Source organism: Microbacterium allomyrinae (genome assembly GCF_020682705.1).
Classification (GTDB): Bacteria; Actinomycetota; Actinomycetes; order Actinomycetales; family Microbacteriaceae; genus Microbacterium; species Microbacterium allomyrinae.
Genome location: NZ_JAGTTN010000001.1, coordinates 796,287 through 853,957 on the forward strand (window position 1 = coordinate 796,287; position 57,671 = coordinate 853,957).

The following is a 57,671-nucleotide window of genomic DNA, read 5'->3' on the forward strand; positions in this document are numbered from 1 at the left end:
ACGCCGATGCGGGGGTCCTGCCGCGCGATGTCGAGCGCCCGGAACAGCTCGTCCACGGTGTGGGGGCGGAAGGCGTTGCGCACCTCGGGGCGGTCGAACGCGATGCGCGCGATGCGGCCGTCCTTCGACACGTGCGACGTGATGTCGGTGTATCCGCCTTCGGGGGCGCCGGATGCCGGCATCCACTCGTCTTCGTCGAACAGCTCCGAAACACTCACCCGGCCAGCCTACGGCGGCGCGACGGCGAGCGTCATCTGGATGGGCCGACGACACGACGGGCTCTAGCCTTGATCGGTGACTTCGACTCTGCGCACCCTGACTCTCGCTGCGGCATCCGCGGCTCTTCTGCTCTCTCTCGCCGCCTGTTCGACCGCGACTCCCGAAACCGCCGCTTCGACGCCTGCCGCGTCGGACGAGGCCGTGGCATCCGTCATCGAGGGAGCCTGCGTCGACGACGCCGGCGTGACCGTCGTCGTGGACTCCGCGGCTCTCGAGGGCGGGTCGGCCCAGGAATGGTGCGTTCCGACCGATACCGCGATCGGCGCCGCCGATGCGCTGGCGGCCGCCGACGTCGAGACCGAGGGCACCGACCAGTACGGCGACCAGGTCGTGTGCCGCGTGAACGGCGTTCCCGCGGAGGATCTCGCGATCGCCGCCGAGGACGGCTCGGAGTACTTCGAGGAGTGCGCCACGATGTCCCCCGAATTCGCGTACTGGTCGCTGTGGGTGCAGCCCGCCGGCGGCGAGTGGGGCTTCGCGCAGGAGGGCCTCTCGACCCTGCAGCTCGAGCCGGGCGACGGCGTCGAACTGCTCTTCACCCTGCACGGCGAGCCCGCCGCGCCTGTGTCGTAGCCGGCGCCTCCTTCGTCAACGCATCTCCCGTATCATGACGTTCCGGCCCGGACCACTACGCGCGGCGGCGGCCCTCGCCGCCGGTTTCGTGGCGGTCCGGGTCGTCTACCGCGTCCTCTTCCACGGCGCCGACGGCTCGGGTGTCGTGCTGCTGCCGCTGCCCGAGCTGCGGCTGCCGCCGCCCTTCGCGCACGTCGTGATGCTGGGCCCGGTCACCCTCGACGGCCTGTGGGATGCCGCGGCGAGCGCCCTGCCGATCGCCCTGACGATCCTCGTCTTCGGCCTGCTCAACTCGCTCATCGACCTGCACCGCGTCTTCGCGCGCGCCTCGCGCCGCGGACCGCTCCGCGGCATCGCGAGAGCGCTCGCGATCGCCTGGGCGACTCTGCCCTCGCTCGCCGAGGCGGCACGAGCGGTGCGGTTCGCCCAGCGGCTGCGCGGCGAACGCGGCGGCGTGCGGATGCTCGCCCCCCTGCTGCAGCGCACGCTCGAGCGCGCCGGGGCGGTCGCCGCCGCCCTCGAGCTGCGCGGATTCGCCGGGCGGGGTCTGGACGGCGACTGCCGCATCCCGGTCGAGGCGGACGCCGTCGAGCTGGGCTTCGGTGAGATTCCGGATGCCGCAGGCCATGGCGACCGGGCCGGCTCACGCAGCGCGCCCCAGGGCATCCGTCTGCCTTCCCTCGCTCTCGAGCCGGGCACGCTGACGCTGCTGTCGGGGGCGACCGGATCGGGCAAGTCGACACTGCTCCGCGCGATCGCGGGCCTTCACACGCACGTGGACGGCGGCTGGATGAGCGGCACCCTGCGGGTCGCGGGGCACGACCGGGCCACCGTGCCGCCGCGGGATCTCGCACAGCGCGTCGGCGTGGTGCTGCAGCATCCTCGCGATGCGTTCGCGACCGAGCGGGTGCGGGACGAGATCGGGCTCGCGCTCGAACTCCGAGGGGTGGCACCGGTGATCGTCGCAGCTCGCGTGGCCGAGGTCGCCGAGCGCGTCGGAGTCACGGAGCTGCTCGACCGCCCCACCCGCGGGCTCTCGGCCGGCGAGGCCACACTCGTGGCGATCTCGGCGGCGATCGTGGAGCAGCCGATTCTGCTTCTCGTGGACGAGCCGCTCGCCGACCTCGATGCCGACGCGCGCGTGCGCGTCGCGAGGCTGCTCGACGCGCTCGCGCACGAGGCCGGACTGTGCGTCGTGGTGGCGGAGCACCGCGTCGAGCCGCTGGCGGAGCTCGCCGACGTGCGGCTGCGGATCGACGCCGGCACCGTGTACGAAGGCTCGGCCGGGGCAGCGCTGCGCGCGCCGCGCGCGGCAGGGCACGCGGATCCGGTCAAAGCGACGGGTTCGATCCCACCAGAAGGCCCCGCGCGCCCGTCGGAGGCACGATCGGGCCTGCCCCTTTCACGCGACCAGGCGACCACCACGGCGCCGATCGTCTTGCGCGCCCGCGACGTGACGGTGCGACACCGCGATGCGGTGGCGGTGTCGTCCGCGAGCCTCGACCTCGCGGCAGGTGGGATCGTGGCGCTGGTCGGCCCGAACGGTGCCGGCAAGTCCAGTCTGATCGCGGCCGTCGCCCTGCCGTCGCGCGACGCCGACATCGAGGCCGCGGGGCGAGTGGCGCTGGTTCCGGATGCCTCGGACGATCTCTTCGTGTACGACACGGTCGCCGCGGAATGCGCCCGCGCCGACCGCCGCGCGGGCAGGGCGGGAAGGCGGTCGGCGCGCCATGACCCGCGCGGAGCCGGCTACAGCGGTGCGGCAGACGTCGGTGCTGCAGCCTCAACGGGGGGCCCGAACCGAAATGCGGGCCGTTCGGCCGCGGAGCGCCCTGGGCCTGGTGGTTCTGCGCCTCTCGGTGCGGCCGGCGGGCGGAACGCCTCGAGCCCGCACGCGCGTTCGGCGACGACGGCGGCCCGGTTCGCCGGCTTCCTCGGTCTCGACCCCGACGGCTCGGGCTTCGCGGCGCGCCTGGCGCGGCATCCGCGTGATCTCTCGGTCGGCGAGCGGCGGTGCCTCGCCCTGGCGATCCAGCTCGCGCGGGATCCCGCGGTGCTGCTCGTCGACGAGCCGACGAGAGGCCTCGACCCGGCCGCGCGCGCACTGGTCTGGGATGCCCTCGCGTCGCTCGCCGCCGAAGGCACCGCGGTGCTCGTGGCTTCGCACGAACCTGAGGTGGCGCGCCGAGCCGACAGGGTGCTGATGATGCGCGCGGGCGTGCTCGCTCCCCCGGCTCAGGCACCCGCGCCGCCATCCGACGTGCTCGCCGCGTCTGGCACACCCGACGCACCGTTCACAACTCCGGACGAACGCGCGCCCGCTCCGCCGCACCCGCGGAATTCCGCGACATCCGACCCGATCCGCACCCGTCATCCGGGGTACCGCGCACCCGCGCACGCGCGCACCATCGCCCCGCGCCTCTCGCTCGTCGCACTCGTCGGCGCCAACCTCGTCGCACTCGCCGCCTTCTGCTGGCCGCTGCTGGCGAGCGCCGTGCCGGAGCAGGCGCACGCCGCGGTGCCGATCGCAGCCCTCGCCCTCGCGCCACTCGCGGCTCTCGTCGTGGTGGCGACCATCGACGGCACGGTGCGCTCCGCGCACATGCTGGCCCTTCTCGGCACGCTCGCCGCCATCGGAGCCGCCGTGCGGATCGCGAGCACCGGCGTCGGCGGCGTCGAAGCCGTCTTCATCCTGCTGATCCTCGCGGGCCGGGCGTTCGGGGCGCGCTTCGCGTTGCTGCTGGGCATGGCCACGATCGCGCTCTCCTCGCTGCTCTGGGGAGCGATCGGCCCCTGGACCCCGTTCCAGATGTTCGCGTGCGCCTGGGTGGGCGCCGTCGCCGGCCTGCTCCCCCGCGGCCTCGGACCGAAGGCCGAGATCGCGATGCTGTGCGTCTACGGCGTCGTGGCGTCGTACGTGTTCGGGCTGCTCATGAACCTGTGGTTCTGGCCGTTCGCCGTCGGATTCGGCACCGAGATCTCGTACGACGGCGCAGCGCCCCTCGGCATGAACCTCTCGAACTTCCTGCTCTACTCGCTGGTAACGTCGACCCTCACGTGGGACACACTCCGAGCGATCACGACGGTCGTCGGCATCCTCGTGGTCGGCCGCGCCGTGCTGGCCGCGTTCCGCCGAGCGAAGCCCCTGACCCCGCACCCCGGCCGACCCGCCGCGTCGCAGTCGGCGGCGAGCGCCGGGCGCGCCCTGCAGTGACGAACGAACCCCAGGGCCACCCTCGGCTACTTCCACAGGAGAAGTGCGCTTACGAAAGAAGACATCGCGCGGCGGCGCCCACCGGTCAGACGGAGAAGTACTTCGCCTCGGGGTGGTGGAAGACGAACGCGTCGGTCGACTGCTCGGGATGCAGCTGCAGCTCTTCGCTGAGTTCGACACCCATTCGCTCGGGGCGCAGGAGCTCGACGACCTTGCGCCGATCCTCCATCTCGGGGCACGCGGGGTAGCCGAGCGAGAAGCGCGCGCCGCGATACTCGAGCTTGAACAAGCCCGCGGTGTCGGCGGGATCCTCGCCGGCGAAACCGAGCTCGGAACGGATGCGCGCGTGCCAGAACTCGGCGAGCGCCTCGGTCAGCTGCATCACCAGTCCGTTGAGCTCGTAGTAGTCGCGGTACTTGTCCTCGGCGAAGAGCTTCGCGGTCACGGTGTCGATGTGGGCGCCGGCGGTCACGAGCTGCACGGGCATCACGTCGACCTTCCCCGACTCGCGCGAGCGCACGAAGTCGGCCAGGCACAGGTGCCGGTCACGGCGCTGACGCGGGAAGTGGAACCGCAGCCGCTCCGAGCCGAGCTCGCCGCCCGAGCCGCCGTCGGGAGCCAGCAGGCCCGCCGTTCCCAGCGCACCGGCGGCGTCGTCGCCGTGATGAAGCACCACGACGTCGTCGCCCTCCGACACCACGGGGAAGAACCCGTACGCGACCGACGCGTCGAGCATGCCCTCGGCCAGGATCCGGTCGAGCCAGTAGCGCAGCCGCGGCCGGCCCTCGGTCTCGACGAGCTGCTCGTACGAGAGGCCGTCCTCGCCGCGTCCGGGCTTGAGTCCCCATTGCCCCATGAACGTCGCCCGCTCGTCGAGGAACGCGGCGTAGTCGGCGAGCGCGATGCCGCGGACGATGCGGGTGCCCCAGAACGGCGGCACCGGAACGGGATTGTCGGATGCCACGTCCGAACGCGCGGGCATCGCCTCGGGCTCGGTGAGGGTCAGCTGCGATCCGGCACGGTGGATGCGCTTCTTGAGGGGGGGCAGCCCGACCGAGTCGGGCGCGGCGCCGCGCGCGATCTTCACGAGCGGTTCCATGAGCGTGAGGCCCTCGAACGCATCCTTCGCGTATCGCACCTCGCCGTCGAACAGGCTCGCAAGGTCGTCCTCGACGTAGGCGCGCGTGAGCGCCGCGCCGCCGAGGATCACCGGCCACTTGGTGCCGAGGCCGCGGGAACGGAGCTCTTCGAGGTTCTCCTTCATCACCACGGTGGACTTGACGAGCAGGCCCGACATGCCGATCACGTCGGCGTCGTGCTCCTCGGCCGCAGCGATGATGTCGGAAATCGGCTGCTTGATGCCGAGGTTGACGACGTCGTAACCGTTGTTGGTGAGGATGATGTCGACGAGGTTCTTGCCGATGTCGTGCACGTCGCCTCGCACCGTCGCGAGGATGATGCGGCCCTTGCCCGAGGCATCCGCCTTCTCCATGTGCGGTTCCAGGAGCGCGACCGCCGTCTTCATGACCTCGGCCGACTGCAGCACGAACGGCAGTTGCATCTCGCCCGAGCCGAACCGCTCGCCGACGATCTTCATGCCCTCCAGCAGATGGTCGTTGATGATCTGCAGCGCGCTGAGGCCGCCCTCGCGGGCGAGGTCGAGGTCGCCCTCCAGTCCCTTGCCCTCGCCGTCGATGATGCGGCGCTCGAGGCGCTGGCCGACCGGGAGCGCGGCGAGCTCCGCCGCCCGCTGGTCGCGGAGGGCGGCCGTGTCGACGCCCGCGAAGAGATCGAGCATGCTCGCGAGCGGGTCGTAGGTGATGTTGCCGTCGGCGTCGTACTCACGGCGATCCCACACGAGGTCCAGGGCGACCTGGCGCTGCTCGTCCGAGATCGAGGCGAGCGGCACGATCTTCGCGGCATCGATGATGCCGGACGTGAGGCCGGCCTCGACGGCTTCGTGCAGGAACACCGAGTTCAGCACGCTCCGCGCCGCCGGATTGAGACCGAACGACACGTTCGACACGCCCAGGGTCGTGTTGATGCCCGGGTACTTCGCCGAGATCTCGCGGATGGCCTCGATCGTCTCGATCGCGTCGCGGCGGGTCTCCTCCTGACCGGTGGCGATCGGGAACGTGAGCGCGTCGACGATGATGTCGCTCACCCGCATGCCCCACACACCGGTCAGCTCGTCGATGAGGCGCGAGGCGATGCGCACCTTATCGGGAGCGGTGCGCGCCTGCCCCTGCTCGTCGATCGTGAGGGCGATGACGGCGGTGCCGTGCTCTTTCACGAGCGGCATGATGCGGCCGAAACGACTGGCCGGGCCGTCGCCGTCCTCGTAGTTGACCGAGTTGACGACGGGGCGCCCGCCGATCAGCTCCAGTCCCGCGGCGATCACGGCGGGCTCGGTGGAGTCGATCACCAACGGCAGGGTCGAGGCGCTCGCGAACCGCGACACGATCTCGCGCATGTCGGCGGAGCCGTCGCGGCCGACGTAGTCGGTGCAGACGTCCAGCAGATGCGCGCCGACGCGGGTCTGGTTGCGCGCGATCTCGACGCAGTCGTCCCACCGGCCTTCGAGCATGGCCTCACGGAACGCCTTGGATCCGTTCGCGTTGGTGCGCTCGCCGATCGCGAGGTACGAGGCATCCTGATCGAACGGCACATGCTGGTACAGCGACGAGACACCGGGATCGACGTCGGTGACACGTGCCTCGCGGCCGAGCTGGCGGTACGGGGCGAGCCGCTCCACGACCGCCCCCAGATGCTCGGGCGTCGTGCCGCAGCATCCGCCCACGAGACCCAGCCCGAACTCGCGCACGAACTGCTCGTGCGCCGTGGCGAGCTCGACCGGCGACAGCGGATAGTGCGCGCCGTTCGCACCCAGCACCGGGAGGCCCGCGTTGGGCATGCACGCGATCGGCACCGCGGCGTGCTTGGAGAGATGCCGCAGATGCTCGCTCATCTCGGTCGGCCCGGTCGCGCAGTTGAGACCGATCGCGTCGACGCCGAGCGGCTCGAGCGCCGTCAGCGCCGCGCCGATCTCGCTGCCCATCAGCATCGTGCCGGTCGTCTCGACGGTCACCTCGACGAAGATGGGCAGACGGATGCCGCGGCTCACGATCGCCTGCTTGCACGCGTTGACGGCGGCCTTGGTCTGCAGGAGATCCTGCGAGGTCTCGACGAGGAACGCATCGGCGCCGCCGTCGATGAGGCCCTCGGCCTGCAGGGCGAAGGTCTGCTTGAGGTTGTCGTACGTCGTGTGGCCGAGGCTCGGAAGCTTCGTGCCGGGGCCCATCGATCCCAGTACCCAGCGCATCCGTCCGTCGATCGCCTCGGCCGCCTCGACGCGCTCCCGCGCGATGCGCGCGCCGATCTCGGCGAGCTCGGCGATGCGGTCCTCGATGCCGTAGTCGCCGAGGTTCGACCAGTTCGCGCCGAAAGTATTGGTCTCGACGGCATCGACACCGACCTCGAGATACGCGTCGTGGATCGCTCCGACCACGTCGGGTCGGGTGACGTTGAGGATCTCGTTGCACCCCTCGAGGCCTGCGAAGTCGCCGTCGATCGACAGATCGTAGCGCTGCAGCATCGTTCCCATCGCGCCATCGGCGATGACGACGCGCGAGCGCACGGCATCGAGCAGCTGCTGCGCGCGGGAGGTGCGGGGAACGCCGTCGATGTCGAGGGCGAACCGGGGCTCGAGAAGGGGACCGGTCACCCCGCGATTTTAGTCTCTGGTCGGGGCCGACGCGGGCCGGGTGTCACGCGTTCTTCGCGTCGCGCCACCGCAGCCATGACCGCACCAGGTGGTAATCCCAGTCCGGGCCGTGGAAACCGAGGGTGAACAGGCGCACGCCCGAGTCGTACAGTTCGTCGGCGAAGTCCTGCCCGCGCTGGTGGAGCTCGTTCGAGATCACGAGGTTCGACGTGTCGCGCTCCTCGCGCTCGGCCCACCGCTCGATGACCTCGAGCTTGTGGGCGATCTCGCCGGGGCGCACGAAGCTGTGCCAGATGTCGGCGTGGCGGGCGACGAGGCGCAGCGTCTTCTGCTCGCCTTTGCCTCCGATCATGACCGGGATCTCGCGTGTCGGCGCGGGGTTGAGGCTCTGCCAGCGCGTCTCGATGCGCTCGAGCCCGGCCGCAAGGTCGTCGAGCCGGGAGCCGGCGGTGCCGAACTCGTACCCGTACTCCTCGTAGTCGCGCGCGAACCAGCCCGACCCCGTCGCGAAGATGAATCGGCCCTGGCCGCCGTTCTTCGCCGAGATGTGGTCGATGGTGCGGGCCATGTCGGCCTGCAGGTCGGGGTTGCGGTAGCTGTTGCAGTTGACGAGGGCGCCGAACTGGACCCGCTCGGTCTGCTCCGCCCACGCGGCGAGCATGGTCCACGACTCGAAGTGCATCCCGTCGGGATCGCCCGAGAGCGGGAAGAAGTGATCCCAGTTGAACAGGATGTCCACGCCCATGTCTTCGAGGCGGCGGACGGCATCGCGGAACGCGGCATACGGGGCGTGCTGGGGTTGCAGCTGCACGCCGAGGCGCACCGGAGTATCGACGAGGGGCATGGAATCAGCCTATGGCTGCCCCGGCAGGGCGGAGCCGGCGGGTGACATGGCGGGAAGCGGATGCCGAAGGCCACGGCATCCGCTTCGCTCTCCGCCTCAGCGCGCCCGGCGAGCCTTCAGGAACGCGTCGATCGTGTCCCACGCCGCGATCGCGACGATGCCGAACCCGAAGAGCGTCGTGACCACGGTGTCGACGGTCTGCGCAGAATCCGCCGGGATCACCGCCGCGAAGAACTCCGGATTGATGAGCTGCTGCTGCGTGAGCAGCCACACCGCCGGGACGGCGATCGCCAGGTTGAGGATCGCGTTCACCGTCGCCGAGGCGAGATCCCACCGGCCCTTCGCATGGACGTAGACCGCCAGGAGCGCCTCGAGCACCATGAGGACGAACAGCGCGCCGATCCACCAGGGCCAGAGGCCCGGCGCGAGGAACGGCATCCACCCGCCATGCTCTGCGAGGTAGACGACCCCGACGAAGTGATCCCACAGGATCGCTCCGGCCGCGACGGCGAGGAAGACCAGCGATGCGACGAGGTCGCTCAGCCCGGTGCCCTTCTGCTTCGGCTCGGGGAGCTGATCGAGCGTCCATTCGCCGACGAATCCGACGTCGGCGCCGCGGCTGGATCGCTCGACGATGAAGAAGACGAGCGTCGTCCAGAATCCGATGTGCACGATGACGGCGATCACCACGCTGACCACCGTGCCGATCGTCTCGCCGATGCCGGCGCCGGCGAGCACCTGGCCGAGTGCGACGCCGAACGCGGCGCAGATCGGCACGATCGCCCAGAGGAGCTTGGTGAGTCGCCACCAGGTGAGGAAGTAGCGCGGCCCGATCAGCCACAGCGGCCGGTCGGTGTACTGCGCGGCCAGCTTGTCGGGATCGCCGAGGTCGGTGAGCACCGCTCGCTCCGCCGTTTCGGGGGCGAGCCCGTCCGCGATCCTCGCCTCGATCTGGTCGTCGATCGACCCTCGCAGCTCGGCGGCGAGATCCGCCCGCTGGGCTTCGGGTACGGTCCGCATCGCCGCGTCGACGTAGCGGTCGGTGAGAGTGGTGGGGGGCATGTCAGTCCTCCTGGGGAAGGATCGCGATCGCCGCGGCGATCGCACGGAAGTCGTCGGTGAGAGCCGTAGCCAGTCGCGCGCCTGCCGGGCTCGTGCGGTAGAACTTGCGGGGCCGCGCCTCGTCGGTGTTCCACTCGCTCGTGAGGTGCCCCTGCTTCTCGAGGCGTCGCAGCAGCGGATACAGCGTGTTCGCATCGGTGGGAAAGCCGCGCTGTCCCAGCTCTTCCAGAAGCCCGTACCCGTAACCGGGCGTCTCGAGCAGCCGCAGGCACGCCAGGACGGTGGTGCCGCGGCGCAGTTCCTGCAGGTGCGTTTCGAGCGCTTCGGATTCACTCATGCTTCACACTGTACTGTGTGTCACACACTATAGTCAATGGCACATCACAGTGATACCAACGATGTTGGTTTCAGGCGCCGTTCGGCCGGCCGCAAGTGGCTTGAGCGGCCGCCACGCCCCGCTCAGACTCGGGGAATGGTCTTCGTCGGCTACCACGCCTCTCACGAGCAACTGCCTCCCAGCGCACTCCTGCGCGCCGTCATCGATGCCGAGCAGTCCGGATTCGACGGGGCGATGTGCTCGGACCATCTCGCGCCCTGGGGCGTTCGGCAAGGCGAGTCCGGATTCGCCTGGTCGTGGCTGGGCGCGGCGCTCGCGAGCACGTCGTTCTCGATCGGCGTCGTCACTGCCCCCGGCCAGCGGTACCACCCCGTCGTGATCGCGCAGGCGATCGCGACGCTCGAGGAGATGTTCCCCGGACGCTTCTGGACGGCGCTCGGCAGCGGCGAGGCGATGAACGAGCACGTCACCGGGGATCCGTGGCCCTCGAAAGGCGACCGCGACGCCCGACTCGACGAATCGCTGCAGGTGATGCGGGCTTTGCTGGCCGGTGACGAGGTCACCCACGACGGTCACGTGCGCGTGCACCGTGCACGGGTGTGGTCGCTCCCCTCGGCAACGGCGCCGCTGCTCGGCGCCGCGGTGAGCGCAGAGACGGCGGCGCGGCTGGCGGGGCGCGTCGACGGACTGGCCACCGTCGCCCAGGACCCGGCCGCGCTCCGCCGGGTGGTCGATGCCTACCGGTCGAACGGCGGCGAGGGTCCGTGCGTGCTCCAGGTGCACCTGTCGCTGGCGGAGACGGATGCCGCGGCCCTCGCGCTCGCGAAGGACCAATGGCCGAACGGACTCATCGGACCGCCGCGCGCGTGGGACTTCGACCAGCCCGAGGACTTCGACGCGGCCGTCGCCGACCCCGACGAGGGCGAGCTGCGGCGGGCCGTCCTCGTGGACGCGGATGCCTTCACCCTCGCGGAGCGCATCGCCGACCTGGCGCGCATCGGGTTCGACCGCGTCTACCTGCACCACGTGGGCAAGGATCAGCGCGAATTCCTCGACCGCGCCCACTCCGAGCTGCTCCCCACCCTGCGGAGGAAGCTGTGAAGATCACCGATACGAGTGACCTGTGGTGGAAGACGAGCGTCATCTACTGCCTCGACGTCGAGACGTACCTCGACCACGACGGTGACGGGATCGGCGACTTCGCCGGGCTGGCGCACCGCATCGACTACCTCGCCGACCTCGGCGTCACCTGCCTGTGGCTGATGCCCTTCTACCCGACAGCGGACCGCGACGACGGATACGACGTCACCGACTTCTACGGGGTGGATCCCCGGCTCGGATCGCACGGCGATCTGGTCGAGGTCGTGCGCTCGGCACGGGACCGCGGCATCCGTGTGATCGTGGACCTGGTCGTCAACCACACGTCTGACCGGCATCCGTGGTTCGTCGCGGCGCGCCGATCGCGGTCGTCGCGCTTCCGGGACTTCTACGTCTGGCGCGACGAGCCTGCGGCGAACAACGTCAACACGGTGTTCCCCGGCGAGGAGAAGACGCTGTGGGAGCTCGACGAGAAGAGCGGCCAGTACTACCTGCACACGTTCTACCGGCACCAGCCCGACCTCAACATCGCCCACCCGTCGGTGCGCGACGAGATCGCGAAGACGATCGGGTTCTGGCTGCAGCTGGGCATCTCCGGCTTCCGTGTCGACGCCGTGCCCTTCCTGATCGAGGTGCCCGAAGGAGCGGAGTTCGCCGACCCTCACGAGTACCTCCGAGACCTGCGTCGGTTCCTTAGGCGCCGGTCGCGCGAAGCCGTCCTCCTCGGCGAGGTGAATCTTCCCTACCGCGACCAGCTCGCGTACTTCGGAGGCGACAAGGGCGAGGAGCTCACGCTTCAGTTCGACTTCATCGGCATGCAGGCGCTGTATCTCTCGCTGGCCCGCTCCGATCCCCGACCGCTCGAAAAGGCTCTCCGCGCACGGCCGACGATCGCGCCGGAGGCGCAGTGGGCGAACTTCGTGCGCAACCACGACGAGCTCACGCTGGACAAACTCACCGAAGCGGAGCGGCAAGAGGTGTTCGAAGCCTTCGCCCCCGACGAGAGGCAGCGCGTGTACGACCGCGGCATCACCCGCCGACTTCCGACGATGCTCGCCGGCGACCCTCGACGGATCCGCATGGTCTACAGCCTGCTCTTCTCGCTCCCTGGGGTGCCCGTGCTCTTCTACGGAGAGGAGATCGGGATGGGCGAGAACCCCGACACCGCGGGCCGCCTGGCGGTCCGCTCGCCGATGCAGTGGAGCGATGATCGCAATGGCGGCTTCTCCGACGCAGCGCCCTCACGGCTCGCCGCGCGGCCCCCCGAAGGCGGGTACGGCCCGCGGCACGTCAATGCCTCCGACCAGCTCAACGACGAGAACTCGCTCCTGCACTTCGTCCGCCGGCTGGCCGCCCGGTATCGGATCTCGCCCGAGATCGGCTGGGGCGAGGTCGAACTCCTCGACCACGAGGCATCCGCCGTGCTCGCGCATTCGGTGCGCGCCGACGTCGGCCGGATGATCGCGCTCCACAATTTCGCCGACGAACCGGCGCGGGTGCGGTTCGCGCTGCCGGACGAGGTCGAGGGGACCGAATTGAGCGACCTCTTCAGTCAGGATCGGCTTCCGCTCGGCGCGCGCGGGGCGATCGAGATCGATCTGCCGCCGTACGGCTGGCGCTGGCTGCGAGTCGCCCGGCCCGGTGACGGAAGGATCGGCTGACCCGGATGCTCCACCCCCTTCCGCCGCGCCCGCCCGGCAGCATGACGAAGAGGAGACATGGGGGCATGATCGAGGCGTGAGCACCTCGACACCTCTCCCCTCGCTCGACGACCTCCTCGCAACGGCCCGGGTCGTCGCCCTGCCGCTGGTGACGCGCTTCCGCGGCATCGACGTGCGCGAGGCGGTGCTGTTCGAGGGTCCGCAGGGCTGGACCGAGTTCTCGCCGTTCGCCGAATACGGCGACACGGAGGCCTCGACCTGGCTCGCTGCGGCGATCGACTTCGGATGGATGCCGCAGCCCGCGGCCGTGCGGAACTCGATCGCCGTGAACGCCACCGTGCCGGCAGTGGACGCGGCATCCGTTCCCGGTGTGCTCGCGCGATTCGACGGCTGTCGCACCGCGAAGGTCAAGGTCGCCGAGGCCGGTCAGCGCCTGGCCGACGACATCGCGCGTGTGCGTGCGGTGCGCGAGGCGATGGGGCCGGAGGGGCGCATCCGCGTCGATGCGAACGGCGGATGGAACGTCGACGAGGCCGAGCACGCGATCCACGCACTGGCCGAATTCGACCTCGAGTACGTCGAGCAGCCGTGCACGAGCGTCGACGAACTGATCGAGCTGCGCCGGCGGGTGAAGTACATGGGCATCCCGATCGCCGCGGACGAGAGCGTGCGCAAGGCCGAGGATCCCCTCGCCGTCGCGCGTGCAGGTGCCGCGGATCTGCTCGTCATCAAGGCGCAGCCGCTCGGCGGCGTGCGCCGCGCCCTCGACATCGTCGCTGCGGCGGGGCTGCCCGCGGTGGTCTCCAGCGCCCTCGACACCTCGGTCGGGCTGTCTATGGGCGTGGCCCTGGCGGCGGCCCTCCCCCAGCTCGACTACGACTGCGGGCTGGGCACGGCGTCACTGTTCACCGCGGATGTCGCCGATCCCACCCTCGTGCCGCGCGGCGGCGCACTGCCCGTCGGCCGCGTGGCGCCGAACCCGGATCTGCTCGACGCCCGCGCGGCATCCGATGAGCGTCGGCAGTGGTGGCTCGCCCGTCTCGAGCGGTGCTTCGACATGCTCGGCGACGAGGGCCCTGCCGGGCTCTGAACTCGTCGAGGACCGGGCAACGGCCGGGTCGCTCAGCGCGGGGCGGGGAATTCGAGGATCAGCTGCGCGACGCGCGCGAGCTCCTCATTGATGCGCCGGCGAACCTGCACGTCATCGAGACCGGCCATGACGGCGCGCACCGCCGCCCCTTCCCACACCGTCAGCATGAGGCGGGCCGCCTCGGCGGCAGGCAGGCGGAACCGCAGCATGCCCGCGTCGCCGATGTCGGCGATGATCTGCGTGACGCTGACCAGCATCTCGTCCTCCTGCGCGAGGTACGCCGCCGCGAGGGCGGGCGTGCGCAGCGCGTGGATGCGGATCTCATTCATCAGCAGCACGCTGAGCCGGTCATCGGGAGAGACGTCCAGGACACTCTGCACGATCTCGAGCGCATCGGTGGCCACGCGATCGAGCGCACCTTCGCATTCCAGCGCGGCCACGCGCGTACGCACCGCGTCGACCCGCTGGCGGGCGACGGCACCGACGAGCTCGAGGAACAGCTCGTCCTTGGAGTCGAAGTTGGAGTAGAACGCACCGCGCGTGAATCCGGCGCGCTCGCAGATCGCCTCGACGGATGCCGCGTCCAGGCCGACTTCGGCGAAGACCAGGGTGGCGGCATCCAGCAGCTTCTGCCGCGTGGCCTCGCGACGCCGTGATGTGACGGCCGTATCGCTCATCGGATCCTCCTCTCCCCTCCGTCAGTTTCACACGGACCATTCAGGTTCGGGCGGCCAACCCGCCCTACGATACACTCATGTATCCGATACAGCGCTGTATCGATCGTTCTGATCACCCGTGAACCCGGAGGCGCTGTGTCGACTCTTCTGTATGCGCTCGGCCGCTGGTCGTACCGCCACCCGTGGCGAGTGCTGGTCGGATGGCTGCTGCTGCTCGGCGTCGCTCTCGGCCTCGCGGCGCCGAACCTGACCGGCACCGATAACTCCTTCTCGATCCCCGGGACCGAGGCGCAGGAGGGCATCGAACTGCTCGCCCGCAGTTTTCCGCAGGCGAGCGGCACGAGCGCGCAGCTCGTGATCGTCGCGGCCGACGGCGACACCGTCGACGTCGACCCGTACGCGTCGGCGATCGGCGAAACGGTCTCGCACCTCGAAGACCTGGACGGCGTCATCGCCGTGACCGATCCGTTCAACGAGATGGTGACGGGCCTCGTGTCTGACGACGAGTCGGCCGCGATCATCCGGCTGCAGTTCGACGGGCAGGCGACGGATGTCTCCGACGAGACGCTGACGGAGCTGGAGGGCGTCGCGACCGATCTGCACGAATCGCTTCCCGGTGGATCGCAGGTGGCCATGGGCGGCGATCTGTTCTCGACCTCGGTTCCCGCGCTGTCGCTCATCGAGGCCGTCGGTGTCCTGATCGCTCTCTTCGTGCTGATCGTCACGTTCCGCTCGTTCGCGGTGGCATGGTTCCCGCTCGTCTCCGCGCTCATCGGCGTCGGCCTGGCGATCGCGCTCATCTTCGTCGCCACCGTGTTCGTGTCGGTGTCGTCGACCACCCCGATGCTCGCGATCATGCTGGGGCTCGCCGTCGGCATCGACTACGCACTCTTCATCGTCGCGCGACATCAGGATCAAGTGCGCGACGGCGTCGCGCCCGAGGAATCCGCCGCGCGCGCGACCGGCACGGCGGGCTCGGCGGTCGTCTTCGCCGGCGTCACCGTGCTCATCGCCCTCGTCGGCCTGAGCTTCGCCGGCATCCCGTTCCTCACGACGATGGGCATCGCGGCCGCAGTCGCCGTCGCGATCGCCGTGGTCGTCGCGATCACGCTCACCCCCGCCCTCCTCGGGTTCTCGAAGGGTCGCGTGGTGGGATGGGGCTACGGCAAGAAGCGTCGCGGCGTGCCGCTCGCCGCTCGCCGCGCGAGCGCCGAGGACACGGACGCCTCCTCCGTCGACGAGCGCGCGGGAGAGCCCGCCACCACCCCGACGGGGCACACCGCGAAGAAGCCCAACCGCTGGGTCATGCTCGTGACGAAGCACCCGTGGGTCACCTCGATCGCGGTCGTGCTCACACTCGGCATCATGGCGATCCCTGCCGCGAGCCTCACGCTCGCCCTGCCGAACGCGGGCGTGCAGCCCGAGTCGAGCCAGGCGCGCCAGGCCTACGATCTGACCGCCGAGCACTTCGGACCGGGTGCGAACGGGCCTCTCATCATGACCGGCACGATCGTCACGTCGACCGACCCGCTCGGACTCATGGCCGACCTCGCCGACGAGATCGAGCAGGTCCCGGGCGTCAAGCAGATCGCGCTCTCGACCCCGAACGAGACCGCCGACACCGGGCTGATCCAGATCGTGCCCGAGACCGGGCCCGACGACCCCGCCACGGCCGAGCTGGTGCGGGCTCTGCGCGACCTCGCCCCGCAGCTCGAGGACGAGTACGGCATCGACCTCAAGGTCACCGGCTTCACCGCGGTCGGCATCGACATCTCCGATCGCCTCGGCGCCGCTCTCGTGCCGTTCGGCGTCTTCGTGGTCGGACTGTCCCTGGTGCTGCTGATGATCGTGTTCCGCTCGGTCTGGGTGCCGATCAAGGCGGCGCTGGGCTACCTGCTGTCGGTGGCCGCATCGTTCGGCGTCGTCGCCGCGGTGTTCGAGTGGGGTTGGCTCGCCGATGTCCTGCACGTGACCCGCACGGGACCCGTGATCAGCTTCATGCCGATCATCCTGATGGGCGTGCTGTTCGGGCTCGCGATGGACTACCAGGTCTTCCTGGTCAGCCGTATGCGCGAGGACTACGTCCATGCCCGCCGCGCGGCCGCGGGGCACCCGACGCGCAGCGATCGCGACATCGCGGTCGGCGCCGTCCGATCGGGGTTCACCGCCTCGGCACGGGTCGTCAGCGCAGCGGCGATCATCATGTTCGCGGTGTTCGCCGCGTTCGTGCCCGAAGGCGACGCGTCGATCAAGCCCATCGCACTGGGGCTCGCCGTCGGCATCGCCGTCGACGCATTCCTGGTGCGCATGACGCTGGTTCCGGCGGTCATGGCGCTCCTCGGCGACAAGGCGTGGTGGATGCCGCGCTGGCTCGAGCGCATCCTCCCCCACTTCGACATCGAGGGCGAGGCCGTGGAACGCGAACTGGCGCTGGCGGACTGGCCCGAGCCCGACACGACGGTCGCCGTCGTCGGCGAGAAGGTCGCCGTGCGTGCCGACGGCGGGCGCGCAGCGGGCGAGGTCGTGCTCTTCGAGGATGCCGCCTTCCGCGTCGAGCGCGGCGGCACCCTCATCGCCACCGGCGATCCCCGCGCGGCGCGGGCATTCGCGCTGGCCGTCGCAGGCCGCCTCCCCACCTCGGACGGGCGCCTGCGCGTCGCCGGGCACCTCCTTCCCGAACGCGGAGCCTGGGTGCGCGCCCACGTCGGCGTCGCACTCCTCGGCGAGGCCGAGGATCGCGTGCAGGCCCTACGCCGCGCCCTCGCCGGCCGCGCCACCCTCGTGGTGATCGACGGCGTCGACACGCTCGACGCCGCCGAGCGCGACCAGGCCGCCGCGCTGCTGCGGGACGCCGCCGATGTCCTGCGGGAGCGTGCGGGCGACCTCGATGCACCGACCGCGACCCTCACCCTCGTCGTCACCGCGCGATCCGAGAGCGCGGCCCTCGCGCTGCTCGCCGACGCGCACCGCCCCGATGTGACCGCGATCGCGCTTCAGGCCGGAACCCTTCAGACCGCCACCACCGCAGAGGTGACCGCATGACCTCCACTCAGCCGACCCTTCCCATCGAGCGATCCCGGTCCCGCCGGCCCGTCACCTGGCTGACGCTGATCGGCGTCCTCCTGCTGCCCGTGGTGATCGGGGGCATCCTCGTCGCCGCGCTGTACAACCCGGTCGAGCGCCTCGACAATCTCTCCGCGGCGATCGTGAACGAGGACGAGCCCGTCACGATCGACGATCAGGTCATTCCGCTGGGCCGCCAGCTCACCGCGGGCCTGGTCGAAGGATCCGACGAACTCGAGAGCAACCTCGACTGGACGATCTCCAATGCCGAGGACGCAGCATCCGGTCTCGCCGACGGCACGTACGCGGCCGTCATCACCATTCCCGCGAACTTCTCGGCCGCGGCGACCTCGACCGCACCGGGCTCGACGCCCGAGCAGGCGACCATCCAGGTGACCACGCCGCCCGACAGCCTCGTCGTCGACGACGCCATCACCGCGCAGGTGGCGGCCGCGGCCGCCTCGACGATGGGTACGCAGCTTTCCACGATCTATCTCGAGAACGTCTTCCTCGGCTTCACCACGCTCGGCGAGCAGCTCGGCACCGCCGCAGACGGCGCAGCGCAGCTCGCGGACGGCGCGACTCGAGCGGCGGAGGGCGCGTCGGCCCTCCCCGACGGCATCTCGCAGCTGGCCGACGGCAACGCGCAGCTGGCGGACGGTGCATCCCAGCTCGCCGGCGGCGCCGGCCAGCTCGCCGGCGGTGCATCGTCGCTGCAGACCGGCCTGACGACGATCGCGGGCAAGACGCGTGAGGCCGCCGGTGGAGCGCAGCAGCTCGCCGACGGCGTGAACGCCGGGGCCGCTCAACTCGAGCAGACCGGCCTCGTGCCCGACCAGGTCTCGGGTGTCGCGGCGCAGTCCGCGCAGGCCGCCGCCGGAGTGCTCGCGATCGCGCAGGGGTGCATCGCGAGTGGCGCGACGCAGTCGTACTGCGACACGCTCGTCGGCGCCGCGACGGGAGCGGATGCCGCCGCCACGGGCACGGCAGGAGCCCTCACCGCCTTCGACACCGCGGCCACCGCACAGTTCGCGGCGCAGTTCCGCGAGATCGGGACAGGCGTCGCCACGCTGAGCAGCGGGCTGAGCCAGCTCGCGGGCGGCATCGACCAGTCCGCGGCGGGAGCCGGTCAGCTCGCGGGCGGCGTCATCGGAATCCAGGACGGCGCCAACGGTCTCGCGACCGGATCCTCGCAGCTCGCCTCAGGAGCCGACCAGGCCGCCGACGGCGCCACGAGCCTCGCCGACGGCATCGCGCAGCTGGCTGATGGCACGACGGAGCTTGCGAACGGGCTGGCTACGGCATCCGACGCCATCCCGTCGTACACCGACGACGAGGCTACCGACCTCGCGACGGTCGTCGCCGATCCGGTCGCCGCGACCGGCGTCGGGTCGTCGCTGTTCGGCGCCTCGGCGGTTCCTCTGCTGGCGACGCTCTCGCTGTGGTTCGGCGGCCTCGGCACGTTCATCGCGTTGCAGGCCGTCTCGCGACGCGCGCTCACCTCACGGACACCCTCGGCGCTGCTCGCGCTGCGCTCCTACGCGCCGGCCGCAGGAATCGGTGCGCTGCAGGGCCTGCTCGTCGCAGGTGTCGTACAGCTGGCCGCATCGTTCTCGTGGGCGGAATGGTCGGCGTTCGCCGTCGTCGCGGTGGTCGCCGGCATCGCGTTCGCCGCCGTCAACCAGGCGCTCGTCGCTGTCTTCGGCGGCGCAGGACGGTGGGTGTCCGCGCTCATCGGCGTACTGGCCGTGGCCACCGGCGTCGTCTCGACGGTTCCGGGAGTGCTCTCGGGCATCGCATCGCTCATGCCGACGGCCCCCGCGTACAACGGAATGGTCGCCGCCCTCACGTCGGCGAACGGACTCGGCGCGGCGCTGGCCGGTCTGGTGATCTGGACGCTGCTCGGACTTGCGACGACCGTCATCGTCGTCGCCCGCCGTCGCAGCACATCGGCTCGGGCGCTCCTGAAGGCGACACCGGTCACCGCCTGAGGCGCAGTCGCATGAAGCCCGGCCGATCCGTCGGCCGGGCTTCATCGTTCCCGGACGGGGGCTTGCCCTGACGCCCGCTCGCCACCATGATCATCGCGTGGCCGCCGAATCGTCCGAACCCCCGTCCCCGACCGGATCCGCGCGGCTCCCGCCGCGGTGGTTCATCCGCGCCGCGTGGGTCGTGCATCGCGCGATCTACAACGTGTCGGGCGGCAGGCTGGGCCTTCGCAGGCCGACCCCGAGGGTGTGGGGCATGATGCGCCTGCACACCGTCGGGCGCCGCTCGGGCACGGCACGCATCGCGATCGTGGCGTACTTCGAAGACGGGGCGAACCTCGTCACGATGGCGATGAACGGCTGGGGTCAGCCGCCGCCGGCGTGGTGGCTGAACCTGCAGGCTCGGCCCGAGGCATCCGTCGACCTTCCCGAAGGGGCGCGTGACGTCGTCGCCCGCGAGGCGAACGGCGAAGAGCGCGAACGACTCTGGGCCGTCTTCCGCACGCTCGAAGGAGGCGACGACCTCGATGCGCACGCGGCCACACGCGAGCGCGAGACGCCGATCGTCGTGCTGGAGCCCGCCGCCGCGAAGCCCTGAGCGCATCGAGCGACCTGGCACGCCACCACCCCTCGCCTTCGCCCGGCGTCGAGGGCGCCCGGCCGCTACAGGTGTGCGCGAACGATCGCCAGCAGGGCGTCGTGGGTGGGGGCATCCGCCGCGATGACGAGGCCGCGGCCGGCGCGGAGCGGACCTCCCTCGAGATCTGTGACGACGCATCCGGCTGCTTCGCACAGCGCGATTCCGGCCGCGTAATGCACGTTGTCACCGAACGAGCCGACCGCACCGTCCGAGACGTAACCCGCGCGACGACCCGAAGCGACCCAGGCGACCGCCAGTGTCGACGAGATCACACGCGGGCCGAACGCGGCGCGCAATCGCGCATCCGCGACGAGCGCGCCCCCGATGAACTTCCGGTCGAGGGGACCATCGCAGTTGACATCGACGAGCCGTGACACCGCGCACGGTGCGAGGTGCCGGTCCTGCCCGGCTCGGCGCTCGAACGATCCCGTGCCATCGGTCCAGAGGATCCGCTCGGCGAGGGGATCCACCACGGCGGCTGCCATCACCTCGGCCTGATCCGTCAACGCCACATTGACAGCGACCAGCGGGGTGCCCGCGGCGAAGTTCAGGGTCCCGCAGAGCGGGTCCACGAGCCATCGCCGAGAGCTCCGGCTGCCTTCGATCAGCCCCACTTCCTCACCACGGACGGCGTCATCGGGGCGCTCCCGACGAAGCACGTCGAGGATCGCCCGCTCCGCGTCGATGTCGGTCTGCGTCGCGAAGTCGATCCCCCGCTTCGCGTAGCGGGCATGCACTCCCGCGTAGTCCCGGCGAACCACCGCACCGCCCGCCTGTGCGGCGAGCACGGCGACTTCGGCGTCGCTCGGCCCCATCGACTCAGCTCAGGCCCGAATAGGCGTGCAGGCCCTTGAAGAACATGTTCACGATCGTGAAGTTGAAGATCACGGCGGTGAACCCGATGATCGACAGCCACGCCGAGCGCGAGCCGCGCCAGCCGCGCGTGGCGCGGGCGTGGATGTAACCGGCGTAGAGCACCCAGATCACGAAGGTCCAGACTTCCTTCGTGTCGAAGCCCCAGTACCGGCCCCACGCGTCGTTGGCCCAGATGGATCCCGCGATGAGCGTGAACGTCCAGAAGATGAAGCCGAGGATCGCGAAGCGGTAGGCGAGCGACTCGAGCGCGTCGGTGCCGGGAAGGGTCTTGAGGAATCCGGGACCGGTCTTCCGCGCGCTCGCGAGGGCCGCGGCATCCGCCCCCTCCGCCGTGGCGCGCGCCAGAGCGAGCGTCTTGCGCTCCCGCCTCGCCTGCATGAGCTGCAGCACCGACAACCCGAAGGCGAGGGCGAACAGCGCCGTTGCGAGAGAGGCGACGAAGACGTGGATGACCAGCCACACCGACTTGAGCGGATCCATGAGCGGGACGATCTCGGTGTAGAACCAGATCGCGGTTCCGCCGAGCAGCATCACGACGAGCCCCGTGATGAACGTTCCGAGGAAGCGCAGGTCGTAGCGGAAGAGCACGCCGAGGTACACCGCGACCACGAGCAGGGTTCCGGTGAGGGCGAACTCGTACATGTTCGACCACGGCACGCGCCCGGCGGCGATGCCGCGGGTGACGTCGCCACCGAGATGGAACAGGAACGCGAGCACCGTCAGAGAGGTGCCGATCCGCGCCCACACCAGCCGCTCGCGACTGCCGATCGGGGCGTTGAGGGCCGCCTCGGACTTCTTCTCCTGCGCACGCACCGCATCGATCGACTCGCTGCCGCGCCCGCCACCGGCCAGTGCGAGCTCTCGCGCGCGCACGGCCTGTGCAGCGGCATCCTTGGCATCGACGGCGACGGCACCGCGACGCGCGAGATCGACCGCGTAGGCGATGAACGCGAGGGCATAGACCGCGATCGCCGTCCAGACCAGCAGCACCGAGACCGAGTCGAGCGTGAGGGCAGAGGATTCGGGCATGGCTCTCAGTCTACGTCGGGGGTCGAAACGGGCTGCCGAGTCTCGGCGAGCCGCAGCCCATCGAGGTGGCGCGTGGCGAATTGCTCGACCGCGGCATCCAGCGTCGGGTCCTCGCCGCGTGCCAGCCCGGCGTATTCCAGCTGAACCGTGCCACCCTGCGGGGTCGCCTTCACCCACATGCGCCGCCGGGGAACGAACAGCGCGGCCAGCAGGCCCGCGGTGGCGAGCGCGGCGAACACCAGCACCCACGTGGCCGCGGTGTCGCGGTGGACCGAGAGCGACACATAGCGCTTGACCGACCCGTCATAGCCGGTCGCGCCGGCCGGGGCGTCGTTCTCGAACGTGATCGTGCCGCGTCCGCCGGGCAGGTCCGCGGTCTCGCCCGGGGCCAGCTCGATCGACTCGACGTCGGTGCCGCGCCCGGCGAGCTTCTCCATTTCGGAGGTGTCGAGCGTGTACACCGACCGCGGCGTGCCGCCGTCGATGCCGAGATCGCCCACATACACGTCGAGCGAGACCACCGGATTGATCAGCGCAGGGTAGCTGGATGCGAACGCGCCGGTGCTGAGCGGCGCCTGCGTCGGATAGAAGAAGCCGACGAGCCCCATCTGCTCGTCGAGACCGTCGGGCACCTTGACGACGCCGAGCGAGGTCATGTTGGTGTCCTGCGGCAGGAACGGCACCGATTCCGAGAAGACGACATCGCCGTCGGCGTTTCGGATCGTCAGGGTCGGAGCGTAGCCGTTGCCCATGAGGTAGATCCGGTCGCCTGCCATGTCGAGGGGATGGTTCACCCGCACCTCGCCGGTCTGCGGATCCTCCCCGGCAAGCTGGGTGGTGAGGTTGGCGACGAAGTTGCCCGCTTGCCCCGCGCCCTGGACTCCGCTGGGCTGATAGGTGACGTCGAACCGGTCGAGCGTGAGCGCGTACGGCGTCAGCGCATCCTCGTCGACGAAGCGACCGGGGTTGAACGAGGTGTAGTCCAGGAGGGTGTTGACCCACGTGCGACCCTCGATGATGACCGTCTGGCCGGTGTGGGTGAAGCCGCCGCCGATACCCACCGCGAGCAGCACGCCGACCAGCGACGCGTGGAAGACGAGGTTGCCGGTCTCACGCAGATATCCGCGCTCGGCCGAGACCGACAGCGTGCCGCGCGCGTCGTAGCGCTCGACGCGATACCCGGCCTTCTTCAGCTGCTGCTCCGCGGCCTCGATGGCGGACTCGGCCGCGGCTGCGGCATCCGACTCATGGTCGAGCTCGAGCGTCTCGGCGCGATGCACGTCCAGCCGCGACAGCCGCGCCGGGGTACGCGGGGGCTTCGCACGCAGCGCCTTCCAGTGGTGCCTGGTGCGCGGGATGACGCAGCCGACCAGCGAGATGAACAGCAGGATGTAGATCGCCGAGAACCACGGCGACGTGTACACGTCGAACATGCTCAGGTTCTCGAGGATCGGCGCGAGGTCGGGGTTGTTCGCGAAGTACTGCGTGACACCGTTGGGGTCGGCGCTGCGCTGCGGCACCAGCGAACCCGGCACCGCGGCGATCGCGAGCAGGAGCAGCAGTACGAGCGCGGTGCGCATCGACGTCAGCTGGCGCCAGCCCCAGCGCAGCCATTCGACGAATCCGAGTCGCGGCTGGGTGATGTCGGATGCCTCTCCGCGGCTGTCGCCAGGGACGGGGCCGGCAGGAGAATCGGCGTGATCGGCGGGGCGGAGCGGGTCGGATGCGGCGTCGCCCGAGCCCGACGACTCGCCGGTCGATTCGTCAGAGGGGCGCCGGGACACTCGCGAACACCCCCTGCAGTTGAGCCATGATCGCGGTCCACACGCCGGTCACCATGAGAAGTCCGAGCACGATGAGCAGTCCGCCGCCGATCAGGTTGACGACACGGATGTGGCGGCGCACGAACGATACCGAGTTCGTCGCCCAGCCGAAGCCGAGGGTGAGGAGGAGGAAGGGGATGCCGAGGCCCAGCGAGTACGCGACCCCCAGAAGGGCCGCGCGGGCGGCCGAGCCGGAATCGAACGCCATCGTGAGGATGACAGCGAGCGTCGGGCCGATGCACGGCGCCCACCCGATGCCGAGCGCGATGCCCAGGAGCGGCGCCCCGACGAGGCCGAGGCTGGAGCGCACCTGCGGACGCGCGATGCGCTGCGCGAGTCCGAAGAGCCCCATGAACACGAGGCCCATGGCGATGATGAGCACGCCGAGGATGCGCGTGATGAGGTCTGCGTACTCCAGCAGGAAGCGGCCGAGCGTTCCTCCGAGCATCGCGATGCTGACGAAGACGACCGTGAAGCCGGCGATGAACAGCAGCACGCCCAGCAGCAGTCGGCCGCGCGTCGGCGCGGCCGTCGGCGCGGCTGCGCCGCCGGCCGCGGCAGCCGTCGAGGAATCGGGCCGGACGGACGATCCCGGCCCGTCGACGCCGGAGATCACCGGGATCTCCTGATTCTTCGACGCTCGTGTGCGGGAATCGACGGGCCGCGGCGCGACGGCGCCGCCGATGAAGCCGAGGTAGCCGGGAACGAGCGGCAGCACGCACGGCGAGAGGAACGAGACGAGGCCCGCGAGCACGGCGATCGGGATCGCGACCAGCAGCGACCCGTCCGCGACGAGTGCACCGAGATTCACGCCTCCTCCAGTGCGTCGCGGACGAGAGCCTCGAGGATCGAGGCGTCATCGAGCTGCCCGATGACCCGCGCCGCCACGCGCCCCTCGCGATCGAGGACGAGGGTGACCGGCACTGCGTTGAGAGGAGTCTGCCCCGCGAACGCGAGCTTGATGGAGCCGTCGACCGTTGTGAGCGCACTGGGGTAGGTCACGCCGTACTTCTCGGCGAACGCGCGAGATGCCTCCGCACCGTCGTAGAGGTTCACACCGAGGAACGACACCTCTTCGCCGTCGAACGCTTCGTGGGCGTCTTCGAGCTCGGGCGCCTCGACCCGGCACGGAGCGCAGGCTGCGTACCAGAAGTTCACGACCAGGACCTCGCCGAGGTAGTCGGCGCTCGAGGCGCTGCCCCCGACGTCGAGCACGCCCTCGAACTCGATCGGCTCGGTGCGCTCGCTCTGGGGAATCTCGTCCACACGCTGACCGCTCGCCGCGATGAACCCCTTGTTCGAGCCTTCGCGGTACTGGTCGGCGAGGGGGTCGGCGGTGCACGCGGCGAGTCCCGCGATCATCACGATCGCCAGCAGAGCGGATGCCGCAGCCCGCAGTCTCCGCACCTTCGAGCTGCGCGCGTCGACAGCCTCAGCGCTCGATCCGATCCTCATACCGCCCCCACATCCACCGCGCCGGCCGTCGACGCCGGCTCGGCGTACGCGGTCTCGGTCCACTTCCCGTCGACCATCTCGAAGCTCGTCACGCTCGACAGCGCGCAGCGCCGCGCGCGGGGGTCGTGCCGCAACGGCAGCCCGGCGACGGCCAGATGCGTGATCCAGATGGGGAGCTGGTGCGACACGATGACGACGTCACCCGAGTCCGCCGCCTCCCACGCCTGCGTCATGGCGGCGTTCATGCGCCCCACCACGTCCGCGTACGGCTCGCCCCAGCTCGGAAGCGCGGGCTTGCGAAGGTGGCGCCAGTTCCAGGGGTTGAGGACGGCGCGCACCATGCGCTTGCCCTCGAAGACGTTGGTCGGCTCGATCACGCGCTCGTCGATCACCGGCTCGCTGCCGAAGAGCTCCTCGAAAGGCTCGGCCGATTCACGAGTGCGCTGCAGCGGCGAGCAGACGAGGGCTGCGACGGGACGCTGCATCGCGTGCACGTATTCGGCCGCCTGCCGCGCCATCTTGCGTCCGTCGGCGCTCAGCCCGAACCCGGGGAGTCGGCCGTAGAGCACGCGGCGGGGGTTGTGAACCTCTCCATGGCGCACGAGATGGAGGCGATCGGCGGGCACGCGCCCAGTCTACGTGGGCCGGTTCTGTGGGCCGGCTGAGCGCCGGTCGGCGCAGAGACGGCCGGGCCGTCGGGATCCGGCTCAGTCGAACTCGGGTTCGGGGCCACCCTGCGAGCCACGGCTCTGGACAAGCGCGCGGACGCGGACGTACAGGAACCAGGCGACGCCGATCACGACGGCGCCGATGACGACGTACTGCAGGATGTCGGCGTACCGCTCGACGACGTGCCACGACTCTCCGAGGTAGTACCCCGACAGTACGAAGATCGAGTTCCAGATGACGCTTCCGGCGGCGGTGAGCAGCGTGAATCGCCAGACCGGCATGCGCGTGATGCCCGCCGGGATCGAGATGAGGCTGCGGAAGATCGGGATCATCCGTCCGAAGAACACGGCCTTGCCGCCGTGCCGCCCGAACCACGCGACCGTGCGATCGATGTCTTCGGGATGCAGCAGCGGCACCTTCGCCGCGAAGGCGCGGAGTCTGGTGAGCCCCAGCCACGCGCCGAGGCCGTACAGCAGCAGAGCCCCCACGATCGACCCGGCGGTGGTCCACAGGAGCGCCTCGAAGACCGTGAACGAGCCGCGGCTCGCAGCGAGCCCGGCCATCGGCAGGATGACCTCGCTCGGCAGGGGCGGAAACAGGTTCTCCATCGCGATGGCGATACCAGCGCCGGCGGGGCCGATGATGTCCATGAGCGACACCGCCCAGTCGGCGAGGGAGGTGAGCCAGGAGCCGTCGGTGGTCGCAGTCGTCATTCGTCGGGGGTCCAGATCTTCTCGGATGGCGCTCGATGATGGCGGAGGCTTCCACGCTACGTGCCCGGGGTGAACCGTTCCTGGGTGCAGACCCCCGGATCCCGATGGGAATGCCCGGCGACCCACCCACGTAGACTGATCCCTCGTGAGTGAACGCGTTCTCGTCAACCAGCTGCAGGCTCTCGCCGACGGCCCCGTCTCCGTCTCCGGATGGGTCGAGACCGTCCGCGACCAGAAGAAGGTCCAGTTCGTCATCCTGCGCGATGAGACCGGAGCTGTGCAGCTGGTCAATCCAGCCACGCGCCCCGCCGAGGACGGCACCGAACAGGATGCCGCGGCCCTCGCCCTCACCGACACGATCTCGAACCTCGCCACCGGCACGTTCCTGACGGTCACGGGCGAGCTCAAGCACGACGAGCGTGTGAAGCTCGGCGGCGTCGAGATCAAGATCGGTGCCCTCGCCATCGCGGGCGCCGCGCTCCCCGAGACGCCGATCGCGGCCGACAGCGGCTCCGACAAGCGCATGGACTGGCGCTTCCTCGACCTGCGTCAGCGTCGCAACAACCTCATCTTCCGCGTGCAGACGACGCTCGAGCACGCGATGCGCACGTACTGGATCGAGCGCGACTACATCGAGGTGCACTCGCCGAAGCTGATGGCCTCGGCATCCGAGTCCAACGCGGAGCTCTTCTCGCTGGAGTACTTCGGCGACCAGACCGCCTACCTCGCGCAGTCGCCCCAGTTCTTCAAGCAGATGGCGCAGGTCGCCGGCTTCGGCAAGATCTTCGAGATCGCCCCCGCGTTCCGCGCCGACCCCTCGTTCACCAGCCGTCACGCGACCGAGTTCACCTCGATCGACGCCGAGATCAGCTGGATCGACTCCCATGAGGATGTCGCGAAGATGCAGGAGGAGCTCCTCGCCACCGCGATCGGTGCGGTCAAGGACAAGCACGGCACCGAGATCGAGGAGCTGTTCGGCCTCGAGGTGCAGGTGCCGGCTGTGCCGTTCCCGCGCATCCCCCTCGCAGAGGCGCTCGAGATCGTCAAGAGCCGTGGCTACGAGGTGCCCCGCACCGACGGCGACCTCGACCCCGAGGGCGAGCGTCAGATCTCGGCCTACGTCGAAGAGACCTACGGCCACCAGTTCGTCTTCATCACCGACTATCACCCCGAGATCCGCGCGTTCTATCACATGCGCGATGAGGAGACCGGGCTCACCAAGAGCTACGACCTGCTCTTCAAGGGCGTCGAGATCACGACCGGTGCGCAGCGCGAGCACCGCGTCGACGTGCTGATCGAGCAGGCCAGAGAGAAGGGGCTCGAGCCCGAGCACCTGGACTTCTACTTCGACTTCTTCCGCTACGGCGCCCCGCCGCACGGCGGATTCGGCATGGGCCTCGCGCGCGTTCTGATGCTGCTGCTCGGCGAGTCCTCCATCCGCGAGGTCACCTATCTCTTCCGGGGCCCCACGCGCCTCGCCCCCTGAGTTTCTGCGGCGCCCCGCGCGTCTGGCACGATGGGCGCATGATCGAAGGCCTGCAGAACTTCCGCGACACCGGTGGCACCCCTCTCGACGGCGGCGGCGCGACCCGCAGCGGCGTCCTCTACCGATCCGAGGCGCTCAGCGCGCTCACACCCGGCGGACTCGACGCGCTGGCGGCGACCGACATCGGCGTGATCGCGGACTTCCGCACCGAGGTCGAGCGGGGAATGGCCGCTGATCGCCTTCCCGACTCGCGCCCCTTCCGCGTCGTCGATCTGCCGCTCCTGGAGGGCGCGCTCACCGGCATGGCGCAGCAGGCGCCGAAAGCGGACGACCCGAACGCCGCGGATGCCGCCGCCGCCGCGATCGCTGCGGCCGTGGCGCAGCTGCCCGGCCTCGGCGACCTCTACGTCTCGATGCTCGCCGGCGGCGCGGCATCCTTCGCAGCACTCGCCCGCCTCATCGCCGCCTCCACCGACGATGCGCCCAGCGCCGTGCTGGTGCACTGCACGGCGGGCAAGGATCGCACCGGCGTCGCGGTCGCGCTCATGCTCGACACGGCGGGGGCCGATCGCGACGCCGTGGTCGCCGACTACGCCTCGTCCGCTGCCCACCTCGCGGGAGCGTGGGCGGATCGCATGCGCGCGATGGTGACCGCGATGGGCGTCCCGCTCACTCCGACCATCGACACGCTGCTCACCGGAACGCCTGCCGCCGCCATCGAGCAGGCGCTGGCCTGGACCGACGAGCGAGGCGGCGCCGCCGCCTATCTGCAGTCGGGCGGACTGACCGACTCCGAGCTGGAGGCGCTGCGCGCACGTCTGGTCGCCTGACCGGCGCGGGCGCCCTTTCCTTCACAGCGGCCGCTGACGGGGTCGATACGGCGTTGCACGCCGCGTCGTCACCCGGCGGCGTCGAGGGCCGCACGCAGCCGGTCGGGAGACACCCGCCAATGGCCGTGCAGCCGGCCGTCGATGAGGACGACCGGGATCTTCTCCCACCACGTCGCATGGAGGGCGGGGTCGTCGGCGATCGAGAACTCTTCGACCTCGACCGACTCCTCGGGCAGTTCGGCGACCACGGCCTCGATGACCTCCCGTGCGACGTCGCACAGATGGCAGTCGGGCTTGCCGATGAGGGTGAGTGTCGTCACGACTCGACCGGATACCCCGCGGCGATCCACTCGTCGGTGCCGCCATCGACGTTCGTGGCGTCGTGGCCCCGGGCGGTGAGTGCCTCGACGACGCGGGCGGAGCGTCCGCCGACCTTGCAGATCACGTCGAATGCGCCGTCGGGCAGTTCATCGAGTCGTTCGCCGATGACCGACATCGGCAGGTTCACGGCGCCGGGCACGTGGCCCGTCTCGAACTCCCATTCCTCGCGCACATCGATGAGCGGGGTGTCTTCGCGCGCGTGGCGCTGCTGGACGGTGATGGACTTCATGGTGGCCTCCTCCACGGCACGGGCAGACACGAAGCGCCCCCATCGACCGGAACCCGGTCGGGGGACGCTTGGTGTCGTTACCGCTTACTTCTTGTTGCGGCGCTGGTGGCGGGTCTTGCGAAGCAGCTTGCGGTGCTTCTTCTTCGCCATGCGCTTGCGGCGCTTCTTGATGACTGAACCCACGGAAAACCTCACTATGTCGGGGTCTGGGCGCGGCGTGTGCGCGCCCTGCAACGGGCAGATGCGGAAAAATGCCTCGTGACAGTCTAGCCGACGTCGGCAACGGGCCGTTGCAAGGCCTCGGTCACCGCCGATTCGGGCACTCGGTAGCTGCGTCCGAAGCGCACGGCGGGCAGTTCGCCGGAGTGGACGAGGCGGTACACCGTCATCTTCGAGACGCGCATGATCTCTGCGACCTCGGCGACCGTGAGGAAGCGCACGTCAGACAGCTCAGCCATGTCATTCCTTCCCCAGAAGTACTGCCCACACTCTAGAACGCCCGAGGTACGCGTGTAAACCTCTGTGACCCATGGGACGACTGGGGCGGGCGGCTCAGGAATCGCCCCGCTGACGGGCGCGGCGCTCGCGGGCCTCGCGGGCTGCTTGACGCTCGACCTTGCGGGCGTCGCGCAGCGACTTCTCGGCCTCGCGCACGGCCTTCTGCGCCTCTCGGAAACGCTTGTCATCCGCGATGTCGCCGTCGTCGAGTCCCACCCAGGCGGGTCGTTCGTCGTGGCGCCCCTGCTCGGCAGCCGCGATGTAGGCGGCGACGCCGTCGAGGCTTCGATCGAGGCCGAACGAGAAAGGGTCGGACTCGTCGAGGAACACGCCCGCCTCGATCGCGGCGCGAAGGTCGGGATACGCGTCGGCCGTGATCAGCAGCCGATACAGCGCATCTTCGCTCCGCGTGATCTCGGCGTCCCCGATTCCCCGCTCCCGCTGCATGCGCGCGTACCCCGCCAGGACCATTCCCGTCCAGCGCGAATGGCCGGTCACGAGAAGCATGACGGCCAGCCGCTCCTCATGCGAGAGCGCGGTGCCTGCGAGCGCATGCAGTCCGGCATCCATCCACGTCGCGCTGTTGGGCGTCGTGGGCGATCCGCTGATCGGGACGTCGAGCACCCACGGATGCTGCAGGTACCGCTGGACCTGCTCGCGGTACAGCGCCTGCAGCTGCTCGCGCCACCCGCCTGCCGTGCGCATGGAGTCGGGCGGGGTTCCCGTCGCCTCCTCCTGCATGAGCAGCACGAGGTCGTCCTTCGCGCTCACGTAGCGGTACAGCGACATCGGCGTGAAGCCCAGACGCGCCGCGACCCCCGCCATCGACACGGCAGCCAGCCCTTCGGCATCCGCGATCTCGACGGCCACTTCGACGATGCGCTCGACGCTCATCTCGCGCTTGGGCCCGCGCTGGGGGTTCGCTGCGACACCCCATGCGAGGGCGATGCCGCGCGGGAGTTCGGGCTCGGTCGCGTCGGTCATGTCGTCAGTCTAGGACTGTTTAGGACGTAAACAGTGTGTTACCGTCATAAACAGTTACGGTCATAAACAGTTTCTGCGATACACACCCTTCGACGAAAGGACCCACGATGAGCGACAGCATCACGCAGCCGGCCATCGACGTCCGCGGCCTTCGCAAGGCCTTCGGACGCCAGATCATCCTCGACGGCATCGATCTCACGGTCGCGCGCGGCGAGGTGTTCGCCCTGCTCGGCCCCAACGGCGCCGGCAAGACCACGACCATCAACGTCCTGACGACGCTCATCAGACCCGACGCGGGCACGGCCAGCGTCGCGGGCATCGACGTCGCTCACGCGCCCGACGAGGTGAAACGGCGCATCAGTCTCACGGGGCAGGCCGCCGCCGTCGACGAGGTGCTCACCGGCACCGAGAACCTCGTGATGCTCGGACGCCTCTCCGGGTTGTCACGGGCCGCCGCGCGGGTGCGTGCGACGCAACTGCTCGAACGCTTCGCACTGACGGATGCCGCTGCCAAACGCGTCGGCGCGTATTCCGGCGGCATGCGCCGACGGCTCGACCTCGCCCTCAGCTTCGTCGTCGCCCCGGAAGTGCTGTTCCTCGACGAGCCGACGACCGGACTCGACACCCGCAGCCGGCGCGAACTGTGGGACGTGATCCGCTCGCTGGCCGATGCCGGCACGACCGTGTTCCTCACCACGCAGTACCTGGAAGAGGCCGATCACCTCGCCGATCGCATCGCCGTGCTCCACGAGGGACGCATCGTCGCGATCGGCACCGCCGCCCAGCTCAAGTCGCGCATCGGCGGCGACACCGTCGAGCTGCACGACGAGCACGGCGTCCTCCTCCACGAGGAGCCCACGGACGGCTCGGTGTCGGGGCTTCGCCGCGCGCTCGACGTGCTGGACGAGTCCGGCGCGCAGGGTGTCGTCGTGCTCCGCCGGCCCAGTCTCGACGACGTCTTCCTCGCCCTCACCTCGCCCGACGACTCGGGCGCATCCGCTCGCCGGCCGGATGCCGGATCGAGCACCCCAATGACATCATCCGTGCTCGAGGAGACCTCATGACCGCCATCACCCCCTCCCCCGCCCCCGCCTTGCGGCCTCGCATCACCGGCTTCACCGCCGAGCGCGTGTTCGTCGGCCGGAGCCTCACGCACTCGCTCCGCGACGGCGAATCCCTTCTCATGGCGATCATGCTGCCGGTCCTGCTCATGCTGCTGTTCACGCACGTGTTCGGCGGCGCGATCGATCCCTCCGGCGGCTACGTCGACTACGTCGTGCCGGGCATCATCCTGCTGTGCGCCGGATTCGGCGCGGCAACGACCGCCGTCTATGTCGCCAACGACATGACGGCGGGGATCATCGATCGCTTCCGCACGATGCCCCTCCGGGCGAGCGCGGTGCTCACCGGACACGTCGTCGCGAGCCTGCTGCGCAATCTGGTCGCGACGGGAATCGTGATCGGCGTCGCGCTGCTGGTGGGATTCCGCCCGACCGCCGACGTGTGGGGATGGGCCGGCGCGGTGGCGATGATCGCGCTGTACATCCTCGCGATCACCTATCTGTTCGCAGCGATCGGCCTCGCCGCCGGCAGCCCCGGAGCCGCCAGCGGGTACGGGTTCATCATCCTGTTCCTGCCGTACCTCTCGAGCGCGTTCGTGCCCGTCTCGACCATGCCGGACTGGCTGCAGTGGGCCGCCGAGAATCAGCCCATCACGCCGATCATCGAGGCGATCCGGAGCCTGCTGATGGGCACGCCGATGGGAGACTCTGCGGCATGGGCGATCGGGTGGTGCCTCGCGATCCTCGCCGTCTCGTTCGCATGGGGCGCGTGGCTGTTCCGCCGCAAGGCCGGACGGCGCTGAGGCGGAGCACTCCGGGAGGTCGGGTCAGCGGCCGGGGAGCTTCTTGAAAGCCGCCTCGAGTGCATGCTTCGCGGATGCCGCGGCCCGGCCGACCACCTCGGCCGCGTGGGCCGCGGAGTCGGGGAGCGACGAGGCGTACTCGTCCTCGACGTCGTCGAGGAACGGGATCAGCCAGTCGTCGACCTCGTCGAGGGGCGCCGAGGAGAGGCTGTAGTACCGGTGCTGGCCCTCCTCGCGCACCGAGACGAGGTGCGCGTCGCGCAGCACCTTGAGGTGCTTCGACACCGTCGGCTGGCTCGCACCGAGCTCGTGCACGATGTGGGAGACACTCGTGCCGCGCTCCCCGGCGGAGGATCGATCGAGCAGCAGTCGCAGGATGTCGCGACGTGTGCCGTCCGCGATCACGTCGAAGATGTCCGCCATGTGCTCAGATTAGTCGGGTGCCCAGCGGAGTACCATGACTGAGGTTTCCTAAGGAAGGGGCGGCGCATGACGACAGACCCGGCCGGGTCGCTCGTGCGGCGCATCCCCACGGCGCTCAAGTCCTCGTGGGACCGACTGCGGAACTTGACGACCTCCTCTCCAGCGCGCTTCGCGGTGATCGTGTTCGTCTCGCTCATCCTCGTCTTCACCGCCCTGCTGTCGCTTCCCGCGGCGGCCGCGAACGGGCGTCGCCTGCCGCTCGCGGACGCCATCTTCACCGCGGTGTCGACGATCTGCGTGACGGGGTTGTCGACGGTCGACATCGCGACGACCTTCTCACCGCTCGGCAAGGTCTTCATCTTCATCGGCGTGAACATCGGCGGCATGGGCGTGCTCACGCTCGCATCGATCCTGGGCCTGGTGATCTCCAAGCGCCTCGGACTGCGTGCGAAGCTGATCGCCGCGAGCGACAGCAATCCGCTCCGCACCCACGGCGGTCCGGTCAACGAGGGCCAGACGGTGCGCCTGGGCGAGGTCGGCCAGCTGCTGCGCACGGTCGCGCTGTCGACGCTGCTCATCGAAGGACTCGTCGCGCTCGCGCTGTACCCGGCACTGCTTCTCGCCGGAGTGGGACCCCTCGAGGCCCTCTGGGAGGCACCGTTCTACTCGGCGATGGCGTTCACCAACACCGGGTTCACGCCCAATCCCGGCGGGCTCGTCCCGTTCGCCGACGACTACTTCCTGATGACGATGCTCATGGTGGGCGTCTTCCTCGGCAGCATCGGGTTCCCCGTGATCTACGCGCTGTGGAAGAACTACTGGCACGTGCGCCGCTGGCCGCTTCACACGAAGCTCACGATCATCACCACCGTGCTGCTGTTCTTCGCGGGGGCTGCGGCTTTCCTCATCCTCGAGTACAACAATCCCAAGACCTTCGGGTCGATGGATGCCTGGGACACGACGTTCCAGGCATTCTTCCTCTCGGCGATGACCCGTTCCGGCGGCTTCGCCGTCGTCGACATCGGAGAACTCCACGGATCTTCGCTCATCGTCGGCTGCATGCTGATGTTCGTCGGCGGTGGCTCCGCCTCCACGGCGGGCGGCATCAAGGTCACCACCCTCGCCATCCTCGCCCTCGCGGTGATCTCCGAGGCGAAGGGCCGCCCCGCCGTTCAGGCGTTCGGCCGCCGCATCCCGAGCGACGTGCAGCGGGTCGGGCTCTCGGTCGTCGCGTGGGGCGCGACGATCGTCGCGCTGTCGACGATCGTGGTGGCGCAGATCAGTCAGGAACCCGTCTCGGACGTGCTGTTCGACGTCATCTCGGCGTTCGGAACCGTCGGCCTGTCGACCGGACTGACCGCCGAGCTGTCGGATCCCGCCGTCTACGTCATGGCCCTGACGATCTTCATGGGCCGCATTGGTACAGTGACACTCGCGGCGGCCGTGGCCGCGACATCCCGTTCGCAGCTCTATTCGCTGCCCGTGGAAAGGCCCATCGTTGGTTGAGAAGATCCGCAGCGACGCGCCCGTCCTCGTGATCGGGCTCGGACGCTTCGGCGCCGCGTGCGCCGGCGAGCTCGACCGGCTCGATCGCGAAGTGCTCGCGATCGACGAGAGTCTCGATCTCGTGCAGAAGTGGTCCGAGCGCGTGACCCACACGGTGCAGGCCGACGCCCGCAACATCGACGCGCTGAAGCAGATCGGCGCGCAGGACTTCCAGGTCGCGGTGGTCGCGGTCGGTTCGTCGATCGAGGCATCCGTCCTCATCACCGCATGCCTCGTCGACCTGAAGGTGCCGCAGATCTGGGCCAAGGCGGTATCGCAGTCCCACGGCAAGATCCTCGCCCGCGTCGGTGCCAACCACGTGATCTATCCCGAACGCGAAGCCGGCGAGCGCGTCGCCCACCTGGTGAGCGGGCGCATGCTCGACTTCATCCGATTCGACGACGACTTCGCCCTCGCCAAGCTCTACCCGCCGAAGTTCATCCGCGGCGTCGGCCTCAACGAGTCCGGGGTGCGGACGAAGTACAACGTGACCGTGGTCGGCGTGAAGAGTCCTGGCAAGCCGTTCCGCTACGCCGAGGCGAACACCGTCGTGACCAACCACGACCTCATCATCGTGTCGGGCACCAACTCCGACATCGAGCGCTTCGCCGCGCTCGATCGCTGACCGTTCAACCGTCGCCGGCGGGGGTCGCCTACGCTCCCTCCGCCAGCTCTCTCGCCCGCGCGAGGGCTGCGTCGGTCGCTGCGGCGAACACCTCGTCGAGGCGGGCCTCCTGCAGGACCGCGATCGCACGCTCGGTGGTGCCCTTGGGGCTGGTCACGCGCCGGCGCAGCTCGGCCGGGTCGTCTCCGGATGCCTCGAGCAGCGCCGCCGCGCCGATGAAGGTCTGCTCGGCCATCAGTCGGGCCTCGGCCTCGTCGAAGCCCTTGCCGATCGCCGCCTTCGTGAACTCCTCGACCAGCAGGAAGAAGTAGGCCGGGCCCGATCCCGAGATCGTCGAGAGCGGGTCGATCTGCGCTTCCGAGACGTCGACGACCGTGCCGACGGTCTCGAACAGGCGCTTCACGACGTCGGTGTCGGCGGCGCCCGCGTGTGAGCCGGCAGCGAGCCCCGTCACGCCGCGTCCGACGAGCGCCGGTGTGTTCGGCATCGAGCGGAGAACGGCGACCCCGTCGCCGAGGATCTGCTCGAACGTGGCGATCGTCACCCCGGCGGCCAGGCTGACCACGATCGTGCCCGGGCGCACCACCGGTGCGATCTCGCGGAGCAGGTCGGGCACCATGGCGGGCTTCACCCCCACGAGCACCACATCGGCGGCGGCTGCGGCATCCGTGTTCCCGCTCGGCGAGCGTTCGAGTGCGACGCTCGTGACGGCATCGAGGCCGTCGAGCTCCGCGGCCTTCACGGCCGAGCGGTTCGTCGTCGTGACGCCGCTCTTCGCAAGGCCCGAACGGGAGAGACCTCGCGCGATCGCACCCCCCATGGAACCGGCACCGAGGATGGCGATCGGGGGCAGGGCGTTCGTCTCAGGCATGCCTGTCATCCTATGAGGTCGGTCCGATGCAACGTATCGTGCTTGACTTATATAAGTGATAATGCAAGCATAGATGTCATGCACGCGCTCGACATCATCGGCGACCCGGTCCGCCGGCGCATCCTCGAACTCCTCGCCGACGGCGAGCGCAGCGCGGGCGAGATCGGCGAGGTCGTGCAGCGCGAGTTCGGCATCTCGCAGCCCGCGGTATCGCAGCATCTGCGCGTGCTGCGTGAAGCCGGCTTCGCCTCGGCACGGGCCGAAGGCACGCGCCGGCTGTACGCGATCGACCCGGCGCCGCTCGAGGCCGCCGACGCATGGTTCGACCCGTTCCGCCGGTTCTGGCAGCCCAAGCTCGATGCCCTCGGCACCGAACTCGCGCGCGGGCGGCGGGCACGACGCCTGGCCGGCGACGGCGACCAGCGATCGGATGCCTCGGCCGCGGCATCCGACCAGCCCGGTGCCGGCCCCGCCCACACCACGGACCCCGCGGCCGCGCCTGCGATCGATGCCGGCGCGACCGAGACCCCTGCCCCCGGCGATGACAAGGAGAACTGACATGGTGGATGTGAACGCACAGATCGCGGCGGTGCAGCGCGCCGTACGCAGCGACGAACGCGACGGCGCGCAGACGCGCGTCCAGACGCTGACGCAGACCTATCCCTCGCCGATCGACGACGTCTGGGACGCGGTGACATCCGCCGAGCGCATTCCGCGGTGGTTCCTGCCCGTCTCCGGCGACCTCCGACTCGGCGGGCGCTACCAGCTCGAGGGCAACGCCGGCGGCGAGGTGCTCGCGTGCGATCCGCCTTCCGGCGACGAGGCGCGCTACCGCGTGACATGGGAGTTCGGCGGCGGCATGTCGTGGCTCGAGGTCGCTCTTCGGAGCACCGGCGAAGAGTCGACGCGCGTCGAGCTGATCCACACCGCGCGCGTCGCGGACCTGCCCCCGGGGTTCTGGGACATCTACGGCCCCGGCGCCACCGGTGTCGGCTGGGACGGCGGCCTGCTCGGCCTGGCGCTGCACCTCGCCGGCAGCACCGATCTGCCGCCCGAAGCCGCCGAGGCGTGGGCGTTCACCGACGAGGGCAGGGCCTTCTACCGCGCCTCCGCCGACGGGTGGGCCGCAGCGCAGATCGCCGACGGCGCGGAGCCCGCGGTGGCGCACGCGGCGGCCGACGCCACCTTCGGGTTCTACACGGGCGAGACGCCCGTCGAGATGCTGGAGCCCTGAGCGCGGACTCGGTGCTGCGGATGCCGCGGCATCCGGATGCTGAAAGGCTGGGCACCCCTCCGGCGACCGGGTCTATCCTCGAAAGTGCGAGGGCGATGACGCCTCGCGACGACGTGGGAGGCACCGATATGACCCTCTTCGACGGCATCACCGCGCGGACCGTGGAGACGCCCCGCGTGAGCGTCAACGTGCTGGAACGCGAGGGAGACGACCAGACCGCCCCGCCGGAGCGGACGGTCGTCTTCATCCACGACAACCTCTCGTCCGCACTGTTCTGGCAGGAGACGATGCAGGACCTGCCCGAGGACCTGCGCGTGATCGCGATCGACCTGCGCGGCTTCGGCGGCACCGAGCACCTCCCCGTCGACGCGACGCGCGGCGTGCGCGACTTCAGCGACGACGTGCACGCGACGCTCGACGCACTCGGCATCCCGACGGCGCACCTGGTGGGCTGGTCGATGGGCGGCGGAGTCGTCCTTCAGTACGCGCTCGACCACCCCGCACTCAGCCTCACCCTGCAGGCGCCGGTGTCGCCCTACGGGTTCGGAGGAACGCGGCGCGACGGATCGCGCCTCACCGACGACGACGCCGGCTGCGGCGGGGGCGGGGCCAACCCCGACTTCGTCCAGCGGCTGACCGACCGCGATACGTCAGCCGATGCCCCCACGTCTCCCCGCAGCGTCCTGCGCTCGAGCTACGTCGCAGACGGCTACGAGAGCGAGCACGAGGACGTCTGGGTCGAGTCGATGCTCACCACCTCGACCGCGTCCGGAAATTACCCCGGCGATGCCGTCCCGAGCGAGAACTGGCCCGGATTCGGCGCCGGCGGGATCGGCGTCCTCAATGCCCTGGCCCCGGGCCACTTCGACGTGTCGGGCATCGTCGATCTCGCCGAGAAGCCCCGGATCCTGTGGATCCACGGCAGCCTGGATCCGATCGTGTCGGACGCGTCGTTCTCCGACGTCAACAACCTCGGCAGGCTGGGGATCGTCCCGGGCTGGCCCGGCGGTGACATCGCCCCCGCGCAGGAGATGGTGTCGCAGACCCGGGACGTGCTCGGCCGCTACGCCGGCGCGGGCGGCGATGTCACCGAGATCACTCTCGAGGGCGCCGGTCACTCACCGCACCTGGAGCGCCCGATCGAGTTCCGCCAGGCGCTCCTCTCGGTCATCGGATACGTGGCCGCCCCGACGACGCTGTCGCCATCGACCGAGGCGATCATCCTGCGCGCGTCGGACTGACGCGCGACTTCCTCTGTCTCGCCGCACGTGCTCAACGGGCGTCCGCGGCATCCGTAGACTCGACCCATGAGTGCTTCCGGCGGCAACAGGGCGATCATCGCGGCGTTCCTCGCGAACATGGGAATCGCGCTCGCGAAGTTCGTCGCGTGGTTCATCTCCGGCTCGGCCTCGATGCTCGCCGAGGCGATCCACTCGGTCGCCGACTCCGGCAACCAGCTGCTCCTGCTGCTCGGCGGACGCCGTGCCAAGCGCGCCGCCGACAGCGAGCATCCCTTCGGCTACGGCCGCGAACGCTACGTCTACGCGTTCGTCGTCTCGATCATCCTGTTCTCGGTCGGCGGTCTCTTCTCGATCTACGAGGGCGTCGACAAGCTGACGCACCCCCACGAGCTGACCAACTTCTGGATCCCGATCATCGTGCTCGTGATCGCCATCGGGCTCGAGTCGTTCTCGCTGCGCACCGCGGTGAAAGAGAGCAACCACGTCCGCACGCCCGGCCAGTCGTGGGTGTCGTTCGTCCGCCACGCGAAGGCTCCCGAGCTTCCGGTCGTGCTGCTGGAAGACATCGCCGCCCTCACCGGTCTCGTCTTCGCCCTGTTCGGCGTCGGCATGACGGCGATCACCGGCAACCCGATCTTCGACGCGATCGGCACGCTCTTGATCGGCACCCTGCTGATCCTCGTCGCGATCACCCTCGGCATCGAGACGAAGAGCCTGTTGGTGGGCGAAGGGGCGACGGATGCCGATCACGCGCGCATCGTGGATGCCATCGTCCGCGGGCCCGAGGTGCGAAAGCTCATCCACATCAAGACGCTCTATCTGGGTCCCGATGAGCTGCTCGTCGCCGCCAAGCTCGGTTTCGCCGCGGATGCGCCGCTCGCGCACATCGCCAGCGACATCGACCGGATCGAGGCGCGCGTGCGCGAGGCCGTGCCCGCCGCCCGCGTCATCTACTTCGAACCCGACATCTACCGCCCGGGCGATGACCCCGCTCCCCCGACCGAGGAGTTCTTCATCAAGTCGGCGGACTGACGGGGGCTCGCTGTGGAGTACTGCGTCTTCACCGAGCCCCACCTCGGGGCGACCTACGCCGACCAGCTCGCCTTCGCGCAGGTCGCGGAACGCCTGGGGTTCAGCGGGTACTTCCGCTCCGACCACATCCTCAGCGGTATGGGCGACGGGCTCCCAGGCCCCACCGACGCGTGGACGACGCTCGCCGGTCTCGCTCGCGAGACCTCGCGCATCCGGCTCGGCACACTCGTCTCGCCGGTGACTTTCCGTCACCCGGGCATGCTCGCGATCCAGGTCGCGCAGGTCGATCAGATGTCGGGAGGGCGTGTCGAGCTCGGCCTCGGTGCCGGCTGGTTCGAGGGCGAGCACCGCGCCTACGGCATCCCGTTTCCGCCGAAGCGGTTCGACCTGCTCGAGGAGCAGCTCGAGATCGTCACCGGGCTCTGGTCGACTCCGATCGGAGAGACCTATTCGTTCGCGGGCGACAACTACACCCTGATCGACTCGCCCGCGCTCCCGAAGCCCACCCAGACGCCTCCGCCCATCATCGTCGGCGGCGGCGGCCCGCGGCGCACGCCCGACCTGGTCGCGCGCTTCGCGAGCGAGTACAACGTCGGCTTTCCCGAGGATCACCAGATCCAGGAGCGGATCGACAACCTCCATGCGGCATGCGAGCGCATCGGCCGCGATCCGGGCACGGTTCGCCTGTCGCTGGCGATGTCGACGTTCGCGGGTCCGGACGATGACGCGGTGCAGCGCCGGGCGGCCCGCATCGGCAAGACGCTCGCCGAGGTCCGCGACGGCACCAACATCGTGGGCGGGGCGGACGAGATCGCCGAACGCGTCGCGCACTACCGCTCGTTCGGAATCGAGCGCGTCTACTTCCAGCTCCTGGACCTGCAGGACGTGGAGCATGTCGAGTTCCTCGGATCCGAGGTGCTCCCGCACCTCCCTCGCTGAGCACGCCCTTCCGCTTCAGACCGAGGCGGCGCCTCGGACCGGGAGACGATACGACGGCAGACCGCGGCGGCGGACGAGCCACTCGGCGAACACGAGGTTGGGCAGCCAGCAGAGGAAGGGCACCGCGGCGTACGCGTTCGCGAAAGCCGGCTCGAACTCCCACGGCTGGCCGAGAAGAAGCGGCGCGAGCAGGAGCAGGGGCAGCCACACCCTCAGCATCACGCCGGAGTAGGTGAGTGCGTAGTTGCGGATCATCCACGCCTGGTGGCTCGGCACATCCCGGCGGCGGATCGCTCGGTACGCACGCCACCCCGTGATGAGCCAGAGGACGGCGAGGGTGCCGAACCCGAAGAATCCGACGTAGCCGGCAGGGCTCGACGGCGCGATCACGAGCCCTCCCGCCGCGCCGATCGCGACGCCGATCAGGTAGGTGCGGCCGATCCAGCGGTGCACGCGCGGTGCGCGGGTGCGCAGGCCGCGCCAGAACTGCAGGGGACCGAGTACGAGCGCGAGCGCGCCGCCGACGATGTGCACGTAGAGCGCGCCCTGAACGAACGGGTGGGCCTGGGCGTACGTGGGCGCGAGGCCCACCTCGTCTCCCGCCAGCTCGCGCAGCGACGCGGTGAAGTAGGGCGCCGCGGAGTACGCGACGATGGCGACGGCGGTGAGGAGCACGAAGGTCCAGCCGATACGCGAGCGGATGCCGCCCGGTCGCGCGGCGGCGGGAGCGGTGCGGACGGGTTCGATGAGGCGGGTCACGCCTGTCACGGTAGGGCCGGCCGCAACGGACCCGGCAGGGTGCAGACCCCCCGATGACCCGCGCGTGAACCCCCGCATGCGCGGGGGCGGGTGTCAGCGCCGAGCGTCGAAGAACGCACGCAGCAGAGCGGATGCCTCGTCCTCGCGGACTCCTCCGATCACCTCGGCACGGTACGGCAGGCGCCGGTCGCGCAGAACGTCGTACATCGATCCCGCGGCGCCGGCCTTGTCGTCCCAGGCCCCGAACACCACGCGCGAGATCCGCGATTGCAGCACTGCGCCCGCGCACATCACGCACGGCTCGAGGGTGACCACGAGCGAGCAGCCTTCGAGGTTCCACGAGCCGACGGCCTGTGCGGCATCGCGCAGCGCGACGACTTCGGCGTGCGCGGTGGGATCGTGCGTGACCTCGCGGAGATTGCGCCCCTCTCCGATGACTTCGCCGGCGGCATCCGTCACCACCGCTCCGACGGGTACGTCGCCGGCCTCGCCTGCCGCCGCGGCCAGCGCGAGGGCGCGCTGCATCGCGGCAAGGTCCCCCGGATCGACGGTCACAGCACGAGCGTAGACGCCCGTCGATCTCTCATCGCTCGTTGCGTGATGCGCGATCGATGACGCCCCCGGAGAACGGCCTCGCACGCACTACCCTGGGCGTATGCGCCTGCACGTCGCCGACCACCCTCTCGTCACCCACAAGCTCACGGTGCTGCGCGATGAGCGCACGCCCTCGCCGGTGTTCCGGCAGCTCACCGAAGAGCTCGTCACGCTGCTCGCGTACGAGGCGACGCGCAACGTCCGCGTCTCGCCCATCGAGATCCAGACCCCCGTCACGACGACGACCGGCGTGAAGATCAGCGAGCCGCGCCCCCTCGTCGTGCCGATCCTGCGCGCAGGACTCGGCATGCTCGAGGGGATGGTCAAGCTCCTTCCCACGGCCGAGGTCGGCTTCCTCGGGATGGCGCGCAACGAGGAGACCCTCGAGCCGACCACGTACGCCGAACGGCTGCCCGAAGATCTGAGCGATCGTCAGTGCTTCGTGCTCGACCCCATGCTGGCCACGGGCGGGTCGCTGGGTGCGGCCATCGAGTTCCTCTTCCAGCGCGGCGCGCAGGACGTCACCGCGATCTGCATCCTGGGCGCGCCGGAAGGCGTCGCCGCGATCGAGAAGCAGGTCGCCGGGCGCGACGTGACCCTCGTGCTCGGCGCGGTCGACGAGAGGCTCAACGAGAAGGGGTACATCGTGCCCGGTCTCGGTGACGCGGGCGACCGCCTCTACGGCACCGTCTGACCCTTCGGCGCGATCAGACCCTTCGGCGCGATCAGACCCTTCGGCGCGATCGCGCCCCGCTTCGCCGATTCGCGGCGACGGTGCGCTCCGGGGCCGGCCCGCTCCGTCCCCCGACGGGGGACGGCGACACCGGGTGATACGCGGACTGCTGCGGCGCGGCACCCGCCCCTCGCCGAACGAGCACCGCGCCCGCGTCCGTGGACGCTCTGTCAGGCTACGCGGGGGGCATGGCGCATCCAACAGGGTTGACACTGTGCGAGCGGACGTCTATCGAGGTCGCGTCCGACCGCCGCGTCCGTGCGCCACCGTCCGAGGCCTCAGTCGGCGATCGGGGGTTCCTGCGGAGCGCGGCGTCCGGTCTCCTGCTCCCAGAACTCGAGCTGCTGCGTGAGCGCCTTCGCGAGCTCGAACACCTGCTCGGGAGGAATCCTGATCCGGCTCACCACCCGTGCGGGAACCACGGTCTGGCGCTGACCGGTCTCGGCGTCCACCTGCTCGCGCGGTGGCTGTGCAAGGGTCAGGAAATCCATCACGAAGACCGTCGGCGTGTGCCACACGTTCGCGAAGTCGGCGTATGCACCGCCGATGAGTTCGGGCGGCAGGTCGATCTCGAACTGACGCGGTGCCTCGTCGGCCATGCTGCCTCCTGTCGGTGCGGTCGAGCGCGAGTCTACGCGGGGGTCCTCATCGGGTCGTCGTGGATCCGCCATGCCCGACGAGCCGCGCGAAGCCGCTCAGGCGCGCGACGCCCTCCGGCGTGTACGGCAGATCGTCGAGGAGCCCGGGCGAGTAGACGAGGTAGGCGGTGTGCATCGCCCGCGAGATCGCGACGTTGAGCCTGTTGCGCAGCAGCAGGAACTCCAGCCCGCGCGGCGCCTCGCGCCCCGAGGACGCCGCGAGCGAGACGATCGCGACCGCGGCCTCTTTGCCCTGGAACTTGTCGACGGTCCCCACCGGAACATCGGGGAACCCCGCCGAGGCGAGCGCCTCCTCGACCGCGACCTGCTGGGCGTTGTACGGCGTCACCACGATGAGATCGGCCTGGCCGAGCGGGCGTGGCGGGATGGTGGTCGCCGCCCCCTCGGCATCGATGGCGATACCCGCCCATGCGCGGCCGACGAGATCCCCGACGATCCGCGCCACCTCGGCCGCCTCTTCGAGGGACTGCGTGGCGTTGCCGTGGTGGCGGAGCGCGATCGGCACGAGTCCGGGCTCGATGCCCTCCAGCCTGCGCAACGCGGTCGACGGGTGGGCGGCGAGTTCGCCGCGGTACGACAGCGTCGAGACGGGCGCGGCGACCTCGGGACGCATACGGCGGGTCTGGGCGAGGAAGTAGCCGTATTCGTGCGGGATGACATCGGCGCCGTCCATGACCCAGCCGAGCGCCGAGGTGTCGACCGGCGCCGGGTGCGTGCCCTGGCTCACCTGCGGCAACTGCTGCGGGTCGCCCAGCAGCAACAGGCGGGGCGCCACCAGGGAGACCGCGATGGTCGAGGCCAGCGAGAACTGGCCCGCCTCGTCGACGACGAGCAGGTCGAGACTGCCCCGGGGAATGCGGCCCTCATGGCTGAAGTCCCACGCGGTGCCGCCGACGACGAAGCCGGACGCCTCGTGCTCGGCGGCGAATGCGGCGACGCCGTTCTTCGGCAGAACCGTGAACGCGTGCTCCGCCGTGGGATCCTTGGGCGCCTTGCCGACCTGCACCGGCGGAACGCCGGCCTCGATGACGCGATCCAGAAGCTGCTCGACGGTCGCGTGGCCCTGCGCGACGACGCCGACCCTGTAGCCCTGCTCACGCACGAGTCGGGCGATCACGTGCGACCCGACGTAGGTCTTGCCTGTTCCGGGCGGCCCCTGCACGGCGAGGTAGCTGCGGTCGAGGTTCGACACGGCGCGGGTGATCGCATCGACGATGTCGCCGGTTACCTCGGGCAGCGCGCCGGAGAGCGTGCGGGGGGCACGACGGCCGAGGATGTCGGTGGCGGGATCTGCGGGCAGCTCCGGCGATGCGGCGATGACGGCATCTGCCCACGCATCGATCGCGGACTGCTGGTTGCCGGCGCCCGGGGGCGCGGCGGGGGTGAGCGCCACGGGCAGCTCGGCCCACGTGTGGCCGTCCACCGCGGTCTCTTCCACGACGGCGCCGTCATCGAGCACCTCGACGACCTTGACGCCGCGATACGAGTGGATCCAGCGCGGCGACGCGTCGAACGGATACGGCGCGGGCAGCTCGTACAGGGCGAACGGGTTCGCGCCCTCGCTGACCCGTGTGCCGGGTGCGAGTTCGCCGCGCAGCTCGACGATGCGGCGCTCGCCGCCGCGCCCGCTCTCGGCGTAGTGCCAGTCCTCCCTGACGCGGCTGCGCACGGGATCGATCGCGACGACGTCGCGCGTCTGCTCCCACAGCGACACGGGCTCGCGCAGGCGCAGGAAGTGCGTCGCCCAGAAGGACTTCGCCTCGCGCGGGTAGTAGTCGATCGCGGCGGCACCCAGGTGCAGCGATCGTGCGACAGGCGAATCGACCGGATGCTGCAGCGCGAGCGCATCGAGGACGGTGGCGCGAGCGGAGGGCTCGTAGGCCTTCTCGTCGGGCTCGGGGTTCGGCGACGGTCGCAGCCCCGCCTCGCGCGCCCGATCGACCAGCCAATCGCGCAGCCGCCGCGTCGAGACGCAGTCGTAGCGGTTGTAGTCGGCGAGGTCGTCGAGGATCTCCCGCCCGCCGGACTCGTCGCCGTCGGCCAGCAGCGCTCGGGCCTCGACGTAGCGGACGATGGAGTCGTCGCCCTTCTGCACATCGCTCGTGCGCACCTCGGCGCCCATGTAGAGCGGTTCGAGCTTCTTGATCGAGTACGACCGCGATCCCACTCGCAGCGCGCGGCGCACGACCGGATACAGGTCGACGAAGACCCCGTCGCGCAGCAGGCGATCGACGTCGGCCTCGCGCACGCCGTGGCGCGCCGCCATCGCCAGCAGGTGCGTCGGCTCATACGGCGCGTAATGGTAGATGTGCATGTCGGGGTGCTGCTGTCGTCGCAGGTGGACGATGTCGAGGAACGTCTCGAGCGCGCGCTTCTCGTCGGCGAACGAGTGGGCCCACAGCGCCGTGTACTGCTCGCGGACGTCGACCCAGCCGAACAGGTAGTCGATGCCCCATTGCGCGGGCTCGGCCTCGCGCCCCGCCGACAACGGCTCGGTGTGCAGCGGATCGCCCTCGAAGTCGAAGAAGAGATCGCCGTGGTCCGGCCGGGGCAGGGCGCCGAGCGCCTGGGGCGCCACGACCTCGTAGACGGGGACCGGCGGGAGCGCGGGTGATAGCCGGTCGTCGCGCTCCGCCGCTTCGACCGACGGCGACGATGCCCCGGACGGAGGCGAGGCGACGGCCGACGGATACAGCGGTGGCGTGCCGGCGGGGCTCTCGAGCTGCAGGCGCGCCTGCGTCCGCAGCGAGGCGAACACCTCGGGGTTCATGCCCACCGGCGCTGTCAGCGTCACCGCGAGAGCGTCGATCGTGTCGACCTCCGCCGCGCGCAGCCGCTCCCGCTGCACGGGTCGCATGCCTGCGACCAGAAGCAGATCGCGGGACGCCACGACCTCGGCATCGCACGTCGCGCATCGCCCACACGCCACGACGCCCAGTTCGCCCCGGGGGTCGCCCCACGCGATCGGCTCGCCCGCGGCGCCTCGATCGAGGCGACGGTCGGCGATGAGCTCTGCGAGCCGCTCGCGGCGCAGTTCGAACACCGGGAGCAGATCGTCGACCTCGTGCACGCTGACGCTGCCGTCGCCGAGGAGGAGTTCGACCCGGTCGGAGCGGGCGACACCCAGTCGATCGAGCTGCGCCACGTACGCGGCGAGCTGCATCAGAGCGGTCACGCGCGCGTGCCTGGCAAGCTTCGTGTCCTGCACGATCCACGGACGCATGCGTCGATCGGGTTCGGCGACCGGCGAGACGGCTGTCGTCCTCCCGTCGGCCGCGGGCACCGAGTCGGGCGAAGGGTCGCGTACGAGGAAGTCGGCGAAGCCGACGAAGTCCGACGTGGCGAAGGCGGCCTGGTAGACGACGTCGGCATCGGAGGCCAGTGCCGCATTCGTCGCGGCGACCGCAGCGGCCAGGCCCGCAGCATCCGACGATCTCGTCTCGGGGATCAGGGCCACCCCCGCGCCGAACCGCTCGACGTAGTCGGCCAGCACGCGACGCTCGTGGACCGTGCCGAGCCGGCCGGCGCGCTCGAGCGTCAGGTCTTCCGGCTCTTCGACCGCGGCCACTCGCCCCAGCCTCGCGTCGATCCCTCGCAGCCACGCGAACTCGCACTCGGCGGCGGCTTTGAGGTCGCTCGCGCTCCAGACGATCCGGCCCTCGTCTTCGATGTATCGCATGCATCCCTTCCCGCCCTCGACCATAGCCGCGGCGGCGGACACCCCTTCTCATCCGGGCGAAGGTGAGGCTCGCAGACCACGAGAGGCGGGATGCCGGGGCCACCTGCCAGACTGGAGCCCATGAGCCTGCCCTTCGAGAGCGCGTACCGGCATGGCTTCGCCCGCGTCGCCGCGTGCACGATCCCGGTCGCCATCGCCGACCCGTCGGCGAACGCTCACGCGGTCCTGGCGACCGCCCGCGAATGCGATGCCGACGCGGTCGCGGTCGCCGTCTTCCCGGAGCTGTGCCTGACCGGGTACTCGATCGACGATCTCGTGCTGCAGGACGCCGTGCTCGACGGCGTCGAGCGTGCGATCGAGGCGCTGGTGGCAGCATCCGTCGATCTCTTCCCGATGCTCGTCGTGGGCGCGCCGCTGCGTCACCGCAACCGCCTCTACAACTGTGCCGTGGTGATCCACCGCGGCGAGCTGCTCGGCGTCGCGCCCAAGTCGTATCTGCCGACATACCGAGAGTTCTACGAGCGCCGCTGGTACGCGCCCGGCGATGACCAGGCCGGGCAGGACATCCGCGTCGGCGCGCTCGAGGCGCCCTTCGGGCCCGACCTGCTGTTCGAGGCGCTCGACGTTCCGGGACTCGTGGTGCACGCCGAGATCTGCGAGGACGTGTGGGTGCCGATCCCGCCTTCGTCGCACGCGGCGCTCGCGGGTGCCACGGTGCTGCTGAACCTCAGCGGCAGCCCGATCACGATCGCGCGCGCCGAGGACCGCAAGGATCTCGTGCAGTCGCAATCCCTGCGGTGCCTCGCCGCGTACGCATATGCCGCCGCCGGCATGGGCGAGTCGACCAACGATCTGTCGTGGGACGGGCAGACGATGATCTACGAGGGCGGGACCCTCCTCGTCGAGACCGAGCGATTCCCGGACGGGCCCCGGCGCTCGGTCGCTGACGTCGATCTGGACCGCCTGCGCCAGGATCGTCTGCGCCAGGGCACGTTCGACGACAATCGTCGGGCCACCGCGTCGGATGCCGCGTTTCGCACCGTGCACTTCGAGCTCGATCCCCCGCAGACCGACGTGGGCCTGCGCCGCACCCTCGACCGGTTCCCGTTCGTGCCCGACGATCCCGCGCGCCTCGCGCAGGACTGCTATGAGGCCTTCAACATCCAGGTCTCGGGGCTCGTGCAGCGCATGAGCGCGATCGGCGGGCCGAAGCCCGTCATCGGCGTGAGCGGCGGACTGGACTCCACGCACGCGCTGCTGGTCGTGGCGCGCGCCATGGACCGCATGGGGCGTCCGCGCAGTGACATCCTCGCGTACACGATGCCCGGATTCGCCACGAGCGAGCACACCAAGTCCAATGCCATCGCCCTCGCGGAGTCGGTGGGCGCATCGATCGAGACGATCGACATCCGCCCGCTCGCGACTGAGATGCTCGAACGTCTCGGGCATCCGTTCGCCGACGGCGAGCCCGTTCACGACATCACCTTCGAGAACGTGCAGGCGGGGCTTCGCACCGACTACCTCTTCCGCCTCGCGAACCACCACGGCGGCATGGTGATCGGCACGTCGGACCTGTCCGAGCTCGCGCTGGGCTGGGCGACCTACGGCGTCGGCGACCATATGAGCCATTACGCCGTCAACGCCGGCGTGCCCAAGACCCTCATCCAGCACGTGATCCGCTGGGTGATCTCGCACCGCGAAGGCGTGGACGAGCGGGAGATCGCCGTGCTGCAGTCGGTGCTCGACACCGAGATCAGCCCCGAACTCGTGCCCGCCGGCCAGGACGGCAGGATGCAGTCCACCGAGGACCGCATCGGCCCGTACGCGCTCCACGACTTCGCGCTGTTCCACGTGCTGCGCTACGGGTTCCGCCCGTCGAAGATCGCATATCTCGCCTCCCAGGCCTGGGGAGATGCGGATGCCGGAGCCTGGCCTCCCGGCTTCCCCGACGAGGACCGCTACGCCTACGATCTGCCCGCCGTCGCGAAGTGGCTGCAGGTGTTCCTGCAGCGCTACTTCGCGTTCGCGCAGTTCAAGCGATCCGCGATCCCGAACGGGCCGAAGGTGTCACCGGCGGGCTCGCTCTCGCCGCGCGGCGATTGGCGGGCGCCGTCGGACGGCAACGCAACGGCATGGCTCGCGGAGCTGCACGCGGCACTGCCCGACCTCGTCGACCCGGCTCGCTGAGACTCTCACCCCACCGGAGGCCGCGGCCCGCGGCATCCGCTCACGTGCCCGTCCGTACGGATCAGGACGCGGGCTTGCCGTAGGCGAGCGTGATGATCCAGCCGTCGCGCGACAGATCGGCGAGCTGGTACTGCGCGTGCCGGTCGGGGATCCAGCCGCGCGTGAGCGGGCTGTCCAGACGCACGTGATCTGCCGCGACGCGTGCCCCCCGTCCGTCGGCGTCACGGACGGCCTGCACCCGGGTCCAGTGGGCGAGGAGCCTTCCGAGGTCGTTCTCATCCGGAAGATGCGAGTGCCGCTTCATGATGTGGAGCTCGGCGTCGTCGGGGTGCGCGTCGCGCAGATCGAGCCCGAGCGGCATCTCGTGGTCCGCGACGGCGACCACCGTCGCCGCGCGGAAATTCACGTTGCGGATCTTCAGCGGCACGTCCTGACCGGCGACCTCCGCGATGAGCTGCGTGTGGAAGCCGAAGGTTCGAGGAGCCTCGCGCTCGACGCGCACGTCGCGGGTCTCGACGCCGAGCCGTTCGGCGATGATCTCTTTCGCCAGCGCGCGCTTGCGGTCGTGCTCCGCGACCTTGGGGTCCCACCCGAGCCGGGCGGTGATCCCCGTCGGGGTGTCCAGCAGCACCGATTGCATGATCCACCTCTTCCCGCGGCGGAGGCCGCACCTCCATCCTGGCGGGCGGCCCGCCGGTCGGGAAGTCCGCCACGCCCAGACCCGCGCTCGTGTGCTGAGACCGAGGGATGCGCCCAGCTGACGGGATGCGCCGAGACGGCGACGGATGCCGCGGCCAGGGCGCTCATCTCGGCGGTTCCCTTATTCCGGTACGGCACCGGCCGCCCGTCACAGCCCTGCGGGACACCGCCGCCCCGTGGCGGACCGCCGGTGGGAGGATGAGGGCATGGTCAAGCGCGCGACGGTGGTGGGCAGCGGGCCGAACGGACTCGCCGCCGCGGTGTCGCTCGCCCGCGCCGGGTACGAGGTACGAGTGCTCGAGGCCGCGCGCTCCGTCGGAGGGGGCGTGCGCACCGCCGACCTGACGCTCCCCGGCTTCCACCACGACGTGTGCTCGGCGGTGCATCCGGCGGCCCTGTCGTCGCCGTTCTTCCGCGCGTTCGGCATTCGCGATCGCATCGAGTGGCTGCATCCGCGCGCGTCGTACGCCCAGCCCCTCGACGGCGGCCGTGCCGGGATCGCGTGGCGCGACCTCGAACGCACCGCCCTCGGACTAGGCCGCGACGCAGGGGCGTGGCGGGCCGTGATGAGGCCGCTGAGCTCCCATCTGGGCGGCGTCGTCGATTTCACCGGATCTCAGCTGCTGCGGTGGCCGCGGCATCCGATCACGACCGCGCGCTTCGGGCTGCGGAGCCTGCAGCTGGGCTCACGGCTCGGACGCGGGACGTTCGCGACGGAGGAGGCGAACGCGCTGCTGGCCGGTGTGCTCGCCCACGCGAACACGCGCCTGCCGTCGGTCGGCGCCGCCGCATCGGGGCTGTTCCTCGCCGCGCACGGGCACTCCGCCGACGGCTGGGCCTTCCCGCGGGGCGGTGCCCAGCGCATCGCCGACGCCCTGGTCGACGACCTGCGCGCCCACGGTGGCAGCGTCGAGACGGAGCAACTCGTCACCACACTCGCCGACCTCGACTGGGGCGACCCGGATGCCGGAGATCTGCTGCTGCTCGACACCACGCCGCGTCTGCTGCTGACGCACCCCGGACTGCCCGCGCGGTACGCCTCCGCCGTGCTCGGCTACCGGTACGGCCAGGCCGCGGCGAAGGTGGACTTCGCGCTCGACGGGCCCGTTCCCTGGGCGCACCCCGACGTCGCACTCGCTCCGACCGTGCATCTCGGCGGTACGCGGGAAGAGATCGAGGCGAGCGAGAACGCCGTGGCACGCGGCACGCTGGCCGAGCACCCGTACGTGCTCTCGGTACAGCCGACGGTGCTCGACGACACGCGCGCGCCCGCGGGCAAGCACGTGCTGTGGGCCTACATCCACGTCCCCGCGAACTCCACGTTCGATCCGACGGAGGCGGTGACCCGGCAGGTCGAGCGCTTCGCGCCAGGCTTCCGCGCGCGCATCCTCGCGACCCGAGCCATGACCGCCGCCGATCGCGCACGGTACAACCCTGCCGACATCGGCGGCGACATCCTGGGCGGAGCGTTCACGTTCACACAGGCCTTCCGGCGCCCCGTGATCTCGCGCACGCCCTGGCGAACGCCGCTGCGCGGGGTGTACCTCGCATCGGCGGCGACGCCGCCCGGCCCGGGCGTCACCGGCATGCCCGGCTGGTACGCCGCGCGTCAGGCCCTGCGCGACGGCGCCGAGCGCGTAGGTCTCGAGGATCTGTTCCCCGGAGGCTGACATGGTCCCCCTGCAGAACTCCACGGATCCGGAGCGTCAGCCGGCTGTGGCGGGTGCGGCTGCGAGGTTTGCGGCGGTTTCCGTGGAGTTCTGCACCCGGCGACGGGCGGACGGCGACTGAGCCATGGACGGCTTCGCGGCAGTCGACTTCGAGTTCGCGCGACAGGTGCTGCAGCGAGGCATCGCGGGCCTCTTCGTCGTCGCGTTCCTCTCGACGCTGAACCAGTTCCGTCCGCTCCTCGGCGAGCACGGCCTGCTCCCCGCACCCGAGCTGATCGAATGGGCTCGCGCCCGCGCCTCCGCAGGCTCAGGGACCGGGCGCACGCGAGCACGCCGCCTGCTCCACCCCACGCTCTTCCTCGCCGTCCGCTACACCGATCGACGACTCGTGGACCTGTGCGTCGCAGGCATCGTGCTCGCGGCGGCCCTGGTGTGCGGCATCCCGCAGCTGGGTCCGCCGTGGGTGCCGATGCTGTGCTTCCTCGGCCTGTGGCTCGGATACATGTCGATCACGAGCATCGGCCAGACCTTCTACGGGTTCGGATGGGAGATGCTGCTGCTCGAGGCGGGCTTCCTCGCGGCGTTCCTCGGCTCTGATTCGCAGCCGCCGTCGACCGTCGTGATCGTGCTGTTCTGGTGGCTCGTGTTCCGCCTCGAGTTCGGTGCCGGCATGATCAAGATCCGCGGCGGGCGGGAGTGGCGCGACCTCACGGCGCTCATGTATCACCACGAGACCCAGCCGATGCCCGGCCCGCTCAGCCGTCAGGCGCACCTGCTGCCTCGATGGATCCATCGAGGCGAAGTGCTCGGCAACCACTTCGCGCAGCTCGTGGTGCCGTGGTTCCTGTTCGCTCCCCTCCTCGGACTCTTCGTGCCCGGGCCGATCCCCGCGATCGTCGGAGCGGTCGCTGCGGCGATCGTGATCGCCACCCAGCTGTGGCTCGTGCTGACGGGGAACTTCGCGTGGCTCAACTGGATGACCGTCGTGCTCGCGTTCTCGGCGATCGGTCTGCCCGGGATCGGGTCGCCGGCCACGGCGCCCCCGCAGCATCCGGGCGGAATCGTCGACGGGATCCCGCTGCCCTGGCTCGTCGTCACATCGGCCCTCGCCGCGCTCTACGTCGTGCTGAGCTGGTGGCCGCTGCAGAACCTCTTCGCGCACCGGCAGCTGATGAACGCGAGCTTCAACCGCTGGCAGCTGGCCAACGCGTACGGCGCGTTCGGCACGGTCACGAAGGAGCGGATCGAGATCGTCGTCGAGGGGACGACCGATCCGGATCCGGATGCGGCGACCTGGCACGAATACGAGTTCAAGGGAAAGCCGGGCGAGGTGCACCGCGTGCCCCGGCAGTTCGCTCCGTACCACCTGCGGCTCGACTGGCTGATGTGGTTCCTGCCGCTCGGCCGGTCGCTCGACGACTGGTTCACGGTGTTCCTCGTGAGACTTCTCGAAGCGGATCCCGCGACCCTGCGCCTGCTCGCACGCGATCCGTTCGCGGGCGAGCGCCCGCGATGGGTGCGAGCGGTGTCGTACCGCTACCGCTTCGCCACCCGTGAGGAGTTCCGCGCCGAACGGGCACGCTGGGTGCGCGATCGCCGGCGCCCCGTGATGGGTCCGGTCTCGCTCCGCCGGTGATCCGGGGGTCCCGCGCCGCCGCCCGGCCTCCGAGCAGGTGTTCGTTTGCCGCATGTTGTCGCGTCACACGCCGGAAGCGGCGATCTGGGGCAACTCCAGCGGAAGCGCACGGAGGAAATCAGGGCATGCGAGGCTCGGCGCCATCGGGCACCTCGTGATTCTTGCGCCGCACCGTCAGGTCGACGATCGACACGATGAACGCGAGCGCGAGGAACAGCCCGACCGCCATCATCCCGAACGCGAACGCGTCGTGGTAGACCACGAGGGTGTCGCTGTCGGCCCCGGATTCGCGGTAGATCGTCGCGTAGAACAGCGACAGCGCGACCGCGGTGCCCACGGCGGCGCCGATGCGCTGACCGAGCTGGCCGACGGAGCCGGCGAGACCCCCCTGTTTGACGGGGATGTCGGCGAGGGTGAGCGTCTGGTTCGGCGCGATCACGAGCCCGCCGCCGGCACCGGCGACGGTCATGATCGCCGCCATGACGTACGGCGTCCACGCTGGATCCGTGTACAGCGCCGCGAGCACGAGGCCCCCGACGCTCGCGAGGATGGCGACGAGCCCCCAGACGACGATGATGCGGCCGTGGCTGCTGACGAGGTTGCCGCCGATCCACGAGGTCACGGCGCTGGCCAGCGCGAACCCGATCGAGGTCATTCCGGCGTACACCGGGGCGAGGCCGAGACCGATCTGCAGGTACAGCGTCGACACGAGGAACATCGCCGGGACCGCGGTGAAGTATGCCGTCTGCAGCAGCGTGCCGTTGCGGTACGACGAGATGCGGAAGAGCTTCAGCGGGATGAGGGGGCTGCGCCCGCGAGCCGCGTAGCGCCGCTCCCAGGCGATGAACGCCGAGACGAAGAGCGCGAAGGCGACCAGCAGCCACCACCGCGCGGGGTTGTCGGTGGGCGCTCCCGTCGTGAAGAGGAACGGCCACATCAGCGAGATCACACTGGCGCCGAACAGCAGGATGCCGACCGGGTCCAGCTGCACCGGACGACGCGATCGCGTACGCGTGTCGGGAAGCAGCCACAGCGTGAAGACGATCGCGGCGAGGCAGAGCGGCACGTTCATCCAGAAGATGAGCCGCCACCCATCGGTCGGGCCGCCGAGCGCGATGAGCAGTCCGCCCAGGGTGGGGCCGAAGGCCGTCGCCACCCCGATCGTCGCGCCGAACAGCCCGAACGCCCGGCCCCGCTCTTTTCCCTGGAACAGCTCCTGCGCCATGCCGAGCACCTGCGGCATCTGGATGCCGGCCGCCACGCCCTGCAGCAGACGCCCGATCAGCAGCACGGTCGCGGTCGGCGCCAGCGCGCACAGGATGCTCGTGAGCGTGTAAAGCGACAGTCCGACGACGAACAGCGTGCGGCGCGAACGCTGGTCGCCCAGGCGCCCCATCGGCACGAGCACGAGTCCGAAGGTGAGCACGAAACCCGACACGATCAGCTGCAGCTCGGTCGATCCGGCGTCCAGCACCTCGCCGATCGACGGGAGCGCGACATTGACCTTCGTCATGTCGAGGATCGTGATCGCGGCGACCGAGACGCACACCCAGAACGCCTGCCAGCGCGCTCGCGACGAGAGCGGGATCGCGGCGGTGACCGGATGCGCCGCCCCGCTCCCCACGGGCACGCTCGCGGTCTGTTGGGGCCTGGATTCGGAGCGGGACATCATCTTCAGGCTAGCGCGGGCTTCCGACTCCGGGGGGCACAGCACGAACTGCGCAGCGCTCCGGCGCCGAGAAGTGGCCGATGGCCTGGGAGAATGGTGGGGTGAGACTTCTCGTCGCCGCCCTCGAGGCCGAACTCGTCGCCTTTCCTGCGGAGCTTCCCGGCTTCGACCGACTCGTCACGGGTCCGGGCAAGCTGCAGGCGACGTACGCCCTGACGCGAGCTCTCGATGCGCGCGCGTACGACGAGATCGTCGTGGTCGGCACTGCGGGCGCGATCGATCCCGCACTCGAGGCGTCGCTCTACGAGATCGACGCGGTGATCCAGCACGATGTGACCGACATCGACGGGATCGTCGGCCAGCACGTCTCGCTGCCGACGCGGATCGAGCTCGGGCGCAGCGGTGTGACGATCGCGACCGGCGATCATTTCGTGGACGACGCCGCCGCGGTCGAGGTGATCCGGCAGCTGGGCGGCGGCCTGGTCGACATGGAGACCTATGCGTACGTGTGGGTCGCCGAGCGCTTCGGTGTTCCCATCCGGGTGATCAAGGCCGTGTCGGACCGCGCCCAGGATGATGCCATCACCGACTGGCGCGCGGCGGTCACCGCGTGCAGCCATCAGCTGCGCGAGCGGATCCAGGCTGAGTACGGCGTCTGATCCGGTCGGGAGGCCCGCTACGCGGGTGCGATGGCGTCCTGACGGATCCGGCTCGGCCCGTGCGGGCTCGCCTCGACGCTGAGCTGCGCCGGAAGCTGCTCTCTCATCGCCGCCACATGACTGATGACTCCGACCGTGCGTCCCCCTTGGCGCAGTTCGTCGAGCGTGCGCATGGCGAGCTCGAGGGTCTCGTCGTCGAGAGACCCGAAGCCTTCGTCGACGAACAGAGTGTCGAGCCGCACTCCCCCGGCGCGTGCGGTCACGACTTCGGCGAGTCCGAGCGCGAGCGCGAGCGACGCGAGGAACGTCTCGCCGCCTGACAGCGACTGCGCCGGACGCGCCTGCCCGGTGTAGGCGTCGAGGATCTCGAGCCCGAGTCCGGATGCCGCCCCCCGCGCCGCGCGGGCATCGGAGTGCTGCAGGCGGTAGCGTCCGGACGACATGTCGCCGAGTCGGAGGTTGGCGGCGGCGACGATCTCTTCGAGCTCGGCGGCCAGCACGAAGGTCTCGAGGTCCATCTTCATGGTGTTCGGCGCCCGGCCGGCGACGGTGTCGGCGAGACGGGCGATGGCCGCCGCGTCGGCGGCGCGGTCGGCTGCTCCCGCATAGGCCGCATCGATCTGCACGGCGAGATCGCGCAGCCCGATCGCCAGGTGATCGGCGTCGCGCTCGGCCCCGAACGCGAGCGTCCGCGCAGCGTCGGCCGCGTCGAGCGCGGCCTGCGACGCGGCGAGGTCGATGGGCACGTCGGCGGTGCCGGCGAGTTCGAGCTCGAGTTCGAGCACACGACCGCGTGCAGCCACCACGTGGGCGTCGTGGGCCGCGATGCGCTCCGCGAGGGTATCGGCGACCGCGGGGTCGATCACGGCGCGCTCGGCCGACGCCACGTCGTCGAAGATCGAGTCGGCGATGCGCGCGTCCCGGTCCGCGCAGGCGGCGAGACGGACCTGCTCGTCGCGTGCGGCCTGCGCGCGCGACGATCCCGCCGAGCGCGCCACGTCGCGGAGCGATCCGGCCGATGCGACCCGGTCGGCGACGCGGGGGTGCTCGCCGCGCGCGCGGTCGATGACCGCGCGCATGCCCTCGACCGTCGACATCAGCGCGGCGACGCTCGTCCGCTGCTCGCCCAGGCCTTCGACGAGCACGGCGCGCGCGGCCTCGGCCTCACCATCGAGCGCGGTGAGCGCACTCCGCTCAGCGATGAGGGCGTCTCGCCGCGCAGCCGCGTTCTCCGCCGCCGACAGTTCTGACGAGGCGGCGTTCAGCTGTTCCTCGAGCGAGGCGGGCTGCTCGCCGCCGGCTCGGGCGGCAGCTTCGGAGTGACGCTCCCGCGCGGCCCGGGCGATGTCGGCCGCGCGACGCTCGGCCGCCGTCGCGGCATCGCGCTCGGATTCGGCCGCGGCCAGAATCTCGTCGGTCACCGGATCGTCCGCCGGTGCCGCGGGATGCGGGTGCTCCACCGAGCCGCACACCGCGCACCGTTCCCCGTCGGCGAGGGTCGCCGCGAGCTCTCCCGCGTACCCGTCGAGTCGTCGCTGGAGAAGGCTCGCGACGGTGCGGCCCGCCACGGCGGCAGAGGTGGCCGCGTCACGATGGTCGACCTCGGCGTCGCGCAGGCTCGTGGCCAACGCGAGGGTCTCGCGTGCCGCGGCGAGGCGCTCGGCGATCGCGTCGCGCCGGGATCGGGCGGGGTCGAGGTGGGCGGCTGCTTCACGCGCACGGTCGATATC

Annotated in this window: 51 protein-coding genes (2 of these 51 cut by a window edge); 24 read left to right on the top strand and 27 right to left on the bottom strand. The window is 70.3% G+C overall.

Annotated elements, in window-relative coordinates; all coding sequences use genetic code 11:
- Window positions 1–218, bottom strand: partial view of a 1,4-dihydroxy-2-naphthoyl-CoA synthase gene (locus KEC57_RS03835; RefSeq protein ID WP_308187565.1) — the beginning only. 688 nt of this gene lie to the left of the window's left edge; the window shows 218 of its 906 coding nt (coding positions 1–218); the start codon lies at window positions 216–218; its stop codon lies off the left edge, out of view.
- Between the two features lie 76 nt (window positions 219–294).
- Between KEC57_RS03835 and KEC57_RS03840 the strand changes: the two genes are divergently transcribed.
- Together KEC57_RS03840 and KEC57_RS03845 are read left to right on the top strand one after the other, a co-directional pair.
- Window positions 295–852, top strand: a complete 558-nt coding sequence (locus KEC57_RS03840) for a hypothetical protein (protein WP_229383198.1) — start codon at window positions 295–297, stop codon at window positions 850–852.
- A gap of 34 nt (window positions 853–886) precedes the next feature.
- Window positions 887–4,066 (top strand): ATP-binding cassette domain-containing protein, encoded by a 3,180-nt coding sequence (locus KEC57_RS03845; protein ID WP_229383199.1) that lies wholly within the window; start codon window positions 887–889, stop codon window positions 4,064–4,066.
- An 85-nt stretch (window positions 4,067–4,151) separates the two neighbouring features.
- Here the strand turns inward: KEC57_RS03845 and metH are convergent, their stop codons facing one another.
- The 4 genes from metH to KEC57_RS03865 form a co-directional block, all read right to left on the bottom strand.
- Entirely contained in the window at window positions 4,152–7,790 is a 3,639-nt protein-coding gene (gene metH, locus KEC57_RS03850) for a methionine synthase (protein ID WP_229383200.1), read from the bottom strand.
- A gap of 43 nt (window positions 7,791–7,833) precedes the next feature.
- On the bottom strand, window positions 7,834–8,634 hold the full coding sequence (locus KEC57_RS03855; protein ID WP_229383201.1) for an LLM class F420-dependent oxidoreductase: 801 nt from the start codon (window positions 8,632–8,634) through the stop codon (window positions 7,834–7,836).
- Between the two features lie 96 nt (window positions 8,635–8,730).
- Entirely contained in the window at window positions 8,731–9,696 is a 966-nt protein-coding gene (locus KEC57_RS03860) for a permease prefix domain 1-containing protein (protein ID WP_229383202.1), read from the bottom strand.
- Window position 9,697: 1 nt separating this feature from the next.
- Window positions 9,698–10,033, bottom strand: coding sequence for a PadR family transcriptional regulator (locus KEC57_RS03865; RefSeq protein ID WP_229383203.1), 336 nt, complete (start codon window positions 10,031–10,033; stop codon window positions 9,698–9,700).
- Window positions 10,034–10,168: 135 nt separating this feature from the next.
- Between KEC57_RS03865 and KEC57_RS03870 the strand changes: the two genes are divergently transcribed.
- The 3 genes from KEC57_RS03870 (at window position 10,169) to KEC57_RS03880 (ending at window position 13,882) form a co-directional block, all read left to right on the top strand.
- Window positions 10,169–11,134 (top strand): TIGR03885 family FMN-dependent LLM class oxidoreductase, encoded by a 966-nt coding sequence (locus KEC57_RS03870; protein WP_229383204.1) that lies wholly within the window; start codon window positions 10,169–10,171, stop codon window positions 11,132–11,134.
- A complete protein-coding gene (locus KEC57_RS03875) occupies window positions 11,131–12,792 on the top strand; it encodes an alpha-amylase family protein (RefSeq protein ID WP_229383205.1) in 1,662 nt (553 codons plus the stop codon). The genes KEC57_RS03870 and KEC57_RS03875 overlap by 4 nt, the downstream gene beginning before the upstream one ends.
- A 76-nt stretch (window positions 12,793–12,868) precedes the next feature.
- Entirely contained in the window at window positions 12,869–13,882 is a 1,014-nt protein-coding gene (locus KEC57_RS03880) for an o-succinylbenzoate synthase (protein ID WP_229383206.1), read from the top strand.
- A gap of 32 nt (window positions 13,883–13,914) precedes the next feature.
- Here KEC57_RS03880 and KEC57_RS03885 read toward each other — a convergent pair whose 3' ends face one another.
- Window positions 13,915–14,559, bottom strand: a complete 645-nt coding sequence (locus tag KEC57_RS03885) for a TetR/AcrR family transcriptional regulator (RefSeq protein ID WP_229383207.1) — start codon at window positions 14,557–14,559, stop codon at window positions 13,915–13,917.
- 135 nt (window positions 14,560–14,694) lie between these two features.
- Between KEC57_RS03885 and KEC57_RS03890 the strand changes: the two genes are divergently transcribed.
- The 3 genes from KEC57_RS03890 (at window position 14,695) to KEC57_RS03900 (ending at window position 20,208) form a co-directional block, all read left to right on the top strand.
- Window positions 14,695–17,601 (top strand): MMPL family transporter, encoded by a 2,907-nt coding sequence (locus KEC57_RS03890; protein WP_229383208.1) that lies wholly within the window; start codon window positions 14,695–14,697, stop codon window positions 17,599–17,601.
- Window positions 17,598–19,613 (top strand): YhgE/Pip domain-containing protein, encoded by a 2,016-nt coding sequence (locus KEC57_RS03895; protein ID WP_229383209.1) that lies wholly within the window; start codon window positions 17,598–17,600, stop codon window positions 19,611–19,613. Before KEC57_RS03890 ends, KEC57_RS03895 begins: the two co-directional genes overlap by 4 nt.
- A 97-nt stretch (window positions 19,614–19,710) precedes the next feature.
- Window positions 19,711–20,208: a nitroreductase/quinone reductase family protein gene (locus KEC57_RS03900; protein ID WP_229383210.1), complete on the top strand. Its 498-nt coding sequence runs from the start codon at window positions 19,711–19,713 to the stop codon at window positions 20,206–20,208.
- A 65-nt stretch (window positions 20,209–20,273) separates the two neighbouring features.
- Here the strand turns inward: KEC57_RS03900 and KEC57_RS03905 are convergent, their stop codons facing one another.
- From KEC57_RS03905 to KEC57_RS03935, 7 genes are all read right to left on the bottom strand, one after another.
- Window positions 20,274–21,065, bottom strand: coding sequence for an inositol monophosphatase family protein (locus KEC57_RS03905; RefSeq protein WP_229383211.1), 792 nt, complete (start codon window positions 21,063–21,065; stop codon window positions 20,274–20,276).
- A 4-nt stretch (window positions 21,066–21,069) separates the two neighbouring features.
- Window positions 21,070–22,155, bottom strand: a complete 1,086-nt coding sequence (gene ccsB, locus KEC57_RS03910) for a c-type cytochrome biogenesis protein CcsB (protein WP_229383212.1) — start codon at window positions 22,153–22,155, stop codon at window positions 21,070–21,072.
- Window positions 22,156–22,160: 5 nt separating this feature from the next.
- Window positions 22,161–23,939 (bottom strand): cytochrome c biogenesis protein ResB, encoded by a 1,779-nt coding sequence (gene resB, locus KEC57_RS03915; protein WP_229383213.1) that lies wholly within the window; start codon window positions 23,937–23,939, stop codon window positions 22,161–22,163.
- Window positions 23,920–24,789, bottom strand: a complete 870-nt coding sequence (locus tag KEC57_RS03920) for a cytochrome c biogenesis CcdA family protein (protein WP_308187566.1) — start codon at window positions 24,787–24,789, stop codon at window positions 23,920–23,922. The genes resB and KEC57_RS03920 overlap by 20 nt, the downstream gene beginning before the upstream one ends.
- Entirely contained in the window at window positions 24,786–25,433 is a 648-nt protein-coding gene (locus KEC57_RS03925) for a TlpA family protein disulfide reductase (protein ID WP_229383214.1), read from the bottom strand. Before KEC57_RS03925 ends, KEC57_RS03920 begins: the two co-directional genes overlap by 4 nt.
- On the bottom strand, window positions 25,430–26,059 hold the full coding sequence (locus tag KEC57_RS03930; RefSeq protein ID WP_229383215.1) for a histidine phosphatase family protein: 630 nt from the start codon (window positions 26,057–26,059) through the stop codon (window positions 25,430–25,432). Before KEC57_RS03930 ends, KEC57_RS03925 begins: the two co-directional genes overlap by 4 nt.
- Window positions 26,060–26,140: 81 nt before the next feature.
- Window positions 26,141–26,815: a DedA family protein gene (locus KEC57_RS03935; RefSeq protein ID WP_229383216.1), complete on the bottom strand. Its 675-nt coding sequence runs from the start codon at window positions 26,813–26,815 to the stop codon at window positions 26,141–26,143.
- A 145-nt stretch (window positions 26,816–26,960) separates the two neighbouring features.
- On the opposite strand from KEC57_RS03935, the gene aspS reads away from it, so the two are divergent.
- Complete coding sequence (gene aspS, locus KEC57_RS03940) at window positions 26,961–28,301, top strand: aspartate--tRNA(Asn) ligase (protein WP_229383217.1); 1,341 nt, start codon at window positions 26,961–26,963, stop codon at window positions 28,299–28,301.
- A 38-nt stretch (window positions 28,302–28,339) separates the two neighbouring features.
- Window positions 28,340–29,131, top strand: a complete 792-nt coding sequence (locus KEC57_RS03945; protein ID WP_229383218.1) for a tyrosine-protein phosphatase — start codon at window positions 28,340–28,342, stop codon at window positions 29,129–29,131.
- A 68-nt stretch (window positions 29,132–29,199) separates the two neighbouring features.
- On the opposite strand, the gene KEC57_RS03950 is transcribed toward KEC57_RS03945, so the two are convergent.
- The 5 genes from KEC57_RS03950 to KEC57_RS03970 all read right to left on the bottom strand — a co-directional run bounded on the left by KEC57_RS03950 (window position 29,200) and on the right by KEC57_RS03970 (window position 31,223).
- Window positions 29,200–29,451, bottom strand: a complete 252-nt coding sequence (locus tag KEC57_RS03950) for a glutaredoxin family protein (RefSeq protein WP_229383219.1) — start codon at window positions 29,449–29,451, stop codon at window positions 29,200–29,202.
- Window positions 29,448–29,741: a rhodanese-like domain-containing protein gene (locus KEC57_RS03955; RefSeq protein ID WP_229383220.1), complete on the bottom strand. Its 294-nt coding sequence runs from the start codon at window positions 29,739–29,741 to the stop codon at window positions 29,448–29,450. Before KEC57_RS03955 ends, KEC57_RS03950 begins: the two co-directional genes overlap by 4 nt.
- A gap of 84 nt (window positions 29,742–29,825) precedes the next feature.
- Window positions 29,826–29,924, bottom strand: a complete 99-nt coding sequence (locus tag KEC57_RS03960; RefSeq protein WP_003792170.1) for a 30S ribosomal protein bS22 — start codon at window positions 29,922–29,924, stop codon at window positions 29,826–29,828.
- A gap of 83 nt (window positions 29,925–30,007) precedes the next feature.
- Entirely contained in the window at window positions 30,008–30,199 is a 192-nt protein-coding gene (locus KEC57_RS03965; RefSeq protein WP_229383221.1) for a helix-turn-helix domain-containing protein, read from the bottom strand.
- Between the two features lie 94 nt (window positions 30,200–30,293).
- A complete protein-coding gene (locus KEC57_RS03970; RefSeq protein ID WP_229383222.1) occupies window positions 30,294–31,223 on the bottom strand; it encodes a TetR/AcrR family transcriptional regulator in 930 nt (309 codons plus the stop codon).
- 107 nt (window positions 31,224–31,330) lie between these two features.
- Between KEC57_RS03970 and KEC57_RS03975 the strand changes: the two genes are divergently transcribed.
- Complete coding sequence (locus KEC57_RS03975) at window positions 31,331–32,287, top strand: ATP-binding cassette domain-containing protein (protein ID WP_229383223.1); 957 nt, start codon at window positions 31,331–31,333, stop codon at window positions 32,285–32,287.
- Window positions 32,284–33,087, top strand: a complete 804-nt coding sequence (locus tag KEC57_RS03980; RefSeq protein WP_229383224.1) for an ABC transporter permease — start codon at window positions 32,284–32,286, stop codon at window positions 33,085–33,087. Before KEC57_RS03975 ends, KEC57_RS03980 begins: the two co-directional genes overlap by 4 nt.
- A 24-nt stretch (window positions 33,088–33,111) precedes the next feature.
- On the opposite strand, the gene KEC57_RS03985 is transcribed toward KEC57_RS03980, so the two are convergent.
- A complete protein-coding gene (locus KEC57_RS03985) occupies window positions 33,112–33,510 on the bottom strand; it encodes an ArsR/SmtB family transcription factor (RefSeq protein ID WP_229383225.1) in 399 nt (132 codons plus the stop codon).
- Window positions 33,511–33,576: 66 nt separating this feature from the next.
- Between KEC57_RS03985 and KEC57_RS03990 the strand changes: the two genes are divergently transcribed.
- Window positions 33,577–35,016: a TrkH family potassium uptake protein gene (locus tag KEC57_RS03990; protein ID WP_229383226.1), complete on the top strand. Its 1,440-nt coding sequence runs from the start codon at window positions 33,577–33,579 to the stop codon at window positions 35,014–35,016.
- Window positions 35,009–35,680 carry a potassium channel family protein gene (locus KEC57_RS03995; protein WP_229383227.1) on the top strand — a complete coding sequence of 224 codons (672 nt, stop codon included), beginning with the start codon at window positions 35,009–35,011 and terminating at the stop codon, window positions 35,678–35,680. The genes KEC57_RS03990 and KEC57_RS03995 overlap by 8 nt, the downstream gene beginning before the upstream one ends.
- 28 nt (window positions 35,681–35,708) lie before the next feature.
- Here KEC57_RS03995 and proC read toward each other — a convergent pair whose 3' ends face one another.
- Window positions 35,709–36,551: a pyrroline-5-carboxylate reductase gene (gene proC / locus KEC57_RS04000; protein ID WP_229383228.1), complete on the bottom strand. Its 843-nt coding sequence runs from the start codon at window positions 36,549–36,551 to the stop codon at window positions 35,709–35,711.
- Window positions 36,552–36,629: 78 nt separating this feature from the next.
- Here proC and KEC57_RS04005 point away from each other — a divergent pair, with 78 nt between their 5' ends.
- The 5 genes from KEC57_RS04005 (at window position 36,630) to KEC57_RS04025 (ending at window position 40,997) form a co-directional block, all read left to right on the top strand.
- On the top strand, window positions 36,630–37,109 hold the full coding sequence (locus KEC57_RS04005; protein WP_229383229.1) for an ArsR/SmtB family transcription factor: 480 nt from the start codon (window positions 36,630–36,632) through the stop codon (window positions 37,107–37,109).
- Window position 37,110: 1 nt separating this feature from the next.
- On the top strand, window positions 37,111–37,785 hold the full coding sequence (locus KEC57_RS04010) for an SRPBCC domain-containing protein (RefSeq protein ID WP_229383230.1): 675 nt from the start codon (window positions 37,111–37,113) through the stop codon (window positions 37,783–37,785).
- Window positions 37,786–37,913: 128 nt separating this feature from the next.
- On the top strand, window positions 37,914–39,026 hold the full coding sequence (locus KEC57_RS04015; protein ID WP_229383231.1) for an alpha/beta hydrolase: 1,113 nt from the start codon (window positions 37,914–37,916) through the stop codon (window positions 39,024–39,026).
- Window positions 39,027–39,092: 66 nt separating this feature from the next.
- Window positions 39,093–40,058 (top strand): cation diffusion facilitator family transporter, encoded by a 966-nt coding sequence (locus KEC57_RS04020; protein ID WP_229383232.1) that lies wholly within the window; start codon window positions 39,093–39,095, stop codon window positions 40,056–40,058.
- 12 nt (window positions 40,059–40,070) lie between these two features.
- Window positions 40,071–40,997 (top strand): LLM class F420-dependent oxidoreductase, encoded by a 927-nt coding sequence (locus KEC57_RS04025; RefSeq protein ID WP_229383233.1) that lies wholly within the window; start codon window positions 40,071–40,073, stop codon window positions 40,995–40,997.
- A gap of 15 nt (window positions 40,998–41,012) precedes the next feature.
- On the opposite strand, the gene KEC57_RS04030 is transcribed toward KEC57_RS04025, so the two are convergent.
- Both KEC57_RS04030 and tadA read right to left on the bottom strand, forming a co-directional pair.
- Complete coding sequence (locus KEC57_RS04030; RefSeq protein WP_229383234.1) at window positions 41,013–41,756, bottom strand: DUF2306 domain-containing protein; 744 nt, start codon at window positions 41,754–41,756, stop codon at window positions 41,013–41,015.
- 93 nt (window positions 41,757–41,849) lie between these two features.
- Window positions 41,850–42,281 carry a tRNA adenosine(34) deaminase TadA gene (tadA, locus tag KEC57_RS04035; protein ID WP_229383691.1) on the bottom strand — a complete coding sequence of 144 codons (432 nt, stop codon included), beginning with the start codon at window positions 42,279–42,281 and terminating at the stop codon, window positions 41,850–41,852.
- Between the two features lie 130 nt (window positions 42,282–42,411).
- Between tadA and upp the strand changes: the two genes are divergently transcribed.
- On the top strand, window positions 42,412–43,044 hold the full coding sequence (gene upp / locus KEC57_RS04040) for a uracil phosphoribosyltransferase (protein ID WP_229383235.1): 633 nt from the start codon (window positions 42,412–42,414) through the stop codon (window positions 43,042–43,044).
- Window positions 43,045–43,361: 317 nt separating this feature from the next.
- On the opposite strand, the gene KEC57_RS04045 is transcribed toward upp, so the two are convergent.
- Together KEC57_RS04045 and KEC57_RS04050 are read right to left on the bottom strand one after the other, a co-directional pair.
- Window positions 43,362–43,682 (bottom strand): DUF3467 domain-containing protein, encoded by a 321-nt coding sequence (locus KEC57_RS04045; RefSeq protein ID WP_229383236.1) that lies wholly within the window; start codon window positions 43,680–43,682, stop codon window positions 43,362–43,364.
- 46 nt (window positions 43,683–43,728) lie between these two features.
- Entirely contained in the window at window positions 43,729–47,421 is a 3,693-nt protein-coding gene (locus KEC57_RS04050) for a TM0106 family RecB-like putative nuclease (RefSeq protein WP_229383237.1), read from the bottom strand.
- A gap of 120 nt (window positions 47,422–47,541) precedes the next feature.
- On the opposite strand from KEC57_RS04050, the gene KEC57_RS04055 reads away from it, so the two are divergent.
- Window positions 47,542–49,608, top strand: a complete 2,067-nt coding sequence (locus tag KEC57_RS04055; protein ID WP_229383238.1) for an NAD(+) synthase — start codon at window positions 47,542–47,544, stop codon at window positions 49,606–49,608.
- Window positions 49,609–49,669: 61 nt separating this feature from the next.
- Here KEC57_RS04055 and KEC57_RS04060 read toward each other — a convergent pair whose 3' ends face one another.
- The gene (locus KEC57_RS04060) at window positions 49,670–50,248 is read right to left on the bottom strand and encodes a hypothetical protein (protein ID WP_229383239.1); all 579 of its coding nucleotides are present in this window, start codon (window positions 50,246–50,248) and stop codon (window positions 49,670–49,672) included.
- Between the two features lie 265 nt (window positions 50,249–50,513).
- Here KEC57_RS04060 and KEC57_RS04065 point away from each other — a divergent pair, with 265 nt between their 5' ends.
- On the top strand, window positions 50,514–51,977 hold the full coding sequence (locus tag KEC57_RS04065; RefSeq protein WP_229383240.1) for a phytoene desaturase family protein: 1,464 nt from the start codon (window positions 50,514–50,516) through the stop codon (window positions 51,975–51,977).
- 124 nt (window positions 51,978–52,101) lie between these two features.
- Window positions 52,102–53,613 (top strand): lipase maturation factor family protein, encoded by a 1,512-nt coding sequence (locus KEC57_RS04070; protein WP_229383241.1) that lies wholly within the window; start codon window positions 52,102–52,104, stop codon window positions 53,611–53,613.
- A gap of 118 nt (window positions 53,614–53,731) precedes the next feature.
- Here KEC57_RS04070 and KEC57_RS04075 read toward each other — a convergent pair whose 3' ends face one another.
- Complete coding sequence (locus tag KEC57_RS04075) at window positions 53,732–55,282, bottom strand: MFS transporter (RefSeq protein WP_443676943.1); 1,551 nt, start codon at window positions 55,280–55,282, stop codon at window positions 53,732–53,734.
- A gap of 101 nt (window positions 55,283–55,383) precedes the next feature.
- Between KEC57_RS04075 and KEC57_RS04080 the strand changes: the two genes are divergently transcribed.
- Window positions 55,384–55,941: a nucleosidase gene (locus KEC57_RS04080; protein ID WP_229383242.1), complete on the top strand. Its 558-nt coding sequence runs from the start codon at window positions 55,384–55,386 to the stop codon at window positions 55,939–55,941.
- 17 nt (window positions 55,942–55,958) lie between these two features.
- Here the strand turns inward: KEC57_RS04080 and KEC57_RS04085 are convergent, their stop codons facing one another.
- Window positions 55,959–57,671 carry the 3' portion of an AAA family ATPase gene (locus KEC57_RS04085; protein ID WP_229383243.1) on the bottom strand. The gene runs 1,284 nt beyond the window's last position, so the window shows 1,713 of its 2,997 coding nt (coding positions 1,285–2,997); its start codon lies beyond the right edge, outside the window; the stop codon is at window positions 55,959–55,961.

Bases quoted from the DNA above. Each gene is read 5' to 3' on its own strand.
- KEC57_RS03845 (WP_229383199.1), top strand. From the start codon at position 887: ATGACGTTCCGGCCCGGACCACTACGCGCGGCGGCGGCCCTCGCCGCC.
- KEC57_RS03855 (WP_229383201.1), bottom strand. From the start codon at position 8,634: ATGCCCCTCGTCGATACTCCGGTGCGCCTCGGCGTGCAGCTGCAACCC.
- KEC57_RS03860 (WP_229383202.1), bottom strand. From the start codon at position 9,696: ATGCCCCCCACCACTCTCACCGACCGCTACGTCGACGCGGCGATGCGG.
- KEC57_RS03865 (WP_229383203.1), bottom strand. From the start codon at position 10,033: ATGAGTGAATCCGAAGCGCTCGAAACGCACCTGCAGGAACTGCGCCGC.
- KEC57_RS03870 (WP_229383204.1), top strand. From the start codon at position 10,169: ATGGTCTTCGTCGGCTACCACGCCTCTCACGAGCAACTGCCTCCCAGC.
- KEC57_RS03885 (WP_229383207.1), bottom strand. From the start codon at position 14,559: ATGAGCGATACGGCCGTCACATCACGGCGTCGCGAGGCCACGCGGCAG.
- KEC57_RS03895 (WP_229383209.1), top strand. From the start codon at position 17,598: ATGACCTCCACTCAGCCGACCCTTCCCATCGAGCGATCCCGGTCCCGC.
- KEC57_RS03905 (WP_229383211.1), bottom strand. From the start codon at position 21,065: ATGGGGCCGAGCGACGCCGAAGTCGCCGTGCTCGCCGCACAGGCGGGC.
- ccsB (WP_229383212.1), bottom strand. From the start codon at position 22,155: ATGCCCGAATCCTCTGCCCTCACGCTCGACTCGGTCTCGGTGCTGCTG.
- KEC57_RS03925 (WP_229383214.1), bottom strand. From the start codon at position 25,433: ATGAGGATCGGATCGAGCGCTGAGGCTGTCGACGCGCGCAGCTCGAAG.
- KEC57_RS03935 (WP_229383216.1), bottom strand. From the start codon at position 26,815: ATGACGACTGCGACCACCGACGGCTCCTGGCTCACCTCCCTCGCCGAC.
- KEC57_RS03945 (WP_229383218.1), top strand. From the start codon at position 28,340: ATGATCGAAGGCCTGCAGAACTTCCGCGACACCGGTGGCACCCCTCTC.
- KEC57_RS03955 (WP_229383220.1), bottom strand. From the start codon at position 29,741: ATGAAGTCCATCACCGTCCAGCAGCGCCACGCGCGCGAAGACACCCCG.
- KEC57_RS03965 (WP_229383221.1), bottom strand. From the start codon at position 30,199: ATGGCTGAGCTGTCTGACGTGCGCTTCCTCACGGTCGCCGAGGTCGCA.
- KEC57_RS03970 (WP_229383222.1), bottom strand. From the start codon at position 31,223: ATGACCGACGCGACCGAGCCCGAACTCCCGCGCGGCATCGCCCTCGCA.
- KEC57_RS03975 (WP_229383223.1), top strand. From the start codon at position 31,331: ATGAGCGACAGCATCACGCAGCCGGCCATCGACGTCCGCGGCCTTCGC.
- KEC57_RS03980 (WP_229383224.1), top strand. From the start codon at position 32,284: ATGACCGCCATCACCCCCTCCCCCGCCCCCGCCTTGCGGCCTCGCATC.
- KEC57_RS03985 (WP_229383225.1), bottom strand. From the start codon at position 33,510: ATGGCGGACATCTTCGACGTGATCGCGGACGGCACACGTCGCGACATC.
- KEC57_RS03990 (WP_229383226.1), top strand. From the start codon at position 33,577: ATGACGACAGACCCGGCCGGGTCGCTCGTGCGGCGCATCCCCACGGCG.
- proC (WP_229383228.1), bottom strand. From the start codon at position 36,551: ATGCCTGAGACGAACGCCCTGCCCCCGATCGCCATCCTCGGTGCCGGT.
- KEC57_RS04005 (WP_229383229.1), top strand. From the start codon at position 36,630: ATGCACGCGCTCGACATCATCGGCGACCCGGTCCGCCGGCGCATCCTC.
- KEC57_RS04010 (WP_229383230.1), top strand. From the start codon at position 37,111: ATGGTGGATGTGAACGCACAGATCGCGGCGGTGCAGCGCGCCGTACGC.
- KEC57_RS04015 (WP_229383231.1), top strand. From the start codon at position 37,914: ATGACCCTCTTCGACGGCATCACCGCGCGGACCGTGGAGACGCCCCGC.
- KEC57_RS04020 (WP_229383232.1), top strand. From the start codon at position 39,093: ATGAGTGCTTCCGGCGGCAACAGGGCGATCATCGCGGCGTTCCTCGCG.
- tadA (WP_229383691.1), bottom strand. From the start codon at position 42,281: ATGCAGCGCGCCCTCGCGCTGGCCGCGGCGGCAGGCGAGGCCGGCGAC.
- upp (WP_229383235.1), top strand. From the start codon at position 42,412: ATGCGCCTGCACGTCGCCGACCACCCTCTCGTCACCCACAAGCTCACG.
- KEC57_RS04045 (WP_229383236.1), bottom strand. From the start codon at position 43,682: ATGGCCGACGAGGCACCGCGTCAGTTCGAGATCGACCTGCCGCCCGAA.
- KEC57_RS04050 (WP_229383237.1), bottom strand. From the start codon at position 47,421: ATGCGATACATCGAAGACGAGGGCCGGATCGTCTGGAGCGCGAGCGAC.
- KEC57_RS04055 (WP_229383238.1), top strand. From the start codon at position 47,542: ATGAGCCTGCCCTTCGAGAGCGCGTACCGGCATGGCTTCGCCCGCGTC.
- KEC57_RS04060 (WP_229383239.1), bottom strand. From the start codon at position 50,248: ATGCAATCGGTGCTGCTGGACACCCCGACGGGGATCACCGCCCGGCTC.
- KEC57_RS04065 (WP_229383240.1), top strand. From the start codon at position 50,514: ATGGTCAAGCGCGCGACGGTGGTGGGCAGCGGGCCGAACGGACTCGCC.
- KEC57_RS04070 (WP_229383241.1), top strand. From the start codon at position 52,102: ATGGACGGCTTCGCGGCAGTCGACTTCGAGTTCGCGCGACAGGTGCTG.
- KEC57_RS04075 (WP_443676943.1), bottom strand. From the start codon at position 55,282: ATGTCCCGCTCCGAATCCAGGCCCCAACAGACCGCGAGCGTGCCCGTG.